Genomic DNA, 57411 nt, shown 5'->3' with positions numbered 1-57411 from the left:
TGGCCGAGGCGCAGCAGGAGGTCAGCCGTCGCCTGAACCGCCTGGGCTTCGAGATTTTCGTCGAGTCCGACGAGGGCATGTACCTGTGGACACGCCACCCGCAGATCGCCAACAGCGCAGCGCTGGTGGACGACGCCCTGGAGCGCGGCATCATGATCGGCCCCGGCCAGTTGTTCATGGTCGATGCCCAGGCCACCGGCTGGATGCGCTTCAACGTGGCGTTCAGCACCGACCCGGCCTTGTGGCAGCAACTGGAAAAGCTGTTCGCCCGTCACGCCGCCTGAACCTGCGCAATTTTGTTCAATACGCCGCCCCCGGCCCCGCCACACACTTCCTGGACCCACATCCATAGAAGTGAAGGTTACATGGAGCAGTTCCTGATCATTGCAGCAGCGCACTTTCTGGCGCTGCTGTCACCCGGGCCGGATTTCTTCCTGGTGGCGCGCACCGCCCTGGCCACCAGCTGGCGCGTGGCCAGCGGAGCCTGCCTGGGCATCGCACTGGCCAACGGGGTGTTCATCGTCGCCGCCTTTACCGGCGTGTCGGTGCTGCAGCCGCACAGCACGCTGTTCATCGTGCTGCAACTGGCCGGTTGCGCCTACCTGCTGTACCTGGGCTGGCTGTTCATCCGCCATGCCGGTGCCAGCACGCTGGAGGTTGCCCCGCAGGGGTCGCCGGCACCGTCGCCCGCGGCCACCACCTGGCTGGGCGCCGCCGGCATGGGGGTGGTGTCCGGCATCCTCAACCCCAAGAACGCGCTGTTCTACGCCAGCCTGGCGGCCATGCTGAGCGGGCCGCAGGCAAGCCCTGGCTGGAAGCTGGCCTACGGCCTGTGGATGTTCGGCGTGGTGCTGGCGTGGGACCTGCTGGTGGCGGTGGTGATCGGCAACCGCCACGTGCGCCGCCGCTTCGCCCGTGCCCTGCCGTGGCTGGAGCGGGCCACGGGGGCGATGCTGGTGCTGCTGGCGCTGGGCGTGATCGCGGTAATGGCGCTGGGCTAGCACCGGGGCGTGGGGTAGGCTATGAGGCTTCTTTTACCTGTTTTCAGGGATACCTATTGGCCGCTGCATGGGGCACAGTCGCCCCCACCGCGCGCCCGAGACTGCCCATGCCTATCCAGACGACTGTTCCCGAACCCACGCTGCTCGCGCCGGTACTGCTGGTGGAGGACGAGCCGCTGATCCACCGCCGCCTGGAAGCCCTGCTGCTGCAACTGGGCTACCGGCCCGAGGCCCTGCTGTTCGCCAGCTCGCTGGCCGAGGCCCGCGCCTGCCTGGCAGTGCAGCCGGTGGCGCTGGCGCTGGTAGACCTGGGCCTGCCCGACGGCAACGGCATCGAGCTGATCGAAGAGATGCACGCCACCGACCCCGGCCAGGCGATCCTGGTGATCTCGGCATGGAGCACCGAAGACACCCTGCTCGCGGCGCTGCGGGCAGGCGCCACCGGCTATGTGCTCAAGGAACGCGACGACCTGGAGATCCTGTTGTCGCTGCGCAGCGTGCTGCGCGGCGGCGCCCCCATCGACCCGTTCGTGGCCCGGCGCATCATCGAGGAACTGCGCCCGGGGGCCGCCCAGCCGGTCGACACCGCCGATGGCGAACGCCTGACCCCGCGTGAAGACCAGATCCTGCGCCTGGTGGCCGAGGGCCTGGGCAACCGCGAAATCGCCGAACAGCTGAACCTGTCGCGCTACACCGTCGAATGCCACGTCAAACGTATCTATCGCAAGCTGGCGGTGTCTTCGCGCACCCGCGCCATCCATGCGGCACGCACGCGTGGCCTGCTCGATTGAGAGGCCTGATGGCGTGTTGGCTGCTCGTCCTGTGCCTGTCGGGTGCAGCGCAGGCTGCAACGCCGGGCGGTGCAAGCTGCACCGTGCAGGTGCTGTCGGTAGCCGCCGCCCAGGGTGATGACCAGGGCAACCGCCCCGAGGCCGGCCCCTGGCAGGCCGTGACCCTGCCCGACGACTGGAGCCGACGCTGGCCGCAGCACGACGGCACGGTGTGGTACCGCCTCCAGTGGCAGCGCGACTGCGCGGCCGGTCAACGCATGCCGGTGGCACTGACGCTGCGCTCGGTGATCATGGCCGGCGAAGTGTTCGTCAACGACCAGCGCCTGTGGCGTGACAGCCAGCTGAGCGAGCCGCTGTCACGCAGCTGGAACATGCCCCGCTACTGGCACCTGCCCGAAGGCCTGCTGCACGAAGGCGTCAACACGCTGTGGGTACGTGTGGTGGGCCTGGCGGTACAGTCACCCGGGCTGGGGCCGGTGTACCTGGGGGATGAGGCCTCGGCACGCCAGCTGTATGAAGAGTTGCTGTGGACCAACCGCTCGTTGTTCGTGCTCAACCTGACCGTCTCGGCGGTGCTGGGCGGGCTGTTCTTCTGTATCTGGGTGATCCGCCGCGAGCAACGGATCTTTGGCTGGTATGCGGCCATGGCCCTGTGCTGGGTGCTGTTCATCGCCAACATACTGATGACCAGCCCCTGGCCCTTCTCCACCACCCTGATGGCTGCGCGCTTCAACGGCATCGCGCTGGTGATGTACGTCACCTGCTTCTGCGTGTTTGTCTGGCGCTTTGGCGGGCAATCGCTGCCGCGCCTGGAGAAGGCACTCTGGCTGCTGACTGCCGCACTGGTGGCCTTGATGGCACTGGCCCCGGATGCCCGCGTCGGCAACGCGCAACTGGTGGCGGTGCTGAGCACGGCGACGGTGTTTTTCCTCAACTGCCTGCAGTTTCAGCTGCATGCCTTGCGCACCCGGCGGCCCGAGCATGTGTGGCTGGCCGCAAGCCTGCTGATATTCATGCTGGCCGGGGCCCATGACCTGCTGATAATGCTGAAGCTGATCGGCGAAACGCCCGCGTGGACACCGCTCACCAGCGTGGTGACGACCCTGTGCATGTCGGTGGTGCTGGGCTTGCGCCATGCGCGCAGCGTGCGCCGTATCGAGCGCTTCAACCTGGAGCTGGCCGAAGGCATCGAGCGCGCTCGCGGGGAACTGGCCACCACCCTCGAACGCGAACACGCCCTGGCGCTGACCAACTCCCGCCTGCAGGACCGCCTGCAGATCGCCCACGACCTGCATGATGGGCTGGGCGGTTCGCTGGTGCGCATGATGGCCATGGTCGAGCAGGCCAGCACGCCGCTGCAGGGCCCGCAGTTTCTGTCGATGCTCAAATTGCTGCGTGATGACCTGCGCCAGACCATCGACAATGGCTCTAGCGCCGGCATCAAGGTGCCGGCCACGCCGCAGGAATGGATCGCCCCGCTGCGCCATCGCTTCACCCAGCTGTTCGACGAACTGGATGTGGCCTGCACCTGGCACTTCGCCGCGCAGTGGCGCACACCGCCCAGCGCCTTGCAGTGCATGGCGTTGACCCGCCTGGTGGAAGAGTCGCTGACCAATGTGGTCAAGCACAGCCGTGCCCGGCATGTGCGGGTTGAGCTGCAGCAGCCGCAGCCCGACAGCCTGGAGCTGAACATCGAGGATGACGGTATCGGCTTCGACGTGCTGGCGGTACAGCGCGCCGGGGTGAGCGTGGGCATGCGCAGCATGCATGCGCGCATCGCCCGGGTGGGCGGTCAGTTGGAGGTGGTTTCGCTGCCGGGTTGTACGCGGCTTGTTGCACGCCTTGCGCTGCAACGGGAGGTGCCGGCCAGCGTGTGAGCCGGTACTGCAGGCATTCGCTTGGCCGGCAAGGCCGGCCCCTGCAGGGGTTGTGCTGCTCTGCAGGGGCCGGCCTTGCCGGCGAACGCGCTACTTCACATCGAAACGGTCCAAGTTCATCACTTTGGCCCAGGCCGCCACGAAGTCGCTGACGAACTGCTGCTGCGCATCTGCACTGGCATACACCTCGGCCACGGCCCGCAATTGCGCGTTCGAGCCGAACACCAGGTCGACCCGGGTCGCGGTCCACTTCACCTGCCCGCTTTTGCGATCACGCCCTTCGAACGCCTGAGCGGCCTCGGACACCGGCTTCCACTCCACGCCCATGTCCAGCAGGTGGGTGAAGAAGTCATTGGTCAGCGCCTGCGGCCGCTGGGTGAACACGCCATGGCTGCTCTGGCCCACATTGGCCCCCAGCACCCGCAGGCCGCCCACCAGCACCGTCATCTCCGGTGCACTGAGCGTCAGCAGTTGCGCCTTGTCGATCAGCAGCGCTTCGGCCGGCACACGGTAGTGCCCCTTGAGGTAGTTGCGAAAACCATCGGCAATGGGTTCGAGAAAGCCGAACGACTCCACGTCCGTCTGCTCCTGGCTGGCATCGGTGCGCCCCGGCGTGAACGGCACCGTGACCGTATGCCCGGCGTTTTTCGCAGCCTGCTCGACACCGGCGTTGCCCGCCAGCACGATCAGATCGGCCAGGGAGATCTTCTTGCCACCGGCCTGCGCCCCATTGAATTCGTTCTGGATGCCTTCCAGGGTCGCGAGCACGGCGGCCAGCTGTTCGGGCTGGTTGGCCTGCCAGAACTTCTGCGGGGCCAGGCGCAGCCGCCCGCCATTGGCACCGCCGCGCTTGTCCGACCCCCTGAAGGTGGAAGCCGCCGCCCATGCGGTGGACACCAGCTGCGCCACCGACAGGCCCGAGGCCAGTACCTTGGCCTTGAGCGCGGCGATGTCGCCGTCATCGACCAGCGGGTGGTCGACCTTGGGAATCGGGTCTTGCCACAGCAGCTCCTCAGCGGGCAGTTCCGGGCCCAGGTAGCGCGACAGCGGGCCCATGTCACGGTGGATCAGCTTGTACCAGGCGCGGGCAAAGGCATCGCTCAGCTGGTCGGGGTTTTCCAGGTAGCGGCGCGAGATCTTCTCGTAGATCGGGTCGAAGCGCAGCGACAGGTCGGTGGTCAGCATGGTGGGGTTGCGCCGCTTGGACGGGTCGTGGGCGTCGGGGATGATACCGGCGCCGGCGCCGCCCTTGGGCGTCCACTGGTGGGCCCCGGCCGGGCTCTTGGTCAGCTCCCACTCGAAGCCGAACAGGTTCTCCAGGAAGTTGTTGCTCCAGCGGGTCGGGGTGGTGGTCCAGGTCACTTCCAGGCCGCTGGTGATGGTGTCCGGGCCCTTGCCGGTGCCGAAGCTGTTCTTCCAGCCCAGGCCCTGTTCCTCCAGGCCTGCCGCTTCAGGCTCGGGGCCCACGTTGTCGGCCGGGCCGGCGCCGTGGGTCTTGCCGAAGGCGTGGCCGCCGGCGATCAGGGCCACGGTTTCCTCGTCGTTCATGGCCATGCGCCCGAAGGTCTCGCGAATGTCCTTGGCGGCGGCGACCGGGTCGGGGTTGCCTTCGGGGCCTTCCGGGTTCACGTAGATCAGCCCCATCTGCACTGCGGCCAGGGGGTTCTCCAGGTTGCGGCCCTGCTCGGTACGGCTTTCTTCGTTGCCGTGCTGCTCGGGTTCGGCCACCAGGGTGCCCTCGCCCGGCGGCTGCATGGCTTCAGGGTCTTTGCCGTAGCGCGTGTCGCCGCCCAGCCACTTGTTCTCCGAGCCCCAGTACACGTCCTCGTCCGGCGCCCACACGTCCGGGCGACCGCCGGAAAACCCGAAGGTCTTGAAGCCCATCGACTCCAGCGCCACGTTGCCGGTGAGCACGATCAGGTCGGCCCAGGAAATCGCCCGCCCGTACTTCTGCTTGATCGGCCACAGCAGCCGCCGCGCCTTGTCGAGGCTGACGTTGTCGGGCCAGCTGTTGAGCGGCGCGAAGCGCTGCTGGCCGGAGCCGGCACCGCCGCGCCCGTCGCCGGTACGGTAGGTGCCCGCACTGTGCCAGGCCATGCGCACGAACAGTGGCCCGTAATGGCCGAAGTCGGCCGGCCACCAGTCCTGCGAGTCGGTCATCAGCGCGGTGAGGTCCTGCTTGAGGGCCTGGAAGTCCAGGCTCTTGAACGCCTGGGCATAGTCGAAGCCCTCGCCCAGCGGGTCGGCCTGGGGCGCGTGCTGATGCAGGATCTTCAGGTTGAGCTGGTTGGGCCACCAGTCACGGTTGGTGGTGCCACCGCCGGCGGCATGATTGAACGGGCATTTCGATTCAGTTGCCATGTGAGAGCTACCCTTGGTCGAGTTCATGTCGCCAGGCAGCCCTGCCAGGGCGCCGTGGCAACGTGCGAAATCAGTTACACAGGTTGCATCGTCAACGACTCGAACGGCTGAGCGCCGCGATCTTGTCTCTTCATCAGGATGGGTCGGCCAGCTGGCGCCGGCACCGAACTAAGGCTAGTTCGCCGCCCCCGAGTCGGCAAATAGCCGCAGTATTGGTGGGCGATAGCCATAATCTCTTATACGGAACCCGCCAGGGAGCAGAAGGTAGGACAAACGCTCGCTGAGCCGTGCACCGATAACGCAGGCGTAGTCAGGGCGAGCGACCACCCCACGGGAGGCTCGCCCCATGGACATGCGCCCGCGTTCAACCGCCATCCACGAGGCCGGTCACGCCCTGGCCGTGTGGTGGAACGGCCAGCCCATTGCACGGGTGACCGTGCTGACCCACGCCCAGGCCGCCAGCGGCCCGCTGATCGACCTGAACGGGCGTGCGCACTTTGCCGAGGGGCTGGTGGAGGCGGACTACCTGATCGTGCACCCGGCCTTCGCCGCCCGTGGCATTGCCGAGTACCTGCCCTCCCTCGTCGAACCCATCGAGCGCGACCTGCTGCACTGCTTTGCCGGGCCCGTGGCCGAAGCCATCCACCGGCACGCACGCTATGACCGGGTCTTGCGCGGCAGCGGCCGTGGCGACCGATGCCGCGGGCATGAACTGATCAGCCTGTTGCCCGCGCACAAGCTGCTCGATGCCGAGGCCCTGGCCATCGCCCGGTCCGGCTGCCTGGTACGCCGGTACTGGGCGGGGCTGATGGCGGTGGCCGACCTCTTGCAGGCACGGGGCGTGGTGGACGGCGAGCGAGTCAGCGCGTTGCTGTGCCAGGTGACTGGTGAGTCACCGGCACAAGGGCCCGCAAGCCTGCGCGAACTTGACCCTGAGGGCGGGTCCGACCAGAGGCAGGCCACCCGGCAAAAGCGTTAGCGCTTTTTGCAATAGCGCAAAAAAGCTGAGCTACAGTCGTAAAAGGCGCATCTGATACGTATTTATCAGGAGAAACTGATCTGTATCCACGGATGTTCACATCATGCAGGGATGAGCAACGATGGATCACTGGACAACGGAGCAACTGCGTCAGCTGGTGTGCTCGAAGGACTTGGACAGCCAGTTGGCGCAATTGGAAAAGCTGCTTCGGTGCCTGGGTTTCGACTGCTACGCCTTCAGTTTCACCACCCCGACGTTTTCGATAACACAAAGCAACTGCCCCAACCCATGGGGCGAGCGCTACCGTCGCCATGAGCCTGCGGTCGTTGAGCCCCTGCTTGCGCACAGCCGGCACTCATCCTTCCCGTTGCTGTGGACACCAGAGGCTTTCACCAGCCCCCCCGAGTTGTGGGCAGGCGCGCAGGATCACGGCGTTTGCCTCGGCTGGACCCAACCCTTTCACGATGAGCACGGCAGGTTCAGCAGCTTGAGCGTGGTACGCCAGCAGCCCCCCGTGACCGTCAATGAGCTTTACAGCAAGGGGGCCGCGGTGCTGTGGCTGGTGCAGGTGCTGCATGCGACGGCGACCGCTCTGGTGAATGACCCGCAGGGGCCGTCATCATCCGAGTGACCCGCAATGGGGTTCGCCAGCGCCACATGGGATATCCTCACTACCTGACCCGTTCAAAGATCGAGTAGAAGACCCATTGAAACTGCTCAAGGAAAACAGAGAAATCCTCCTGTCTGGAGAAGAAGCCATCCACCTTGTCGCCGATATCGAATACATGCTCATTTCCCTGAGAGACATTGCCCGCCATTACTACAAGGATGTTGATGGCGACATCAGCCCAGGCGACAGAGCGCTGTATTGCGAAGAGACGACACGGTTCATCGATGAAAACCAGATCACCCGTCGACTGGCCGCCATGCGAAGAACAATCACTGAAAAGTTCGACCTCGAGCTGGGCTGCGACGACATGGATGACATTGAAAGAGCGGTGGCCGAGATGGACTACTGGAAGCCCAAACAGGCAACGTAGCCAGCTACGTTGCTTGCACAAAGGCAGGCATGAGCCCTACTCGACCATCAACCCTCGACGCACCCGCCCCGCCCTTTTGTAGGCCCTGACCACCGTATTGGTCTCACACGAGATGATCCCCTCCAGGGATCCCATGCGGGCAGTCGAGACGGTCCATAGATCATGGATATCACGGCACAGCACATGCCAGAACAGCTGCGAGCCGCCACTGGTGCCAAACAGGCAACGCGTGTGTTCATCCTTCGCCAGTTCCTGGGCAATGCCCTCCGCCGCACCCGGTCGAGTCTGCAACGACACAATCGCCTCTACCCCATAGCCCACCAGCAACGGCTCGAGCTCCACACGAAATGTCAGGGCATTGCTGTCGACGAGCCCACTCAGCATCCGCTGAACCTTCGGCTCACTGACTCCACATGTCTCGGCAAGCACGCCCAGGCTGGCCCTTCCATCCAGGGTCAGGGCGCCGAGTAACCGCATTTCGTCAGCACTCAGGCTCACAGGCCCGGCCAGCACCGGCTCGGTAGGCACCGAACCATCAATACGCCAGCGGCTGGCTCGTCGGAACGACCTGAGCACCACCTGCGTCTGAACCTGCCTAACCCCCGGCACCAGCGGCAACTCCCGCACCACCATGTCAGAAAGCGCTTCCACGCTGGGCAGGTTGATCTCGGTGAAGATGTCGAACTCGCCCGTTGTCGCCATCACAACCTGCGTCTGTGCCCACTGCGCCAGGTGCTGCGCCACTTCGCTCTGACGACCGTCTGCTACCCGAATCCAGGCATGCAGCACCGGGCCACTCCCCACCACAACCGGGTCGAGCTCGCCGATCACCCGGATGTACCCGTTGTCCATCAAGCGTTGCAGGCGACGCGAAAGCGTACGCTCCGCCACATCGCAGCCGGCGCTCAGATCCCGCCAGGTGCCGCGAGGGTTCGCCTGCAGTGCAATCAGGCAGGCCAGATCCGCGTCATCCAACGCAAAATGTCTTTTTTCATCCGAATCAACGGTTGACGAGACCATATCCTTACAATACCTTCGCTCAAGTGGCCAAATTAATACAAAAAAACGCCGCATATGTCTAAAAACAATTACAACTCAAACCCAAAGGCACAAGCCAATGAATTATGCGACTCAAACGTCCGAAGCGGCAAAGCCGCAGGTATCAACCGCGCGCAAAATTGCTGCTGGCAGCATTGGCAATGCGGTGGAGTGGTTCGATTGGACGATCTATGCGTCGTTCGCGGTGTTCTTTTCCACACAATTCTTTCCAAAAAATGACGAAACGGCGTCCCTGCTGGCGACCTTCGCGATTTTCGCAGTGGGGTTCTTCATGCGCCCGATCGGCGGCTGGGCCCTGGGGATCTACTCTGATCGCTATGGCCGCAAATCGGCACTGGGGGTCACCATCCTGCTGATGGCAGGCGGGTCCCTGATGATCGGCATCACCCCCACCTACGAGAAGATCGGCCTGCTCGCGCCGGTCTTGCTGGTGATCGCGCGCCTGATGCAAGGCTTGTCGCTGGGCGGTGAATACGCTTCAGCCTCTACCTACCTTGCCGAGTTGGCGCCGGACCACCGTCGCGGGTTCTTTTCGAGCTTCGTGTTCTTCAGCTCCGCCGCGGGCATCCTGACCGCCTCGGCGATCGGCTGGGCGCTGACCACCCTCCTCACCGAGGAACAGATGAGAGAGTTCGGCTGGCGCATTCCGTTCCTGCTCGGCGCCCTGGGCGGTATCGCAGGCATCTGGCTGCGTATGTCGGTACCTGAAGCAGAAGCCTCCACGCCGCCAACCGCAGACAAGGTAGAGAAGCAACCGCTGCGCACCCTGCTGCGCGATTATCCGCGCGAGACCCTGCGGATCGTGGGCTTTTCGATCCTGAGCACCTTTGCCTTCTACCTGTTCGTCATCTACATCCCGACCTATGCCATCCGTGCGCTGCACGTGGAGTCCTCGACAGCGTTTGCTGCAAACACGGTTGCAATGGTCGCGTTCATGCTCGTGCACCCACTCTTCGGCATGCTCTCTGACAAGTTCGGGCGCAAGCCGCAACTGATCGTGTTCGCCCTGGGTTACCTGGTGTTCTTCTACCCGATCATCACCAGCATGCAGCCGACGTTCTCGTCGATCCTGATGGTGGAGCTGTTCGGCCTTATGCTCTACGCGCTCTATACCTCCATCGCCCCGGCAATCATGTCCGAACAGTTCCCCAGCCGCGTTCGCGCCGTCGGCATTGGTGCTCCCTACAACCTGATGGTGGCGCTGCTGGGCGGTACCACGCCGTATCTGCTGACCTGGCTGCAGAGCAACGGTCAGGAGAGCTGGTTCTTCTACTACGTGCTCGCAGGCGCCGCGCTCACGCTTGTGACCTTCATCAAAATGCCGGAAACAGCCGGAAAGCCACTGAAATAGTCACTGGCTCGAACAACGCCATGCAATCCCCGTCAACGAGTATCGGATACGGGGATTACCGACCCACACCGCTTAGAACCTAGAACCCATGCTCGAACGATCCGAAGCCCTATGTTTCCAGTCTGCCCTGCAGATTGCCCATCTGATCGCTACCCGGCAGATCACCTCGCGTGCCGTCACGCACTACTTTCTGGACCGCATTGCTCGCGGCAGTGAGCTCAATGCCTTTACCGCAGTGTTCGCAGAGCAAGCCCTGGCGGCAGCCGATGCCGCCGACAGTGCGCTCGAGGCAGGCCACCCATTGAGCGCTTTGCATGGCGTACCGGTCGCCATCAAGGACAACATCGAAATCGCCCATACCCCGGCATCGGCAGGTTCGTTGAGCCGCCTGGGCACTGTCAGTGCCGTGACCAGCACCGTCGCGCAACGATTGCAGGCGGCCGGAATGGTTATCCTGGGCAAGACCCAGATGACCGAATTTGCGTTCGGCCTGTCCGGGCAGAACCCGACCCGAGGCACGCCCTGGAACCCGTGGGACACAACGCTGCATCGCGCCCCGGGCGGTTCCTCTTCAGGTGCGGCGGTTGCTGTTGCCGCAGGGCTTGTACCTGTTGCAGTGGGGGGCGATACCGGCGGATCGATCCGAGCCCCCGCATCGCTCAATCATCTGGTCGGCTTCAAGCCGTCCAGCGGGGTCATCAGCGTGCACGGTGTGGTTCCGCTTGCGCCCAGCCTCGACGTGCTGGGCCCGATCGCCCGTGATGTTGGCGACGCCCATGCACTCACGGCCATCCTTGCCAGCCCGTCTACCGGCAGTGGGTCGAGCGTTCAGGCCGACCTTGCAGGTGAGCTGGTACCAGCCAAGCCGGGCACGGTGTTCGTACTGGACCAGAGCGCGTTCCCAAGTGCGCTGTCCGTGGGCGCTCGCCGGGTTTGGGATCAGGCCCTGGTCACCCTGGAAAAGGCCGGCTGGACGCTCCAGAGCTGGGTTCCAGAGGATGAGTTGAACATCGGCCGGCTGTCCGAGTGCAACTCGATGATCATTGCCTATGAGGGGTATCGCGAGTTCGGCCACCTTGCACATGACCCTGCGCAGCCGCTCTGGGGGGTGGTGCGCAATCGCATCCTGGCCGGCGCGGCCATCAGCCGTGACGACTACGAACACGCCGTTGCACAGCGTGCCCACGTCGCCGAGGCCTTCAGACGAGCGATCGGCTCATCCGGTGTTCTGCTGATGCCGGTCAGCGGTCACGGGGCCCTGCCTCTTGATGACCAGGACGCTGCTCACGTGAGCATCGGCACGTTCAGCCGCGCCAGTAACTACCTCGGCACCCCGGCAATCGCACTACCCGCCGGATTCGATGAAGCACAGATGCCGATTGGCGTGCAGCTGCTGTCACCGGTATCTACCGACATGCACTTGCTGAACATGGCGAGCGCCATGGCGCCTGCACTGCTGCTTGACGAGCGCAAGCCCGAGCTGGGGCGGTGGGGGCTTTAAGCCCGGAACAACACTCGCGTAGCACCTGGCGCAACGTCTTCAGTGATGTTGCGCAGGTGTCATCCAGGCAGACCATCGCCGTGCGCTGCGATCGTCAGGCCGTTGCAATGCGAAGACTTTTCTACCCATCTCCGGTACCGGCGAGTGCGAAACGCCATGGCGGCCTGTTGCAGGATCAGCGCGAACAACGGTGAAACACTCGGGTCGGGATTTTTATTGCGACTGAGTTTACGCAGTTGAAACTTCACTACAGCCATGTTCGCCAAGGCCGCCATGGCTTTGTTTTTCCAGGTGATCGGCGGCAATTGCGGGGCATTGTCGTTGCCCGCCAGCCACTGGCGAGGCAGGTGCGGGTCGATAGCAAGGGCGGTTCCGATGCCCACCATGTCCACACCGCTTTGCACGACGCTGTCGGCCACCGGGCGGCGGCGTATACCGCCAGTGACCATCACCGGCATGTTGGCGACGGTTTGGATATCACGGGCGAACTCGACGAAATAGGCTTCGCGAGCCAGGGTGCGACCATCGCGCGCGTCACCCTGCATGGCGGGCACTTCGTAGCTGCCTCCCGATAACTCCACCATGTCCACGCCCAGGTCGTTGAGCAACTCAACCACCTTTTTCGCGTCATCGGCGGTGAATCCTCCGCGCTGGAAATCGGCGGAGTTCAGCTTGACCGCCACTGCAAAATCCGCAGAAACCACAGCCCTGACCGCCTTGACGATTTCGAGCAACAGGCGCGCCCGGTTTTCCAGAGGGCCACCCCACTCGTCCGTCCGCTGGTTGGTCAACGGCGAAAGGAACTGGCTCAACAAATAGCCATGGGCAGCATGAATTTCCACACCAGTGAATCCGGCCTGCTCGCCGAGGCGTGCGGTATTCGCGAAGCGCTGGACAACCTCTTCGATCACGCCTGGGGTCATCGCATGAGGTGTGGCAAATCGCCTGGACATTTTGCCGAGATCCAGCGACACGGCTGACGGGGCCCAGGTCTTTTGCCCAAGGTTGGACTGCATCTGGCGACCGGGATGATTGATCTGCAACCAGAACTGCGCACCGCCAGACCGACCTGTACGCGCCCAGTGCTTGAACTTGTGCAATTGCTGATCGTCTTGCAACACCACGCCACCCGGTCCGGTCATGGCGCGGCCGTCGACCATAACGTTGCCGGTAATGATCAGGCCGGCACCACCGTCGGCCCATGCTTGATAGAGACGCAGCAAGTCCTTGGAAGGCGCCTGATCGGCGTCCGCCATGTTCTCCTCCATGGCAGCTTTGGCGATTCGGTTCTTGATGGTTGAACCGTTGGGAAGCATCAGGGTGTCGAACACATTCATGGAGCAGCCCTCAACTGAAGAGGAGGCCACCTTAAGATTAAAGTCAACTTTAAGGTCAATACCCTTTTGCGCAGTGCAGCAGTGGAGTTTGACCTTAACGCACCGCACGCTTGCCCGGCGCTTTGCCAATGCCTTCTTCACGCAGGCGATTGATCAGCATTTGCGCATTTTCCGCGCACGCCATGCTTTCGGGCTTACCCTCGATGCCCTGGATGACGAGCAGAAGCTGCGCTTTGTTGTGGGCTAGCCGTTGCTGTAGAACAGCAATTTCCTCAACCTTTTGCTTAAGCCCGCTGAGCAATTCATCGTGCTGCCAACCGCTGGCATTCATCGGCATCAACTGCCGAATTTCTTCCAATGAAAAACCCGCCGCCTGCGCTGCGGTGATGACCTCCAACACCCACTTGGTATCAGGCGCGTAGTCCCTGTAACCATTTGCTTTGCGCTCGACAGATTTGATCAAGCCGCTCGACTCGTAGAACCGGATGCGTGAGGGCGCCAAACCACTGATTTTCGCCAGTTCGCCTATTCGCATAACCCACCCTGAACACTCTGTTGACCTTGAAGTTGACTTTAAACCTAAAGTCATCGGGGCGGCCAACCATCACGCATTGAATTCAGGCTCGACCACTGTCTACGCCACTGGCATCAGCGCTTCGTCACGCCACTGTTGATGCAACAGTTCTGGAGCGCCAGCCATACGCCAACACCATCAGCAGCCCCAGAGCACCCATCGACGCTCCGGCCAGGGAAATGGCCGGATAACCCAACCCGGCGTTGATCACCGCTCCGCCCAGCGCTGCGCCAATCGCGTTGCCAAAATTGAAGGCGCCAATGTTCACCGCAGAGGCAAGATTGGGCGCGTCCTTCGCTGCTTCCATCACACGCATCTGCAGTGGCGGCACCAGGGCGAAACTGGCGATACCCCATATCAGGATGGCCAGAGCGGCCGGCACCGCCCAACGCATCAGCAGGGTGAACGCCAGCAAGACGAGAATCAGAACGCTCAGCGAGACGATCAAGGTGCGATCTATCGAGCGGTCGGCGGCCTTGCCGCCCCACAGGTTGCCCAGCGTCAACCCCACCCCGAAAAGAACCAGCATGCCAGTGATGTAGGCGGTGGAACCATTGGTCTCGCTGCTGAGGATCGGCGCGATGTAAGTGAAGACAGTAAACATCGCGCTCGACCCGACTACGGTCAGGGCCAACGCGCCCAGCACCGGACCGCGCCCCAGTACTCGAATTTCGGCCATTACACCGACGCTTTGCGACGTCTTCAGGTTAGGCAGGGCGAACCATAATGCGGCCATGGTCACCACGCCGAGGCCGGTAATTCCCCAGAAAGCGGTGCGCCAACCGAACAGTTCACCAAACCAGGTGGCCAGCGGCACACCGCCGATGGTCGCCAAGGTCAGGCCCATGAACATAGCCGCCACCGCCCCGGCACGTTTTTCCGGGGCGACCACGCTGGCGGCGACGATGGAGCCAACGCCAAAAAATGCACCATGGTTCAGTGAGGTCACCACCCTGGCGACCATGAGGCTGTAGTAATCGGTGGCCAGGGCTGACATCAGATTACCCAAGGTGAAAATCCCCATGAGCCCGATCAGCAGATAGCGTCGGGGAATCCTGCCGGTGGTCAGGGTCATCAGCGGTGCGCCGAGCAATACGCCCAGCGCATAGGCGCTGACCAGCAAACCGGCAGCGGGAATCGAAACGCCCAGATCCTGAGCGATGCCCGGCAACATGCCCATGGGGGCGAATTCTGTTACGCCGATGCCAAAGGCACCGATGGCAAGTGCGACAAGTGGTGGATTGATACGCATGGAAGGCTCCTTATCTATGCCGCCAATGCTACGATGCAGTTTTTTAACGCGGTAGATAGCATTTTTGGCAATCACCTTTGCGCAGGAGGCACAAGTGGACTTCAACGGCAGGTCAGGTGAAATGAGCGTGTTCACCACCGTGGCGCACGAAGGCAGCCTGTCGGCCGCGGCACGTGCACTGGGCGTGACACCCTCGGCAGTCAGTCGGGTCATCGCGCGTACCGAGCAACGCCTTGGCACCCGCCTGCTGTTGCGCACCACCCGAGCGATCGCCTTCACTGCCGAGGGCGAAGCGTTCCTGCGCGGCGCCCGGCGTATCCTGGCCGATATGGACGAGGTCGAAGCAGCGATCGCTGACCAGGGCGTGCCCAGGGGGCGATTGCGGGTCAGTGCCGCCCTTGGCCACGGGCGGCTGGCCATCGTCCCGCTGGTGGCAGCATTCAGCGCCCGTTACCCGAACATCGTCGTCGACCTTACCCTCGGCGACGAAGTGGTCGACATTCTCGGCGGGCAGGCCGATGTCGCGATCCGCTTCGGCCATCTGCCCGACAGCCCACTGACCGCGCGCAGGATCGGCGACACCGGCCAGGTAGTGGTGGCATCGCCCGATTATCTGCAGCGCGAGGGCATCCCCAAGGAGCCGGAAGACTTGTTTCAGCACAATTGCCTGCGCTTCAACTTCCGGCGTGCCGAACCCAACTGGCCGTTCATCCGCGATGGAAAAGAGTTTTCCCTGAAGGTCAGCGGCAACATCGAATGCAGCAGTGGTGAAGCGCTGGCACAACTTGCGCGAGTAGGCGCCGGCATTGCACGTATCGGTGAGTTCAGCGTGCGCGAGGATCTGCAGCGCGGCGCCCTGATTCCGCTGCTGGAAGCCTGGAACCCTGGGGACCAGGAACCGATCCATGCTGTGTTCGTCGGCGGGGCGGCAATGCCGGCGCGGGTGCGATTGTTCGTGGACTTCTTGCTGGAACATCACCGGATGTAAGCGCTTGATCTGAAGTTTCCGGGTACTTGTGGTGTTGAAGTCTCGAAAATGTCGTTACTTCACCAGCATCGATGCTGAAACGGTAACCCCTCCAGCTTCCCCACAAGCCAGAACCTTGAATACCCACCCCCACCCCGTTAACCTTCGCCCATCGCTTTTTGTGTCTGCTGTTTCGTGTCATGGCAGCTGTGCGTGGGGCGCATTCGTGCGCGCCGGGTTCCTTGATTCCCGGTCTACCAACCTGCGTACAGCGCCACCCTTCGTCTGGTAGCGATAGGTGTCGGCTCCACCAATCAAGGGAGCTGCACAATCACAAGAATCGTCCCCGCTCCCCCGCTTGTTAATTCCCGCAAAACCACCTACACCGCCTTCGGCTGTAGCAACGGAAACCACCCTCCCCTGTTTTCCGTCTGCGAAGGCATCGAGCTCGAAGATGCGTTGGTCCATCTGTCGCTACAGATCCAATGCGCCAAGGACACCACCGCACAAGCTTGCGAACGCGCCGACGCGCAGTTCAAGCACCTGCTGGTGGCAGCGCAGCAGTCGCTGGAGATGAGCACCGTGTTGATCGAAACGGTGCTGGACGGCATGGAGGCGCAAGCGGTAGACGCGTAACGACGTGACACCCGGGCCGCAGACGCGGCCCACTGATAGGGGTGCCTATACGCCAAGTAGGAGCCGGCTTTGCCGGCGAAGCGACGCGCGGGCAGCGCGCGGCCTAGAGAGCGCCATCAGATTCAAGGCATGCCCCCCAAACCCAGATGCAATTTCAAGACAGGTGACTGGGGATGTCTTCAGAAAGGCCACCAAAGGATCGCGGTGAGGTTATCAGGTGCCAGTCAATGCTGTTGTGCCAGTCACAAGATCGAGCGCCGCGAGCGCGGCGCTTCGCCGGCAAAGCCGGTTCCTACATGGGCTGCCACGTGCCAACGCCTGTGAGATTCGAGTTGCCAGCCACCACAACTACACCACCAGAATCGCCTCATGCACATCAATTGTCGGAATCGGCACCACACAACGGCGCGTGTCGAGCCACTGGCGCATCTTGCAGGCGTCGAAAATCTGGCCCTCGTCCATCATCGTCAGGATGAGCTTTTGAGACATGTGGTAACACCCACATTTCAGGCAACGCCGCCCTTCCCACCCGGCTGGGCAGTCGATGGCCTCGGCGTGGCCGGCGCAGATCAGACAGCTCATGCAACCCCCTGATTGTTTTTCTGGGCGGGAAGGAACGTGCTGGTTACACCACAAAAAACAGCGTTCGAAAAAGGCATGAAAATTCCGTGCCAAGGCACGTATCTCGACAGATGGCAGCTGTTTCGGGCACCCGCCTCACTGGCCCCTGCGAAGGTCGTCGATCAGGGTCTTGTACCCGGCCACCTGCTGCTTGACGTAGGTGCGCAATTGATCACCGGTCAGGGCGAACGGCAGCAGCCTGAAGCCGCTGCGAAGCTGGGCGAACTGTTCCGAGGCCAGTAGCTGGTCGAAGGTGTGCTTCCACCAGGCGTAGTCCTCGTCGCTGACCCCGGGCCCCAGATAGAAGCCCCTGACCACCGGGCAGACGATGTCGTAGCCCTGTTCCCTGGCGGTGGGTACGTCCTTGAGCTCACCGCCCAGGCGTTCTTCCGAGAGTACGGCCAGCAGGCGCATCTCGCCGCGCTGCAGGTGGGTGATGACCTCGAACGCATCGGTACTGCTGACTTCGATGTAACCGCCCAGCAACGCCGTGGCGCTTTCGCCGCCGCTTTCCAGGGCGATGTAGCGCAATTCGCCAATATCGATACCCGCGGCCTTGGCGAGCAACGCGGCCTGCACCCAGTCCTGCCCGCCGGCAGTGCCGCCGGAGCCGAACAGCACCTTGCGCGGCTGCTGCTTCAGCGCCTTGACCAGGTCGTCGAGGTTCTTGTACGGGGAGTCGCTTCTTACCGCGATGGCGCCATAGCTTTTGCCCAGGGCGGCGACCCAGCGTACCGCGCCCTCGTCGAAGCGCCCGAACTTGCCCTGAGCAAGGTTGAGCAGCGACCCGCTGGACCATGCGATCAGGGTGCCCGGCTCTGCCGGCCGTTGCGCGATGATGGTGTTGTAGGTCACCGCCCCGACCCCACCGGGCATGTAGGTGATCTGCATGGGCTGGTCGAACACCTTGTTCTGGGCCAGGGCTGTCTTTATCAATTGGCACATCAGGTCCCCACCGCCACCCGATGAACCGGGCACGATGCACTCGGGCGAAGACGGCGGCGCCGCCAGCAACGAAGTGGCGAACAGGGAGCAAGCAATCGAGCAGATACTGCGCAGGAAAAACGTCATGGCGGTCGCCTGTTATTGTTTTTGGTATGACTTGGCAGTTGCGCACCGGGCGGGTTGTCGCCAGTGCACAACTGCACGTACCAAATCTTAGGCTGTGTAGCTTTCTCCAACCTTGCAGCAAGGCAGCGTACGCTGCCCGCGCCATGACTGCAAAACCGGCACCACGGCAGTTACGCAGCGCCCGCCTGGCGGCCGACGCTCAGCTGCAACTGGGCAACGCGCCCGATCTGCTCCCAGTCGATCTGCAGGCCCAGGCCCGGTTGCTGCGACACCGTCACCTGCCCTTGCGCGTTGGTGCGGATCGGGTTGGCGGTGGCGAACTCGAACAGCTCGACCTCGCACGCCTGTTCGAAGTAGCTGCACACCGGCTGCCCCAGCATCAGGTGCAGGTTGGCCGCCTGCGCCAGCGAATGCCCCCAGCTCTGCAGTTCGACCTTGAGCCCGCTGGCCGCAGCGTGGTGGATGATCTTCAGCGCGGGGGTGATGCCGCCGCAGGTCATCACATCCACCCGCACACGGCTCCAGCACTGCTGGCTGGCGGCAAACGCCACCAGCTGGCTGTCGGTGATGGCGTTGCCGGCGGCCAGCACCGGCACCTGCAGCCGCGCGCTCAAGTGCCGGTACCCGGCCAGGTCGTAGTCGTCCAGCGGCGCCTCGAACCAGGCGTAGCCCAGTTCGCCCAGCACCCGCCCGACCTTGAGCGCGGCGTCCAGGTCGTAGCGCTGCTCCACGTCCAGCATCAGCGCCAGGCCCTTGTCGCCGTGGGCCCGCTGAACCTGCTCGAGCAGTTGCAGGTCGCGCGCCGGGTCGCACCAGCAATGGAACTTGATGGCCGCAAAGCCCGCCTCGACCAGTTGCTGCACGGCGTCCACATAGGCCTGCGGCGTGGCCAGCACCGGCGTGCTGGCGTAGGCGTCGATGCGCTCGCGGTAGCCGCCCAGCAGCCTGAACAGGGGCAGGCCCGCCGCCTGCGCCGCGATGTCCCACAGCGCCACGTCGATCAGCGCCTGGGCCTGGGCCGAGCGCGCATAGGCCCTGGGCTTGAAGTGCATCCACAGCCCTTCGCGCTGCAGTGCCGAGCGCCCGAGCAGGTCGGGGATCATGTCGCGCAGCGTCTCGGCCAGTACCGCGTCGGGGTGGTGCGTGGTGTACGAATCGGTAGCCGCCACGCCGACGATGCCGTCGCAGGTGCTGATGCGGATGAAGGTGTGCGTGGTGCACGGCGCCGGTTGCTCCGGGGTCCAGGTGGAGCCGCGCAGCGGCGGCGCGCACACGAACACCTCGACCCGGTCGATGATCTGGTTGTGCATGGGGGCCTCCCGCCTCTAGGTGCGAACGCGATAACGCTCGATCATCGCCTCGTCCAGTATCACGCCAAGGCCTGGGCTGTCGGGCACGCGCACATGGCCGTCCTCCAGTGCCAGCAGGTTGCTCACCAGGCCACGGAACAACGGGCTGTCGCTTTGCGAGTATTCGATCAACTCGCCAAACTCGCTGGCCGCCAGAAAGTGCACGGTGGCTGCCAGCAGGATGCCGGTGCTGAAGCCGTGGGGCACCAGTTGCGCGCCGTGCAGTTGCGCCAGTTCATAGATGTGGCGCATCTCGCTGATGCCGCCGCAGCGGGTGATGTCGGGCTGGATGATTGCCGGGCGCGAAGCCTCCAGAAAGTGACGGAACTCGTGCCGCGTGGCCAGCCCCTCGCCGCCGGATACGCGCAGCCCGGAGCGCTCGGCCAGGTACGCCAGGCCGCGGGTGTCGTCCGAAGGCAAGGGTTCCTCGATCCAGTTGAGGTTGAACTGGCGCAGTGCATCGCATTGCACCAGCGCGTGGGAGTAGTTGCGCCAGCGCCCCACCAGGTCGATCTGCAGTTGCACGTCATCGCCGATCTCCTCGCGCACCAGTTGCAGCAATGCCTTGTCCCTGGGCAGGTCTTCGCCAAAACCTGCGCCGCCGAGCTTGATGCTGCGCAGGCCCTGGGCCAGCAGGCCGCGTACCCGCTCGCGGTTGCCGGCCTCGTCGGGCCGCGGGATGAAGGTGCCGTAGGCGGCGATGCGCTCACGGTACTTGCCGCCGAGCAGGGTGTGCACCGGCACGCCGTAGTGCTGCCCGGCGATGTCCCACAGGGCGATGTCGAGCGCGCTGATGGCATGGATGGCCACGCCGCGCCGGCCCATGTATTCGCAGTGGCGGTACATCTTCTTCCACAGCCGGTCGATTTCCAGCGGGTTCTCGCCGACCAGGATGTCGCGCAGCCCCTGGCAGGTTTCATGGGATGCCGGGGTTTCGATCAGGGCCTTGACCACGGCCGGCGAGCTGTCGGTTTCACCGATGCCCAGCAGGCCGCTGTCGGTGTAGATGCGCACGATCAACGCATCCTCACCCCACTCGCAGGGCTGGTCGAGCGCAGGCACGCGCAACCAGATCGCTTCTACATCGACTATTTTCATTGCAGGTTTTCCAGAGTTTTCGGGGCGCCCTGGCGAGCTTGGCGAGGGGCCTGTTCGGTGTCGCATGCAGTGCCCTGGGCCAGGCGGGCGGACTGCGCTTCGATCAGGTGTGCGGGCATTGCCGCGTAGTCTTCGCGCAGCCACTTCAGCAGCCCCCAGATCTTCACCATGAGGATGAAGATGAACGGGATGGCGGTGAGGATCACGGCAGTCTTGAGGGTGTTGAGCGAGGCATTGATGTACAGCATCGCCAGCGGCAGCACGGCCAGCATCAGGCACCAGAACAGGCGCAGGCTCGGCGACGGGTCCTGGCCTTCACGCAGGTTGCGGGTGCTGGTGGCGGCCACGGTGTAGGCCACGGCGTCCAGGTGCGAGGCCAGGAACACCAGCATGAGCAGGAAGTACACCACCGACAGCAGTTTGCCGAACGGCAGGCTGGCGAGCAGCATCGACACCGCCGCTTCGCCGCCGGCACCGCTGAGCATGGCCGGGGCATTGACCACATCGGTGACGAACTGGTGAATGGCAAAGCTCTGCAGGCTGCCGAAGAAGAACCAGCAACCGCCGCAGCCGCCCAGGATCATCGCCAGTACCACCTCGCGAATCGTGCGGCCCTTGGAGACGCGGGTGACGAAAATTGCCACGCCCGGCGTGTAGGTGATCCAGTACAGCCAGTAGAACACGGTCCAGTCACGGGAGAAGCCGCCGTCCCCGGTAGGGTCGGTGAACAGGCTCATGTGGATGAAGTTCTGCAGGGTCAGGCCGATGGCGTTGGCGATGTTGCTGACGCTGAACTGGGTGGGCCCCAGCAGCAGCACGACCAGGGCGAACAGCATGGTCATGCCGCAGGCCAGTTTTGCCAGGCGCTGCATGCCGGAGCTGATGCCGATGTAGGAGCTGAGCGAGAACACCAGTGTCACCAGGATCACCAGCGACGCCTTGAGCATGAAGCCGTCGGCAAGCCCGGTGAGGTCCGACAGCCCCTTGGCCACGGTGGAGGTGGTCAGGGTGGTGGTCAGCACCAGCCCGCCGAAGGTGGCGAACAGGAAGATCAGGTCGATGACCCGCCCGACCGGGCCGTGGGCCTTGTAGCCGGTGATCGACTCGATGATGCCCGCCAGGCTCAAGCCTTTGTTCTTGCGCACATGGAAGTGATACGCCATCGCCAGCGAGGCGATGCCGTAGATGGCCCACGGGGTCACGCCCCAGTGGAAGAACGAGTAGGCGATGCTCATCTCCAGCGCCTGCTTGCTGGCGGCGGTGATGTTCAGGCCCGGGGTGAGGTAGTAGTAGGCCCATTCCATGAACGCCCAGTACATGGTCGCCGAGCCGAGGCCGGCGCAGATGAACATGAAGATCCAGCTGGTGTTCCTGTACTCGGGCTTGCCCTCGCCCAGGCGGATGTTGCCGTACTTGCTCATGCCCAGGCCGATCACCAGCACCACGCAGGCAAAGCCCAGTACCTGGACCAGCACGCCGAAGGTGGTGGTGGCACGGGTGAAGAGCTGATCGGCCAGTACCTTGGCCTGATCGGGGAACATCATCAAACCGATGACCGTCAGCGATATCACCACGATGCTGGTGAAAATCAGCGTCAGGTCTTTCTGGGTGTTCTGCTGCATAGTGAGTCCCAACTGTTGTAATTATTGGATAGACCCCCGTATTGGCGGGCTCGGCGGCTAATGTAAGCTGGTGCCCAGCGCCGAGAGAATCGCGATTTGGTAATGGACTAATAACGAAGTCTTATGAATAAATTCGCCCTGACCCGCCTGCCGCACATGACCCTGCTGCTGGCCTTCAAGACCGTTGCCGAGCACGGCAGCTTCACCCGTGCCGCCACCGCGCTGCACCTGTCGCAGTCGGCCATCAGCCAGCAGGTGGTCAAGCTGGAGGAGGCATTGGGGGTGACGCTGTTCGTGCGTTCGACCCGTACCGTGGCCCTGACCAGGGCCGGCGCCGCGCTGCTGGACGATATTCGCGCCCCCTTCGACCAGCTGGTGGCCGCCTTCGAGAAATGCGCGCGCAAGGCCGCACCGTCGGTGCTGCACATCGAGGCCGAGCCGGTGATGAGCGCGTTCTGGCTGACCCCGCGCCTGAAGCATTTCACCCAGCGCTTCCCCGCGCTGCGCATCCAGCAACTGCTGAGCACCCAGCGCGTCGAGTTTCCCGACGAGGTGGAGCTGGCGATCAAGTGGGGCACGGCCGACTGGCCGGGTTTCGAGACGCAGTTTCTGATGGGCCTGAACTACGTGCCTATCTGCTCGCCCGCATTGCTCGAAGGGCCCGACGCGCTGCGGGTACCGGCCGACCTGGCGCGTCACCCGCTGCTGCATGACCGGCATCATCACGACTGGGAAGCCTGGCAGGCGCTGTACCCCACGCCAGGGCTGGAGGTGCGCAGCGGGCACGTGGTCACCGACTCCAATGTGCTCGCGCAGCTGGCGATCGAGGGGCATGGTGTCGCCCTGTGTGCGATCGAGCTGACCGAACGGGCGGTGCGCAGCGGCGAACTGGTGATGCCCTTCCCCGAGCTGGTGATGCCGCATCAGCTGGCGTATTACCTGCTGACCAAGCCGCACAAGCAGATCAGCGACATGGCCCGGCAGTTCATTGCGTGGCTGAAGGAAGAGGCAGGCAACGGGGCGTAGTGCGTGACTGGGTGCCCGATCAGCCCATCAGCTCGACATCCGGAATCGCCGCCACCGTGGTTTCGCGCAGCAGCGCCAGGAACTCGACGACATAGGGTTTCTGGCTGTCTGCCGGCAAGGTGGCAGCCCAGATATCCGAGATAAGCCCCTCGCGGGTGATGGGCCTGGCCGTCACGTACTGACGCTGGAGGTAGGTCTGCACGGCCCAGCGTGGCAGCACCGCAATGCCGCGCCGCGCTGCCACCAGCATCAGGATCGCGACAGTCAGCTCGGCGGTGCGGCGCACAGGCTTGATCCCCGCGGGCCGCAACAATGAGCGGACAATGTCCAGCGCGTCTTCCTCGATCGGATAGGTCACCAGGGTTTCGTCGATAAAGTCCTCGGCCGTCAAGAACTCGCGCAGGGCCAAGGGGTGGTCATTGGCAACCAGTGCCACCAGCGGATAGCGAAACAGCCCGTGAAAATCGACCCCTTCCTCGTCCCTTTCGGAGCAGGACACCAGTGCAAGATCGGCGGTGCGCTGATGCAGCAGGCCAACGGGATCGTCGTGATAACCCGATACCAGGTCCACTTCCACCTCAGGCCAGCGTGCTCTAAAGGCATCGACTGCGGGCATGAGCCAGTCAAAACAGGTGTGGCATTCGACGGCGATACGCAAGGTACCGCCGGTGCCTTCGGCCATCTGCAGCAGGTCACGCGTGGTCTGATTAAGAATGGGCACCACTTTGTCGGCGGCTTCCAGCAGCCGCTTGCCAGCCGGCGTAAAGACCACCGGGGAAGACTTGCGAACGAACAATGGGGTGCCGAAAAACTCCTCCAGCGCCTTGATGTGATGGGACAAGGCGCCTTGGGTCAGTCGCATCCAGGACGCGGCGCGGGAGACGCTACCACTGTCGCGCAGGGCCACCAGCGTTTGCAGGTGGCGAACATCGATCGGGATTCTGTCCATTAAATTTACTGAGGTTAAGTGACGATATTATTCGTTTGAATAATAGACCTGCGATTTTCATACTTCCAGCCTCGATTTCACCCAGGCAAGACAGAGGCTGCACGCAAGATGAAAAACACACACATGCACAGGCAGGTCGGCATTCTGGCAAGTGCACAGGCCTTGTTCCAGACGGTTTCGGTTCTGGTAATGACCATCGGCGCACTGGCAGGCGCCCAGTTGACCCACCGCGCCGACATGGCCACATTGCCTATCGCCAGCATGTTCCTGGGCACCGCACTGGCGATGTTTCCGGCCTCGTCATTCATGGCAAACGCCGGGCGCAGGGCCGGCTTTGTACTTGGCGCGGCGCTGGGCGTGACCGGCGGCATGGTCGCTGCCGCCGGTATCTGGTTCGGCTCCCTGGCCCTGCTCGCACTGGGCACCTTCCTGGTCGGCACCTATCAGGCCTTTGCCCAGTTCTACCGTTTTGCCGCAAGCGAGGTCGCGGACGAGAGCTTGCGCCCCAAGGCCATCTCGCTGGTGCTGGCAGGTGGCATAGTCGCTGCACTGCTGGGGCCGGCGTTGGCGCGGTTCGGAGGCCAGTGGATAGGCCCGCAGTACTTCGGGTCATTTGTTCTGCTGACCGTCGCCGCCGTGTTGGGGCTGGGCGTGCTGCTGTTTCTGGATATGCCTGCCACCGAACCACCGGCGGCGGCCCTGGACAAGGGCCGGCCATGGGCCCGGATCGTCCTGCAGCCGACCTACCTGGTAGCCCTGTTCGGCGCGGTGACCGGCTATGGCGTGATGATACTGGCGATGACGGCGACTCCGCTGGCGATGCTCCACCATCACCATCCGCTGGCCACGGCCGCCACCGTCATCCAGTTGCACGTGATGGGCATGTTCCTGCCCTCGTTCTTCACCGGCGCCCTGATTTCCCGGCTGGGTGCGGCGTGGGTGATGCTGCTGGGCGTGATGCTGCTGGCCTTGCACGTTCTGACCACCTGGTTCGGCACGGGCTTCAATGCCTTTGCCAGTGCTCTGGTTCTGCTGGGTGTGGGCTGGAATTTCCTGTTCATCGGCGGCACGGCCTTGCTGACCACAACCTACAGCCCGGCGGAAAAGAGCCGGGCCCAGGCGACCAACGACATGGCGATCTTTGCGGTGGGATTGACGTGCTCGTTTGGCGCCGGCGGCCTGCTCGACGTGTTTGGCTGGCAGGTGCTGAATGCGCTGCTGCTGCCTTGGCTGGGGCTTGCCGGCCTGATGATCGTATGGCGGCTCGTGGCTGAAAACCGCACCCGAACGCTACCGCAGGGCTAGGGCCGCACGGGGTGTGGCACCCGGGATGATCCGGCAAGCACTCCAGCTCTTGTATAGACTGGGTCTGGACGCGCCTCATCACTGACGGGATTGCACGATGAATCACCGCTACACCCGCCTGGACAGGCTGGCCAGCAGTTCACTGCGCCTGAACATGGGGCTTGCCGTGCTCCTGGGCCTGGCGCTGCTGTTGACTGGCTTATGCTACTGGGGCGTGAATCGCGTGCTGCAGAAGCAGGAAGACACGGTGAAGTTTCACTTCGCCCGCCTGATGGAAAACATCCGCGAGCAGGAAGCCTTTCTCAGCGCCGTGTCGCGCAAAAGCGCCGAAGGCCAACTGCTGGGCGCCTCCAGTGTGCCGGTGGTGGTGCAACGGTCTTCGTCCGATGCCACCGGTGCGGTCTATGAAGAAATCGAATACGCCTTCTCCCTGCCGTTCAGCGTGAAGATCAACCCGGCCAGGATCGCAGCCTCGCAACACGCCAGCGTCTCTACCCTGGGGGCGAACCTGGCCAACTACTACAGTGCATTCTGGTCGGCTTCGCACTATCAATCGCCCCAGGTGCTGCTGTTCAACCTGCCGGACAACTTCGATATCAGCGTACCGGCCATGGGGCGCCTGCGCGGCACGGGTCGGCCCCGACAAGAGGACTTCGATCGTGTGGTGCGCCAGGTGGGCAAGAGCCTGCACGACCACGCGCCGCAGGACCACCAGGTGCAGTGGGTGCCCTATGACGCAGGCCCCGATGCCCCTGCCACTGTGCTGGGGTATGTCGACATCGACCTGTCGGCAACCCGGCTGCACATTTCAGGGGCCAGCCCCTCGGTGGTGGTGGCGTCCATGTTCACGCTGGATCAGGTCAACAACATCGAACGCATCATGCAGTGGTCGATCTACGATCACTTCAGCCTGATCGCCCCCACCCGCGAGGCATTGGTGGGCGAGTTCAAGCCCGATCGGGTGCTGCATGAAGGCCTGAACCTGAACGCTGACGGGCTGGTGTTCCGTGTGACAAGCCCGGGCGAGCAGCCCTGGACCGGCATCTATGTGATCGGTTTCAACAGCTTTGTGGACTATGCCTTCTGGCCGCTGCTGGGGCTGGTTGCACTGATGCTGGCCGGATTGGGCGGCGGCTGGGCGTTCAATCACTGGTATCGCAAGCATGTGGTGTTGCCTGCCCACCGTGCACTTGAAGACATCGCCGAGAGCGAGGCTTTCAGTCGAGCCGTCATCGACACGGCGCCAGCCGGTCTGTGCGTGCTGCGTTGCAGCGACTACGCGGTGCTGCTGGAAAACCAGCACGCCCAGCAGTCCCACGGCAGCGCCACGCTGATCGGCGCCCTGCGTCGACAGCACGACCTGCCCGAGCGGGGCTCAACCGATCTGCAGGTTGAAGGCCGCCATTGGCACGTGAGCCTTGTGCCTACCCGCTACCACGGCGAAAACGCCTGGCTGTGTGCCTTTCATGACGTTACCCGGCTTGTCGAAGATGCCGCCAGCCTTGAACAGGCGCGCTTGGCCGCCGATTCCGCCAATGAAGCCAAGACACGTTTCCTGGCCACCATGAGCCATGAGATCCGCACACCGCTGTACGGCGTACTGGGCACCCTGGAGCTGATGGGGCTGACCGCGCTCGACCCGCGCCAGCAGCACTACCTGCAGACCATCCAGCGATCATCGGCCACCCTGTTCCAGCTGATCAGCGACGTGCTGGATGTGTCGAAGATCGAATCCGGACAGATGACCATCGACGATCTGGACTTCTGCCCTCTGGAGATGATCGAGGCCACACTCGGCACCTACAGTGCATACGCCCAGGCCAAAGGCTTGCAACTGTATGCCTGCATCGATGCCGACCTGCCCGACCGGCTGCGCGGCGATCCGTTGCGCATTCGCCAGATCCTCAACAACCTGCTGAGCAATGCCATCAAGTTCACCGACAGCGGCCGGGTGGTGCTGCGGGCTCGGGTCGTGGAACAGGACAGCGAATACAGCCAGTTGCAGTGGCAGGTCAGCGATTCGGGACTGGGTATTTCCCAGGCCCAGCAGGTGCATCTGTTCGACCCGTTCTATCAGGTGCGCGACGCCAGCAGCGAGGCCGGTGCAGGCCTGGGCCTGTCCATCTGCCGCCGGCTCTGCGAACTGATGGACGGCCAGCTCGACGTGGTCAGTGCAATCGGGCTGGGCAGCAGTTTCACCCTGCAGTTGAAGCTGCCCCGCGCGCCCGGCGCACTCACCGACTGTCCTGAATTCGAGCCATCCACCGCCCCTGTGTACGTGCGCGCGCCCGTCCCGGAACTGGCCCGGCACCTTTGCGCCTGGCTCGTTCGGCTGGGGGTAGACGCCCGTCCGCTGGCCAGCGACATGGGTTCGGGCAACGACGCGACACTGTTGGTGGACATGCTCGCGTCCGGTCAAGCGTGGGCTGGCCCCCGGATCAACGCCGTACCGGGCGGGCCCAACCCACCCGACCACGGCGCTGATGGCTGGGAGGTCGATGCCTACGACGTTCGCGCGATCGCCAGGGCGGTGGGCCTGGCGCACGGCGGTCACGACACGCAGCACAGCGCCTGGCCAGCGGGCACCCGCCAGCCACTGGACCTGCGGATTCTGGTAGCCGAAGACAACCCCATCAATCAGGCGATCATCAAGGAGCAACTCGAAGCCCTGGGCTGCGTGGTCACGGTGGCGTTCAACGGTGAGCAGGCACTGGCACTCTGGGCGCCCGGGGCGTACGACCTGGTGCTCACCGACGTCAACATGCCGGTTATCAATGGCTATGAGCTGACCCAGGCATTGCGCCAGCAGGATGCCGACCTGCCCGTGATCGGCATCACAGCCAACGCCATGCGCGATGAAGGCGAGCGCTGCGCGGCCGTGGGCATGAACGCCTGGATGGTCAAGCCCCTGAACCTGCACACCTTGCGCACTCAGCTGTTGCAGCACTGCGAGCTGGTTCTGCCGCAGCCCTTCACCGAGGTCGACGACGCCGCCACCACACCATCGAGCGACGTCGACACCGTCCACGTTCCGGCTGCGATGCGAAAACTGTTCATCACCTCGATGCGCGACGACCTGCGCAAGATCCACGTCGCACTGGACAACGCCGATGCCGGCGTCCTGGCGCAGGTACTGCACAGCCTGGGCGGCGCCCTGTGCTCGGTTCAGGCGTTCACCCTGGCCACCTTGTGCGCCGAACTGGAATGCCAGCTTGCGGGGTCGCACATCACGCCGCAGCTGGCCCGGAAAGTACGCCAGGTGCAAACGCGCCTGGAGACCGTGCTGAACACACAGCAGGCCCTGGACGGTTGAAGCCGTCCTGTCTTGCGTATTCGAAGAGGATTGTTGCGCAACGAAAAAAGGGCCACTTTTCAGTGGCCCTTCTTTCTGACGAATTACAGACCTTTCGATCTGTAGCTCCAAATACTGGAGCGGGAAACGAGACTCGAACTCGCGACCCCGACCTTGGCAAGGTCGTGCTCTACCAACTGAGCTATTCCCGCGTCGTGTTGATGGGGGCCATTCTAGCGATTTTAAAAACGCCGTCAACCCCTTGATTCAAAAAAGTTTATTTTATTTCAGAGCCTTCACGCAGGTGCGGCCAGGCTGCACGCAGGTAGTGCACCATCGACCACAGGGTCAGCCCCGCCGCCACCAGCAGCAGCGCATAACCCAGGCCTACCCAGAACCCCCACACCGGCGGGTTGCCCAGCAGGATCACCAGCGCCAGCATCTGCGCCGCGGTCTTCCACTTGCCCAGGTTGGACACCGCCACATGGGCACGTGCGCCCATCTCGGCCATCCATTCACGCAGCGCCGACACCACGATCTCGCGACCGATGATGACCGCCGCCGGCAGCGTGAGCCACAGGTTGGCATGCACCTGCACCAGCAGCACCAGGGCCACGGCCACCATCAGCTTGTCCGCGACCGGGTCGAGGAAGGCGCCAAACGGAGTGCTCTGCTGCCACCGACGAGCCAGGTAACCGTCCAGCCAGTCGGTGGCGGCGGCAACGGCAAACACGCTGCTGGCGGCTATGTAGCTCCAGTGATACGGCACATAGAACAGCAGTATGAAGATCGGTATGAGCAGAACGCGTAGTACGGTAAGCAGATTCGGGATATTCATCGGCACAACTGGCTGCGAGGTGAGCGGGCATTCTACTCGCTATGCAGGCTGTCATAAATCGACTCGGCAAGCTTTTTACTGATTCCGGGTGCTTTGGCGATTTCTTCGACGCTGGCACGGCTCAGTTCCTGCAGTCCGCCAAAGTGTTTTAGCAGGTCGCGCCGGCGCTTGGGCCCTACCCCGGCGACGCCTTCCAGGGTCGAGGTGCGCCGCGTCTTGCCGCGCCGCGCGCGGTGACCGGTGATGGCGAAACGGTGCGCCTCGTCGCGGATCTGCTGGATCAGGTGCAGCGCCGGCGAGTCGCCCTTGAGGGTGAACTCGTGGGCCACATCGTTGAGGTACAAGGTTTCGAAACCGGCCTTGCGCGTGGTGCCCTTGGCCACGCCCAGCAGAATCAGGTCGGGCACGGCCAGTTCCTGCAGCACGTCGCGGGCCATGTTCAGCTGGCCCTTGCCGCCATCCACCAGCAGCACGTCCGGCAGCTTGCCCTCGCCGTCCTTGATCCGCGAGAAGCGCCGGGTCAGGGCCTGGTGCATGGCCGCGTAGTCATCGCCGGCGGTCACGCCCTCGATGTTGTAGCGCCGGTAGTCGGACTTGATCGGGCCTTCGGGGCCGAACACCACGCAGGAGGCCACGGTGGCCTCGCCGCTGGAGTGACTGATGTCGTAGCACTCCAGGCGCTGCGGGGTTTCATCCAGGTCCAGCACCTGGGCCAGCGCATCGAAGCGCGCGGCCATGTGCTGGCGGTTGGCAAGGCGCGCCATCAGCGCCTGCTCGGCGTTGGTCACGGCCAGTTGCTGCCAGCGCGCGCGGGTGCCGCGCACCCGATGGCTGATGGTCAGCTCGCGACCCCGCAGGGCCTCGACGGCGGCGCACAGGGCTTCGAAGTCTTCGTGCACCACGTTGACGATCAGCTCGGCAGGCAGTTCGCGCTCGGCGTTGCCCACGTAGTACTGGGCCAGGAACGCCGACAGGACCTCGGCCACGTCCTCCTCGATGCCCACCTGCGGAAAGAAGTTCTTGCTGCCCAGCACCCGCCCGCCGCGCACGCTGATAAGGTGCACGCACGCCCCGCCCGGGTTGACGAAGGCGGCCACCACATCCACGTCGCCGCTGCCGCCCTCCATGCTCTGCTGATCCTGCACGCGACGCAGCAAGGCGATCTGGTCGCGCAGCTCGGCGGCACGCTCGAACTCCAGGGCCATCGCGGCGCGCTCCATCTCTTCGTTGAGCTCGTTGGTCAACTGGTGGCTGCGCCCCTCCAGGAACATCACCGAGTGGCGCACGTCGGCGGCGTACTCCTGTGGCTCGACCAGGCCGACGCACGGCGCCTTGCAGCGCTTGATCTGGTACTGCAGGCACGGCCGGGTGCGGTTGGCGTAATAGCTGTCTTCGCACTGGCGCACGAAGAAGGTCTTTTGCAGCAGGCTCAGGCTTTCGCGAATGGCACCGGCACTGGGGTAAGGGCCGAAGTACCTGCCCTTGGCCTTCTTGGCCCCGCGATGGATGCCCAGGCGCGGGTAGTCGCCATCACTGAGGAACACATAGGGGTAGGACTTGTCGTCGCGCAACAGGATGTTGTACGGCGGGCGCCATTCCTTGATCAGGGTCTGCTCGAGCAGCAGCGCCTCGGTCTCGTTGGCGGTAATGGTGGTCTCGACCTGAGCGATGCGCGCCACCAGCGCGGCTGTCTTGGGCGCCAGGCCCGCCTTGCGAAAATAGCTCGCCAGGCGCTTCTTGAGGTTTTTGGCCTTGCCTACATACAGCAGGCGCGCGCCTTCATCGAACATCCGGTAGACACCCGGACGTCCGCTGCAGGTCGCCAGAAAGGCACTTGAATCAAATGCTGGGGTCATATCAGAGGTTGGCGTCAACCATACCGTGGCGCACGGCCAGCAACGTCAGTTCCACGTCGCTGGTAACGGAAAGTTTCTCGAAGATCCGGTAACGGTACGTATTCACCGTCTTCGGCGACAAGCACAGCTTGTCGGAAATGATCTGCACCTTCTGGCAACCGACGATCATCAGGGCGATCTGGATCTCCCGCTCCGACAGGCTGTCGAACGGCGAGGCATTCTGCGGTTCGAACGACTTGAGTGCCAGCTGCTGGGCTATCTGCGGGCTGATGTAGCGCTGCCCGGCAAACACCAGGCGAATGGCCTGGACCATTTCACCCAGCCCGGCGCCCTTGGTCAGGTAGCCGGCCGCACCGGCCTGCAGCAGGCGGGTGGGAAACGGGTCTTCCTCGCACACGGTCACGGCCACCACCTTGATGTCGGGGTGGCTGCGCAGCAGCTTGCGGGTCGCCTCCAGGCCACCGATGCCGGGCATCTTGACGTCCATCAGGACCACGTCGGGCTTGAGTTCGCGGGTGAGTTTCAGTGCTGCCTCGCCGGAATCGGCTTCCCCTACCACCTGCAGGCCGTCGATGTCGGCCAGCATGCGGGTAATGCCCGTACGCACCAAATCGTGGTCATCGACCACCAGGACCCTGATCAAGCAGACACCTCGCGTTACGGTGTGAATTGTATCCGGCCACCTTAGCAAAAAATCGACCGGGTGAGCTAACTGTAAACGCCATCCGGCTGACGTCAATTTCCCAGCCTTCCTACGTGGCTTCCTACGCGGCTCATCGTCACTGCAGCTGGGCTTCTGCCTGGATGAGCAGACCTGCCTGTACAGGCACAGGCCACGCATGAAACTGAAACTATGCCCGGCTCGCCACGCGGAGCACAAGCGGTGGCGAATGCAAAAAAAAGCAACGCCAATAAAACAGGCTGTTCACGCTCGCGATGCACTCATCAACACAACTAACCCGTCGCCCGATTGCAACTTTCAAAACATTAAGCTGAAACGGTTTACCTAATTAAATGAAGGCGATTTGCCACCATTAAAATTTATGTAAAAACCTCGTGGAAGCATTTTTTTGGCGCCATTAAAACACACCCAATACACATATCAATTTTTTGACGTCGAACTTTCTACAAACTATATGTCATTGTTTTTAAACAGTTTTTTAACTTTCACAAAACAAACTATATTTTTTTCTAGTTAATTTGATATGAAGTGTTGCCGTTCCAAAATTAAACGCTATAGGATGAAAAAAAGAGAGATAAGCCGCCGACGAACATCAACGTTCGCCGCGTTTCAGTTTGCGCCTGCCGCCTGAACATTTATCAACTACACAAGGGTTCGCTCAGGCGAACAGTGCTAAAGGGATCTCTATGAACATCAGTATTTTCGGGCTCGGATATGTAGGTGCCGTGTGCGCCGGGTGCCTCTCGGCACGTGGCCACAATGTGGTGGGGGTGGATATCTCCCCGGCCAAGATCGACATGATCAACCAGGGCAAGTCGCCCATCGTCGAGCCGGGGCTCGAGCAGCTGTTGCAACAGGCCGTGCAGCAAGGGCGCCTGTACGGCACCACCGACGTACAACGCGCCGTGCTCGACACCGAACTGTCGCTGCTGTGCGTGGGCACGCCCAGCAAGAAGAACGGCGACCTCGACCTGGTGTACATGGAGGCCGTATGCCGCCAGATCGGCGAAGCCCTGCGCGACAAGGCTGGCCGTCACACCGTGGTGGTGCGCAGCACCGTGCTGCCAGGCACGGTCAACAACGTGGTCATCCCGCTGCTCGAGCAAGCCTCGGGCAAGAAGGCCGGCGTCGATTTCGGCGTGGCGGTCAACCCCGAGTTCCTGCGTGAAAGCACGGCCATCAAGGACTACGACTTCCCGGCCATGACCGTGATCGGCGAACTCGACACCCAGTCGGGCGACATCCTGCAATCGCTGTACGAGGGCCTGGACGCCCCGGTGATCCGCAAGTCGATCGAAGTGGCCGAGATGATCAAGTACACCTGCAACGTGTGGCACGCCACCAAGGTGAGCTTCGCCAACGAGATCGGCAACATCGCCAAGGCCTCCGGGGTGGACGGACGCGAGGTGATGGACGTGGTGTGCCAGGACCACAAGCTCAATCTGTCGCGCTACTACCTGCGCCCCGGCTTCGCCTTCGGCGGCTCGTGCCTGCCCAAGGACGTGCGCGCCCTCACCTACCGCGCCGGCCAGCTGGACGTCGAGCACCCGCTGCTGGCCTCGATCATGTCCAGCAACCGCAGCCAGGTGCAGAACGCCTTCGACCTGGTCAGCGGTTTCAACAAGCGCCGTATCGGCCTGCTGGGGCTGAGCTTCAAGGCCGGCAGCGACGACCTGCGCGAAAGCCCGCTGGTGGAGCTGGCCGAAATGCTGATCGGCAAGGGTTACGAGCTGCGCATCTTCGACGCCAACGTCGAGTATGCCCGGGTGTTCGGCGCCAACCGCGACTACATCGAGTCGAAGATCCCGCACGTGTCGTCGCTGCTGTGCAACGACCTCGACCAGGTGATCGACGGCGCCGAGATCATCGTGCTGGGCAACAACGACCCGCGTTTCGCCCAGGCCCTGGAAGGCAATGGCGACAAGCAGATCGTCGACCTGGTCGGTTTCATGCCCAACGCCAGCAACGCCACCCAGGAAGGGATCTGCTGGTAAGGCCACAGGCTCCGTCAAGAGAGCCCAAGGCGTTCGACTCCACGCGTCACCCGACTGTTTACCTGCCTGAGTGCCGCCTCCTTCGGAGCGCCGGCGAACCTCATGTGCGTGAACGGCCGGGTGCGCGCTGCCCGTACCAAGGAGAAACGGCACCATGAAACCACAGCAACAGCGGCCCGAGGGCCGACCCGGCTACCTGCAGGCAGGCGCCAGCTTCTGTGCCTGGGCCTGCCTGTTCGGCCTGGTCGCGCTGGCGTCGCAGATGATCGCGCCGCAGTACCTGGACCCCAGCCACCACACGTTCATCTTCATCATCGGTACCCTGGGCATGTGGCGCTACGGCAATGCCATCGTCCACTACATCCGCGGCATGTACTTCCTGCACTGGAAGTTCCCGCGCATCCGCAAGGCGGTCGAGCGGATGGGCGACGATGCCCTGCCCTCGCACATGTTCATGGTGGTGACCAGCTTTCGCATCCCCACCCACACCACCTTCAAGGTGTACCAGTCGGTATTCCAGGAAGTGCAGCGGCTGAACGTGCCGTGCACGGTGATCGCCTCGATCGTGGAAAAAGGCGACGAGCAGTTCATCAAGACCATCATGCGCAACGAGGTGGTCGATCGCGACGACATCAAGCTGGTGATCGTGCGCGCCCGTGGCACCGGCAAGCGTGACGGCCTGGCCCATGCCTTCCGTGCCCTGTCGCGGCAGATGCCGCTGCAGGACGCGGTGGTCGGCGTGGTCGACGGCGACACCATGATGCTGCCCGGCTGCGTCGAGCGCGCGGTCAAGCTGTTCGCCTACCTGCCCAATGTCGGCGGCCTGACCACCAACGAGTTCTGCGAGGTCGAAGGCAGCCCGCTGATGCGCCAGTGGCACTCGATGCGCTTCGTGCAGCGGCACATCAACATGTGCTCGATGGCCCTGTCGCACCGGGTGCTGACCCTGACCGGCCGGCTGTCGTTCTTTCGCGCCAGCGTGATGACCGACCCCGAATTCATCCGCGACGTGGAAGCCGACTTTCTCGAACACTGGCGCCTTGGCCGCTTCCAGTTTCTCACCGGCGACGACAAGTCTTCGTGGCTGAGCCTGATGCGCGCCGGCTGGGACACCTTCTACGTGCCCGACAGCAACACCCTGACCGTGGAGCATCCACCAGACAACAGCTTCTGGCGCGCCACCCGCCAGCTGATGTTCCGCTGGTACGGCAACTCGCTGCGCCAGAACTTTCGCGCCACCCACCTGCTGGGCCGCGCCCGCCTGGGCCTGTTCACCCTGTACGTGCTGCTCGACCAGCGCGTGTCGATGTGGACCTGCCTGATGGGCCTGACCGCCTCGGTAGTGGCCGGCGTGGTGTTCGGCATCGAGTACCTGCTGGTGTACCTGTTCTGGGTACTGCTCTCGCGCAGCCTGGTGACGGTGCTGTTTCTGTTCGCCGGTCACCCGGTCAGCCCGGTGTACCCGTTCGTTCTCTATTACAACCAGATCGTGGGCTCGCTGATGAAGGTGTACGCACTGTTCCACATGGACCAGCAGAGCTGGACCCGGCAAAAAACCACGCTAAGCAACGGCACTGTCGATTTCGACACGGCCCTGAACCGCTGGTCATCGAAGGCGATGCTGTTTTCATCCATCGCGATTTTCTTCGGTGCCATCTCGGTACTTCTCGAACTCACGCAACGTTAAGGAAAGGCGCCTGCCATGAGTAGCTCGAACATCCCAGCAGCCCCCGGCACCACTGCAGCCAACGTGGTCCACGAGGCCATCGACGAACGCCAGTACGTGCGCACCAAGCTCAATGCCCGGGTCAGGCTCAGCGCCCCCGGCCAGGCGCCCATCGACAGCACCCTGCAGGACATCTCCCTGGGCGGCCTGGGCCTGGTGCACAGCGCCCCGCTGAAGATCGGCAGCCTGTACAACGCCTCGATCCAGCTGCGCCTGAACCAGGTCGACCTGAACATCGACAGCCAGATCAAGATCGTCTCGCAGCGCGGCGCCGAAGTCGGCGCGCAGTTCGTCGACCTCGACGCCCAGAAGCGCGACATCCTGCGCTACATCATCAGCGCCTACCTGTCGGGCGAAATTGCCGACGTCAACGGCCTGTTCAACGTGATGCAGCGCGAGAACTACATCAAGGAGCGCAAGCACAAGTACGCCAGCGCACGCAATGCAGGCGATCGCCTGCGCGCCATCGGCGGCACCCTGCTGTTCACCGCCGCCGGCATCGCAGCGCTGAGCTTCGTGGCCTACAAGAGCTACCTGCTGTTCTTCCGCATTCCGGCCGTGCAGGCCCAGGTCAGTGCCGATGCGCAGATCATCAGCATGCCCGACAACGGCTACGTGAAGTTCCTGCTGCAGCCTGGGCAGAGCGAGGTCAAGGCCGGCGAGCCGCTGGCCAACATCTCCACCCAGCTGGCCACCAGTTTCACCAGCCCGGCCGACATGAAGGCGCTGGCCGACCTCGCGCCCGGCGACCTGCAGACCCTGCTGGGGCGCGCCACCATCGAGACCGTGATCAACAGCCCGTGCGACTGCCAGGTGTACTTCCCCAGCACGCCCATGAACGGTTACGGCTACAAGCAGGCGCCGCTGCTGCACCTGCTGCCCAAGGACCAGCCGCTGTACGTCAGCGCCAACGTGCCGTTCGACAAGCTGAGCGACATCAGCCGGGTCAGATCCGTGGACCTGCAGGTGTTCGGCCTGGACGAACGCTTCGGCGGCACCGTGGTGGACTCGCGGGTCGACGCACTGAACAAGAACCTCGCCCTGACCATCCGGCCGGACCGTCCGCTGCCACTGGCGGCCTACCAGAAACCGGTGGCGGTGGACCTGTACCTGGGCCTGCCGGCCTTGCCGTCGCTGTCGCGCTGAAGGGCCCCCAGATGAAACCGATGACGCCCGCCTGGCTGCTGTTCACTGCCCTCGCCTGCACCGGCCCTGCCCTTGCCGGGCAAAGCCTGGAGCAGATCCGCTACGCGCTGTACAAGGACCCGCAAGCCGATGTGAGCGCCGATTTGCGCGTGCTCGCCGAGCGCGGTGACCTGGCGTCCAAGCAGTTGCTGGGCGATGTGCTGGCCAGCAGCGACAGCGCCAACCGCCAGGAGGCGATCCGCCTGTACCAGGAAGCGTTTGCCGAGGGTCGCGGCCTGGTGCCGGCGCTGGCCTCGCTGGCCCGCCTGCTTGACCGCAGCCCCGGCCTGCGCCAGCAGCAGCGCGCCTGGGTGGCCCAGGCGCTGACCCGCTACCCGGCCACCCTGGACCCGCGCAACACCAATGCCACGCTGGAAGTGTTCCTGACCTACCCGGACCTGGTGCCCACCGCCGAGGCCGCGCAGCTGCTGGCGCTGTACGAGCAGTCCTGCCTGCTCGACTGCCACCCCGAGCTGTACCGCGCGGTGGTCGCCGAGCGCCAGGGCGACCGCGCCGCTGCCGAGCACTGGTACCAGCAGGCGGTACGCGTCGACCCGCGTGGCGTCGACCGCTACTACGCCTTCCTCGGCGAGCGCCAGGACACCGCGTTCCCCGCCTTCGCCCGCACCCTGGAGCCCCGGATGGCGCAGTTGCCGGTGGAGATCGTGCACCGTATCGGCTCGTTGCTCGACACCATCAGCACCGTGCAGCGTGCCGACCAGCAGGCCGAGCAGGATGAACAGCTGGGCAACGCCATGGGTGCCCCAAGGCCCGCGCCCACCCCCGAACAGCAGGCCCGTGCAAAGGCCCTGGCCGATGAATGGGCGGCCGCCATGGCCGAGGTCCAGCGCTGGTTCGACAACGCCGCGCAGCGCGGTTTCGTGCCGGCGCTGGTGTCCAAGGCCAACTTCATGATCTCCAACCCCACCGAGCACAACGCCGACCAGGTACAGGCGCTGATTGCCCAGGTGCAGGCCAAGGACCCGACCCGGGCCAAGGCGCTCAATGCCTCGCTGTACATGGTCACCAACTGGCTGACCCTGGACCCGCAAAAGGCCCAGGTGCTGATCGACGAACTGATCGCCAGCAACTTTCGCGACGCGCACCTGCTGCTGGCCGACCTGTACAGCAAGGGCGGCCTCGACCAGCCCGACCAGGAGCGTGCCCTGGCGATCTACCAGGAACAGGCCGAGCGCGGCGCCACTGCCGCCTGGTACCGCATGGCCACCATCTACGCGAGCGGCCGCGCCATCTGCCACGACCCGGTCAAGGCCTACACCTACGCGCGCCTTGCCCTGGACCTGGGCGAGCGCCGCGCCCGCGGGCTGCTCAAGCGCCTGGACAAAACCCTGAAAACGGCTGACATCGAGCGCGCCATGGCGGCACGCAATGACCTGCTCAAGGAGACCACCCTGTGAAAGCGCATCCGTCCCTGTTTGGCGCCCTGCTCATGCTCGCGCCGCTGTACACCGCGTTCGCCGCCGAAGAAATCACCGGCCCCGAGGCCGACAGCAGCGAGCCGGTGCGGGTAGACGCCGACGCCAGCACGCCGGTGATCACCTCCGAATTCTTCAACAAGCTCACCGTGCAGACCGGCTACGGCCCCGAAGATTCCCAGGTGGGGCGCAGCCGCGAGAGCTTCTACAGCCTGCGCTACGAACCCTCGTTCGCCTGGTACTCACCGGAAAAACGCTGGGCCAAGTGGATGGTCTACGGTCGCCTGTGGCTCAACTACGACTCCAGCCAGACGGCCAACAGCCAGAACGAAAGCACCAACGCCTTCGACCGCGAGCAGCCCGAAGGCTGGTACGCCGAGCTGCGCGAGCTGTACGTCAAGCGCAACCTGCTGGGCGACGACCCACGCTTCTCGCTGTCGGCCGGACGCCAGCGCTTTGCCGACGACTACGGCATCTGGTGGGACGACAGCATCGAATCGCTGCGTTTCGATTACAAGGACACCTTCGCCAAGGGCTTCTTCGCCGTGGCGCAGAAGTTCTACAACTACAACAGCGACGTCAACCGCCTGGCCGACAGCGAAGAACGCACCACCTACCTGATGGGCGAGTACGCCTACCGCTGGAGCGAGAACAACTGGGCCGGCACGCGCGTGATGTACGAAGACGACCACAGCGGGCACGACCCGCGTGACCGCTACGACTTCACCGGCATGCGCTACGGGCTGTTCTTCAAGGCCGACAACCTGCAGGTCAGCCCGCTGTTCAGCGACTACCACCTGGAGCTGGCCGCACTCGACGGCAAGGTCGACAACACCGACGGCAACGGCCTGACCACCACCGGCCACAACGCCAGCGGCTGGGCGGCGCTGGGCGAGATCGGCAAACGCTTCGACGACCTGCCCTGGACCCCGCGCCTGGCCTTGCGCGGCGGGCTGACCGACAAGCCGAGCAACGAGAACGACGGTTTTCGTCTCAACACCATCCAGTCCGACCGCATCACCCGCCAGGGCTCCTACAGCACCCGCCTGGCCAGCTCGTTCGTCAGCCTCGACCTGCGCAACCTGAGCTACTACGGCTTTGCCGTGGAAACCCGGCCCACGCCGCGCAGCGCCCTGGATTTTCGCCTCACCGAACTCAAGCTGCGCGATGCCAGTGGCACCCTGCCGATCCGCGTCGACGGCGACCAGCGCAGCGCGCGCAACCAGGCCATCGCCCAGGGCAGCAACGGCAACGGCAAGCACGTGGGGCAGATGCTCGACCTCAACTACTACTGGAAGATGTTTCCGGTCGCCCTCGACGGCAAGCACCTGGACGTCAACACCCTGGTCAGCGCCAGCTACCTCAATGCCGGCAACGCGCTGGATACCGGTGACGACTACCAGCTGACGGTCGGCGTCGTGATCAGTTACTAAGGGCGGGCCCCGCGATGATTTTCGCCTCAAACGTGTTCCTGTTCCTCTACCTGCCGCTGTTCCTGGCGGTGTACTTCCTGGCGCGTGCGCCGTGGCGCTCCACGGTGATCGTCGCCGCCAGCTACATCTTCTATGCCTGGTGGCGCCCGGACTTCCTGCTGCTGTTCGTCGGCATCACCTACTGGAACTACTGGTTCGGCCTGCGCATCAAGGCGCGCCTGGACGCCGGCGACAAGCGCTGGGCGTTCCGCCTGCTGTGGATCGGCATCATCGGCAACCTGTCGACCCTGGGCTATTTCAAGTACGCCAACTTCGGCGCCGAGGTGCTGGGCGCACTGCTGGCGCCGCTGGGCATCAACACCTTCACCCTGGAGACGATCTTCCTGCCGCTGGGCATCTCGTTCTACGTGTTCCATGCCCTGAGCTATATCGTCGACATCTACCGCAAGGACGCCACGCCCACCAACAACTTCATCGACTTCGCCGCATTCGTCGCGCTGTTCCCGCACCTGGTGGCCGGCCCGATCCTGCGCTACAGCCAACTGGCCCCGCAGCTGCGCCAGCGTACCCACTCGCTGGAGATGTTCTCGCTGGGGGTATGCCGGTTCATGCTCGGTTTCATCATGAAGGTGCTGATCGCCGACCAGCTGGCGCCGATCAACGTGCTGTTCATCAGCGAGGGCAGCCTGCAGCTGAGCGATGCCTGGTTCGGCCTGGTGGTGTCGACCCTGCAGCTGTACTTCGACTTCGCCGGCTACAGCCACATGGCCCTGGGCCTGGCGCTGATGATGGGCTTTCGCTTCCCGGAGAACTTCAACCAGCCCTACGTCTCGCAGAGCATCACCGAGTTCTGGAGCCGCTGGCACATGACCCTGGCGCACTTTCTGCGCGACTACGTGTACATGCCGCTGGTGCGCAAGCGCATCGCCGGGGCCATGCCGGCGCTGGTGTACACCATGCTGCTGTCGGGGCTGTGGCACGGCGCAAGCTTCGCCTTCATCTGCTGGGGGCTGTTCTTCGGCCTGGGCATGGTGATCGAGCGCAAGTTCAATCTGGCCACCAAGGTCACCACGCCCTACCGCCTGGGGCGCAACCTGCGCACCGGGTTGCTGATCATCCTGAGCATGCCGCTGTTCTTCACCAACGACCTGCGCCACAGCCTGGACATCTACCAGGCGCTGTTCGGCTTCAACGGCCTGGGCTCGCTGGAGCTCTACGTGCTGGGCGCCTCGAAGATGGCCATGTCGTTCGTGGCGGTGGCGCTGTGCTGGCTGATCCTGGCCGGCAGCAACAACGTGCGCTACTACGCCGGCAACAAGCAGCACTTCTTCATGGCCCATGTCGGCGGGCTCAAGGCCGTGCTGCTGTGGGCCGGCTTCGCGCTGGCGCTGAGCAGCCTGGCTGCGCACTCGTTCTCCCCCTTCCTCTACTTCCAGTTCTAGGAGACTGTCATGTACCCGGTGATGAACTCGGCAAGCAAGGTCAACGGCATTCTGTTCTGCCTGGTGCTGGCGGGGATGTTCGTCTACTCCCTGCCGCCGGTTTTCAGTTTCGCGAAAAACCAGAGTGACGCCTGGAACCTGTTCGTCGACGGCAAGCTGCTGCGCAAGTTCGAGCAGGCCTACGACAAGCGCTTCTTCCTGCGTGAGCCCTCGGTGCAGCTGTGGGCCGACGCGCAGTACCTGCTGTTCAGGGAGGGCACCAAGGGCGTGGTACTGGGCAAGGACGGCTGGCTCTATACCTCCCAGGAATACCGTGTGCCCAATGACCTGGAGGCCAACCTGCAAGGCCAGCTGGCACAGATCGACGCCGTGCAGGCGCAACTGGCGCAGCACGGCAAGCGCCTGGTGCTGCTGCCGTTGCCGATGAAGCTGGACATCTATGCCGCGCATGCCGAGCACCCGTTCGATCCGCGGGCCATCAGCCTGTACGACCGCTTCGTGGCGCAGTTGCAGGCACGCAACGTCACGGTGACGCCGCTGCGCTCGGCGTTTCTGGACAACCTCGGCGGCCCACCGCTGTTTCTCAAGTCCGACACCCACTGGAGCCCCGATGGCGCACGCCTGGCCGCCTTCGAACTGGCGCGCCAGCACCCGGAGCTGCTGGGCCAGGAGCGCTATGTGTCGCACCAGATCGCGCAAAAGACCGTCAAGGGCGACCTGATGAACTACATCCAGTTCGACCAGAGCCGGCTGATGCCGGACTTTGGCGCCAACCAGATCGCCGTGTACGAAACCCTGAAGGCCGAACAGAGCAGCGATGAGCTGTTCGCCGACCAGGCCCAAAGCCTGCTGCTGGTAGGTACCAGCTACAGCAAGATCGACGACTGGAACTTCGTCGGTTTTCTCAAGGAAGCCCTCAACCGTGACCTGCTGAGCATTGCCGTGGAGGCCCGCGGGCCGTTCGAGGCAATGAACCAGTTTCTGGCCAGCGATGAGCTGGGCAACCCTGACATCGACACCGTGGTCTGGGAATTCCCGCTGCGCACCCTGCTGGCCCATCGGGTCAGCGGCCAGCGTCAGATGAACCAGACCCAACACTTCTAAGGAGATACACCATGACCCGTTCGCCACGCCAACTGCTCGCCGCCACCGCCCTGCTGCTGGTCAGCACCGCCAGCCTCGCCAACGACGGCAATGCCGACCTCTACGACGCCGTGGCCCCGGCCGACTCGGCCTTCGTGCGCGTGCTCAACCTGAGCGATCGCAGCATCGACGTGACCCTGAGCGGCAAGGTCAACCCACAGAAGGTCGCCCCCGGCCAGCTCAGCGGCTACCGCTTCACCCCTGCCGGCAGCCACAAGATCGCGGTCGACAAGCAGGCCATCGAGCCGCAGCTCAAGGCCAACGCCGCCAGCACCGTGGTGTATGACGGCAAGGGCCTGACCCTGATCGCCGACAAATACGTCAACGAACCGAAAAAGGCCCAGATCGCCTTCTACAACCTGACCCCCGCGCAGGCCGCCCTCAAGACCTCCGACGGCAAGACCTCGGTCATCGACCCGCTGGGCAAAGACCAGACCGGCAGCCGCCTGGTCAACGAAATCAAGATCGGCTTCGCCGCCTATGTCGATCAGCGCAACGTCGCCCAGTTCGACGACCTGTTCCTCAAGAAAGGCCGCTCGTACAGCTACGTGCTGCTGCCCGCCGCCAATGGCTACAAGAGCATCAGCGTGGCCAACAGCATCGACCCCACGCTGTAACCGCAGGCTGGCCTTGAACACAGGATGATGAACCGCGCATGAAGATCCTTACCTCCCTCGGCCTGATGGCCGTACTCGCTGCCGCCAGCCAGGCCGGCCAGGCCGCCGAGGCGCCCAGCCCCGGCTGCACCAGCCTTGAGTGCATGGTCTGCCCGGCCCTGAGCGATCCGCAGAAATACGCCGAAGGGCGGATGAAACTGATGCGCGAGATCGTCCCGGGCAAGGACCGCTGGCTGTTCCGTTCGGCCGTCGACCTGACCAACGACTTCGGCATCCCCGCGCCCATGCGCCCGGAGTTCGCGCGCCTGATGGCCGCGTTCCGCCAGCAGGGTATCCACGTGGCCATGGCCGTGCAGCCCACCCGTGGGCTGATGCACCGCGACAAGCTCTACCCCGGGCAGTTGCACGGGTTCGACTTCGAGCGCGCCAGCAACAACCTGGCCAGCTACCTGCAGCAGCTGCGCAGCGGCGGCGCGGTGGTGCCCGACCTGATGCAACTGGTGCGCACCCCGCCGGCGGGCGAGTACTTCTTTCGCCGCGACCACCACTGGACCCCCAGCGGTGCCGAGGCCACCGCGCGCCTGGTGGCCGATGAGGTGCGCCGCCAGCCGTTCTATGCCGACCTGACCAAGAAGCACTACCGCACCGAGCCCGGCGTGATGGTGCCCAAGGATGGCACCATGAACCTGGCGATGAGCAGCATCTGCGGCAACAACTACGGCTTCCAGTACGTACGCGGCTACCAGACCATCCCGGTGGCCGACGATGCCGACGCACTGTTCGACGAAGCCCCCGACCCGCAGGTGATCCTGGTGGGCGACAGTAACGCCGCAGCCCGTGAGGACGAGAGCAAGCAGTTCAACTTCGACGGCTACCTCAAGCAGTACCTGGACGTCGACATCCTCAACTACGCCCTGCCCGGCGTTGGCCAGGACGGCTCGCTGCTCGAATACCTGCTGTCCGAGAACTACAAGCCCGACGCACCGCCCAGACTGATCATCTGGGAGCTGCCGGCCAACTACCAGCTGGAGTCCGACCAGATGTACCGCCAGCTGATTCCGGCGGTCAAGGGCGGTTGCAGCACCTCCACACCGGTGCTGGGCAACCGCCTGCAGCGCCCTGCGCTGCGCGTCAACGACCGTATCGAACTGCTGAGCAACGCCGGCGAAAGCCGCAAGGCACTGGGCAGCGGCCAGGGCTTTCTGGACATCCGCATCAGCGACAAGAACGTCAAGGACTTCTACGTGATCGTGTATTACGACAACGGTGCCCGCGACAAGGTGTGGTTTCGCCGCGAGGCGGCCGTCAGCGGTGGCCAGTACTACCTGGAGCTGAGCAAGGCCAAGGAGTTCGCCGGGGCCAACCTGCTCTCGGTGTTCCTCGAACCGACCAAGCCGAGCCAGGCCGCCACCCAGGTGGAAACCCGTCTATGCCTCTGAAGCCCTGGCTGGTCGCCACCCTGGGCCTGTGCGCCGGGTTGCAGCTGGGCAGCAGCCTGGCCGCGCAATCGATCTGGCCGGCGCGGGCCACCGCCCAGTCGGCGATGATCGCCGACTACCGCACCCTGCAGTGCAGCAAACAGCCGCCGCCACCGTACACCGCCAGCCTGCGCATGCAGAGCAAGTACGACCAGCGCGATGCCAGCAAGTCGACCCTGCGCAGCCGCCCCGATGCCGACACCGAGGCGGCGAGCAAGCAGGTCAAGCAGTTCATCGCCGGGCTGATCTTCGCCAGCAAGCGCTTCCAGCGCGCCAAGACCCCGCAACAGGCCAACATGGCCCTGGCCTGCCAGGACCAGTGGCTGGAGCACTGGGCGCAGGCCGGTGCCCTGCTCAACCCGGATGCCAGCAGTACCGGCATGGCGGCGCGCAAGTGGGCGGTGGCGGCCATGGCCTCGACGCTGCTGCTGACCCAGGCCGCCAGCAACGGCCAGGTGCAGCTGTCGCCGGCCCAGACGCGCTGGTTCGAACAGCTCGGCGAACTGATCATCCGCGAGTACCAGCCACGCCAGGCCGCCAGCTTCACCTGGTTCAACAACCACGACTACTGGGCCGCCTGGGCCGTGGCCGCCAGCGGCATGCTGGTGCAGCGCGACGACTTCATCCGCTGGGCCGACGGCAATCTGCGTCGCGGCCTGCAGCAGGCGGTGCGCAGCGGGGACGGCAGCTATGCCTACCTGCCGCTGGAAGTGGCGCGTGCCCGGCTTGCCGCCACCTACAGCCAGTACGCGCTGGTGCCGCTGGTACTGCTGGCCGAGTCGGCGCGGGCCAATGGCCTGCCCTGGAGCGAATACGACCAGCAGACCCTGGAGCTGCTGGGCAACTTCGCCGCACGCACGGTGCTCGACCCCGGCCCGCTGCCCGAACTGATGGGCCAGGCCCAGACCGAGGTAGCCCCCTACAAGCTGGCCTGGCTGATCCCGTTCCTGTACCGCGCGCCCAACAACCGCCTGGCCCGCCAGCTGTACGAAAGCGAGGACGGCAACGTCGACAACTACAGTCAGATCGGCGGCCCGCTCAAGCCCTTCTACCCCCCTTTGCCGTAACCCAAGGACGAATCGCCATGGCCCAGCCTGCCCGCATTTTCCGCTTTACCCGACTGGCCGGCCTGCTGCTGGCCGGCCTCGCCGGCGTGGCCCACGCCGCCCCCCAGGGCCTGCCGATGCAGCAGGCACTGCGCGTGGTCAGCCCCAACGACTACCAGGCGCAGGTGCAACAGGTGCAGGCCAGCACCCGCGAAGCAGTGAGCTTCACCCTGCAGGAACGCCCGCGCCCCGGCGGGCGTGCCACTGTCAGCCTGCAACCGATGTTCTCGGCCCAGGGCGGCAGCTGGCCGTTCGAGCCGTTCGTCAACAACGGCCTGTTCCGCGCCGTGGCCGGCTACCAGGCGCACCACCCGCAGGCGGTGCTGATCCAGGGTGGCAGCATCACCCTGGCGCAGTTGGCCGACACCCTGAACAACCCGCAGGTACTCAAGCGCTACAAGGACGGCTACCTGCTCAGCTACCCGCTGATGATCGCCGCCGATGGCGGGCTGGTGCTGGAGGGCACCAGCCTGTACCTCTACAGCTATTCGGGCACGGCCCTGATCAACCAGGGCTGGCTGGGCCTGAACCAGTCGCGCCTGGAAAGCGTGGCCGGCGACAAGGCCGGCAACACCGAGCGCGCCTGGCGCCCGTTCGTGGTGGCCTGGGCCGGCAGCCATACCCAGCTGATCGGCGCCACCCTCAACCGCCTGGGCTACAACGCCAACCTCTCGCGGGGCCTGACCACTGCCCTGAGCAGCCAGCAATCGCCGGCCACCCGGCCGGCCAGCGTGCTGATACGCGACAGCCAGTTCAGCGAGCTGTCGGCGGTGGAGCTGCAGCACAGCCGTGGGGTGATCGAGGGAAGCCGCTTCGAAAGTGCCCAGCAGTATGGAGTGGACGTGCGCGACAGCCAGATGCGCATGGCGCACAACCAGATTCGCGGGGTCGACAACAACAGCGGCATCCGACTGCGCGGGCAGACCCGCGCCTGGCTCGACGACAACCTGATCCTGGGCACGCACAAGGCCGCCATCGAGGTCAGCGACCAGCAAGGCGCCCTGCTGCTGAGCGGCAACCGCATCGGCGCCAGCCGCGGCAACGGCGTGCTGCTGCGCAACCTCAAGGGCGAGATGCCGGTGCTGATCGAAGGCAACTTCATCGGCAACAGCCAGGGCAGCGCGGTGGACGCCAGCGACGTGGCTGGCGCGGTCATGCTGGAAAACCACATCGGCAACACCCCCGAGTACGCCATCAGCCTGCGCAACACCCAGCCGCTGGCCGGGCCGCTGATTCTGGGCGGCAACACCCTGGGCCGGGTGGGCAAGGCGGTGGTTCGGGTGGAAGGCATGGACCAGGTGCTGCTGGGCAGCAACCGTTTCGAGGGCAAGCCATTGCTGCAGAACCTGCTGATCGGCGACCTGCTGCCGGTGCAGGGCCCGTTGCTCGACGCCACCGTGCGCCAGGGCTGCGTGGTGCAGGTACGCCGGGTGGCCGCCGGTACCCCGCAGCCGGGGCTGACCTGCGTGCAGAGTGCTAGCCGATAACCCGCTGCATGCGCACGAAGCATTCGTCCTCACCCTGCGCGACGAAGCCGTGGCGCAGGTACAGGGCCTGGGCCGGATTGCTCTTGAACACGGTCAGGCGCAGCAGCGGCAGATGGCGCCTGCCGGCCCATTCGGCCAGTTGCTCCAGCACCCAGCCGCCGATGCCCTTGCCGCGGGCGGCCTCGACCAGGTGCAGTTCGCGGATGTACAGCGCACGGCTGTCCTGGCTGAGGCTGCAGAAGCCCAGGGGCTGTTCGGCGTCGACAATCAGCCATTGCTCGCGCCAGCCCCAGGCCTGGTCGAAGGCTTCTTCCAGCCAGAGCAGATCGAATTCGCGGTAGTACGCCAGCATGGCGCGGCGCGTGAGGTCGCGGGCGAAGGTTCGGTGCAGGTCGGTGGCGGGGGTCAGGGTTGGGGTCATTTGGGTGCCCGTCAGGGGATTTTCGGCGCGGCCATCGCAGGTCAAGCCCGCTGCCACAGGTAAGGCGGGGGCCTTGTGGGAGCGGGCTTGACCCGCGATGGCCGTAGCACAGATTCAGAGAGTCACACTTTAGGCCCCAGCACATCGGCATAGCAAACCGGCGAACTCCCGGGCCCCTGGCGATCCAGCTCATCCTCCAGCCACTGGGCCAGCACCCGCGCATTGTTGTGCTGTTCATCCTTGAACGCATACACCAGGGTCAGGGTGCCGCCACGGGCCTTGTCCAGCAGCCCCCACCAATGCTGCGGCCGGTCGGCCAGCTCCTGGCGATACCGCTGGCAGAACCCGTCGTAGTCCACCTCACCGCGGTGAAAGGCCTGGCGCAAGGCCGACGACGGCGCCACCTCCGGTAGCCAGGCACTCAGGTGCAACTGATCCTTGCGCCGGTTGCGCGGCCACATCCGATCCACCAGCACCCGCTCGCCATCCTGCGGCGCAGGGGCCTCATAGGCCCGTTTGCACTGAATCATCGGCACGTTCCTCCCACTGCCTGGGTATAAGCGTAGCTGGGCAACCCGCGTTTTTGTTGATCGAAGTCACTATGCCATCACTCAGGGTTTTTATCCTTGATGCGCCAGGCACGACTTCCACCCTACCGGACCCGTCTAATGACAACCCCGATCAGCACCACCCTTGACTCCGCGGGTGGCCGCCCCTCCCTTGCACAACTGGCCACCCGCCCCGGCCGCGCCTCGGTCACCCTGTTCGTCTGCCTGTTGCTGGGGGGCCTGGTGTACACCGCCTGGAGCCTGTTCCGCGACATCGATGCCGCCGGTACCGTGGTCACCACCTGGACGCCCTTCCTGCTGCTGGGCCTGGCATTGCTGATTGCCCTGGGTTTCGAATTCGTCAACGGTTTCCACGACACCGCCAACGCCGTGGCCACCGTGATCTACACCAACTCGCTGCCGGCGCAGTTCGCCGTGGTGTGGTCGGGGTGCTGGAATTTCATCGGGGTGCTGCTGTCCAGCGGCGCGGTGGCCTTCGGCATCATTGCCCTGCTGCCGGTGGAGCTGATCCTGCAGGTGGGTTCGGCCACCGGCTTTGCCATGGTCTTTGCCCTGCTGCTGGCCGCGATCATCTGGAACCTGGGCACCTGGTGGCTGGGGCTGCCGGCCTCCTCCTCGCACACCCTGATCGGCTCGATCATCGGCGTGGGCGTGGCCAATGCGCTGATGAACGGACGCGACGGCACCAGCGGCGTGGACTGGACCCAGGCCAGCAAGGTGGGCTACGCGCTGCTGTTCTCGCCCCTGGTGGGCTTTGCCTGTGCGGCGCTGCTGCTGGTGGGCCTGCGCATGCTGGTCAAGCGCCGCGAGCTGTACCAGGCGCCGGTCGGCGACGCCCCGCCGCCCTGGTGGATTCGCGGCCTGCTGATCGCCACCTGCACCGGGGTGTCGTTCGCCCACGGCTCCAACGACGGGCAGAAGGGCATGGGCCTGATCATGCTGATTCTGGTGGGTACCCTGCCGATGGCCTACGCGCTTAACCGCACCATGCCGGCCGACCAGTCGCTGCAGTTTGCCGCCGTGGCCCAGGCCACCCAGCAGCAGTTGCTCGGCCAGTCGGCGCAGCCTCATGTCGGCGACCCGCGCGCCACCCTCACCCTGTACCTGCGCGAGCGGCAACCGAGCGCCGAGCTGGTACCGGCCCTGGCGGCACTGGCCGGCCTGATCGGCGCGGAAGTCGCAGGCTACGGCTCGCTGACCCACGTACCGGCCGAGGCCATGGCCAACGTGCGCAACGACATGTACCTGACCAGCGAAGCCATCCGCCTGATGCAAAAGCACCAGCACGGCGGGCTCGACGCGGCCGCCACCGCACAGGTGCAGTTGTTCAAGAGCCGCATCGACGACGCCACCCGGTTCATTCCGTTGTGGGTCAAGGTGGCGGTGGCGATTGCCCTGGGGCTGGGCACGATGGTCGGCTGGCGGCGCATCGTGGTCACGGTGGGCGAAAAGATCGGCAAGACCCACCTCACCTACGCCCAGGGGGCTTCGGCGGAGCTGGTGGCGATGTGCACCATCGGTGCGGCGGACATGTACGGGCTGCCGGTGTCGACCACCCACGTACTGTCGTCCGGGGTGGCCGGCACCATGGTGGCCAACGGTTCGGGCCTGCAATTGCGCACCATCGCCAACCTGGCGATGGCCTGGGTACTGACCCTGCCCGCAGCGATCATGCTGTCGGGCGGGCTGTACTGGCTGCTGACCCGGCTGCTGTAGGCCTCAGCGCTGGCCGACGGCAGCATTGCCGTGGGAGATGATCACTTCGACGCGGCGGTTGAGCTGACGCGACTGCGCGTCGGCGTTGGAGGCCACCGGGTACTCCTTGCCATAGCCGGCACTGATGATGCGCCCGGCATCCACCCCGTTGCGGCGCAGGGCGTTGGTCACAGCCGCTGCGCGACGCTCTGACAGCTGCTGGTTGAGGCTGTCGCTGCCGGTCGAGTCGGTGAAGCCCTCGACCCGCACCTTGCGCTCCGGGTTGGCACGCAGGTACTCGGCCAGCTGGTCGATGTTGCGCTGGCTGCCAGCCTTGAGTTCGGCACGCCCGGTGTCGAACAGTACATCGCCGAAGGTCACCACGGTGCCACGCTCGGTCTGTTTGGCCTTGAGCTGCTGCAGGGCCTTGAGCTGCGCGGTACGCACGTCCAGGCGGGCCTGGGTGCGCTGCGCCTCGATGCCCTGCAGGCCGGCTTCGGCCTGGCGCAGGGCAATGGTCTGCTCGGCGACGGCGATCTTCTGGTTGGCCAGGTAGGCCAGCTGCTCGATCTGCGGGGCCTTGCGGTCCTTGATCGAAGCCAGCTCGGCCTTGCCCAGGGCATTGAACGCATCCTTGGTTTCCAGTGCCGCCAGGCGGCTGGACTCCGGCTTGCTCTGCAGCACGCTGAAGTGCTCGCGGGCTTGCAGCAGGCCAGGGTTTTCGGCGGTAGTGCTGCAACCGGCGAGCAACAGGCCCATCACGGAAACGGCAGGCAACAGGTATTTGACGGACATGACGGGCATCCTTACGGCGTGATCGTGGGGGTGATGGCGTCGGGCGACTGGAGCATTTCCTGCTTCAGCACTTCAATGCCCTGCTGCGCGCTGCGCAGTTGCTGCTGGGCCTTGGCGGCACGCGCCTTGCGCTCGGCCAGGTTGGCATCGGCCTCGGCCTGCTCGGCCAGGGTGCGGGCCGCGACAAGGTTCCGTTCGCCCAGGGCGCGCTCGACGGCGTACAGCTTGTCCTGGGCGGCCTTCATTTCGGCTGGCGCGTACTGGGTGGCGTCGGCGGTCACGGCGCGGCTGACCGCGTTGCGGGTCAGTTCGACCTGCTCGGTGGGCACGGGCACGCCGGCACAACCGGCCAGCACCATCAGCAGGCTGCTGGCGGCCAGGTAGTTCGTGGTGCGTTTAGCAACCATTGAAAGACTCCATAACATGAGAAAGACAGACCGTTGTTCAAGCCGCGTAAGACTATTCCCGGTCATGCCCCGCCCCTATCAGGGGGCATCCTGCTGTCAGGTAGGAAACTTCTCCGGCATTGCCACGATTCGTGCCTGCCCTTCGTCAGTGCGCAGTGAACCTGACGGGCAAAAAATGGTCTGTGGGTTTCATTTTTTCCGTTTTCAAGAAGATCACCATGCCCCCATCTTTTCAGCTTCGCGCACGGCGCTCTCTTATCCCCGGCCTGCTCGGCAGCCTGGTCATCCTGTGTGGCCCGGCCCACGCCGAGGAAGGCAGCGGCAATGAACGCTGGGTCAGCGACAGCCTCAGCACCTACGTGCGCAGCGGCCCTACCGACGGGCACCGGATCGTCGGCAACCTCAAATCCGGCCAGAAGGTCACCCTGCTGACCAGCCAGGGCAACTACAGCCAGGTACGTGGCGAGTCGGGCGATACCGTGTGGATCAACAGCAGCGACCTGCAGACGGTGCCCGGCCAGGCCGAGCGCGTGCCGCAACTGAGCGAACAGGTGACCCAGTTGAGCGAGCAGCTCAAGACCATCGACGACAGCTGGAAGACCCGGGTGCAGGGCATGCAGGAGACACTGGATTCACGCAAGGCCCTGATCGAAGAACTGGAGGCGCGCAGCACCGCGCTCAATGCCGAGCTGGGCGATGCGCAATCGCAACTGCGCGCTACCCAGGCGCAGCTGGGCGACGAGAACAAGCAGGTGCTGATGCGCTACATGGTGTACGGCGGGGGGATTGCCGGGGCCGGCTTGCTGGCGGGGCTGATCCTGCCGATGCTCAGCCGCGGGCGCAAGCGCAGCGACCGCTGGTTCTGAGGCCCCGGCCTTCGCCCGCAGGGTGCAGGCGCCAGCCTTGCTGGCGAAGGCCGTCCCACTATTGCCCCGCCCTTCCCCCAGCCAGCGCATAGGGCCCCTGCGCCAGTTGCTCACGCAGAAACGCCACGCAACTGCGCACCTTGGCCGAACTTGACGAGCGCACCGCCGTCACCGCCCAGATGTCCGCTGGCTGGTGATACCCCGGCAGCACCTGCACCAGCGCCCCGCTGGTCAGGCTGGCCGCCACGTCCCAGCGCGAAGCCATGATGATGCCGTGCCCGTCATGGGCCCACTGGCGCACGATGTCGCTGTGGTTGGAGGCCATCGGCCCGGTCACCTTCACCGTCTCGGCGCCATTGGGCCCCACCAGGCGCCATACCCCGAAACGGTCGTCGCGGCTGCGAAACAGCAGGCAGTCATGCTGCGCCAGGTCGGCCGGCACCCGCGGCTGGCCGCGCCGCGCCAGGTAGTCCGGGGCGGCAGCCAGCACCCGCGAGCTGCTGGCGATGCGGTGCGCGATCAGGTGTTTTTCCTGCACCTCGCCCACCCGCACATCGATATCGAAGTTGTCGGCAATCAGGTCCACGCGCCGGTCCAGCAGCTCCACCCACACCTCCAGCGCCGGGTACTGGCGCCGCAGCAGCGACAGGATCGGCGCCACGTGCTCGCGCCCCAGGCGCAGGCTGGTGCACACGCGCAAGGTGCCTTGCGGCTCGCGCTGCCCGCCGGACAACGCATCGAACATCGCGCCCACGTCCTCGAGGATCTTCTGCGCCCACACGAACGTCGCCTCGCCATCGCTGGTGATGTTGACCCGCCGCGTGGTGCGGTTGAACAGCTTGACCCCGAGCATCGTCTCCAGGGTGGCGATGCGCTTGCTCACATGCGCCGGCGACAGCCCGGTCTCGGTGGCTGCCGCGATGAAGCTGGAGCGCCGCGCCACCTCGCAGAACAACTGAAGGTCACGCAGCAACGGCTCATTATTCGCTATCAGCGCATTCTGATTCTTCATCTGGCCCGATTATCTCCTGGCGCTTTTTTATTAGCCTCTCACAAACGCGCTTCGACCCAGAACAAGAAAGTGAGAACCATGACTGCATTACGCCTTGCCGTGGCCGGGGCCGGCCTGATCGGCCGCCGCCATATCGAACTGATCCAGGCCAGCGCCGAGTGCCAGCTGGCCGCCATCGTCGACCCCTCGCCCGCCGCCGCCGAACTGGCCAACGCCTGCGGCGTACCGTTGTACCCGGGGCTGGCCGAACTGTTCGGCGCGCAGCGCCCGGACGGGGTGATCCTGGCCACGCCCAACCACCTGCATGTCGACGGCGCACTGGCCTGCGTGGAGCACGGCATACCGGCACTGATCGAAAAGCCGGTGGCGCATACCCTGGAAGACGGCAAGCGCCTGCTGGCCATCGCCGAGCAGCGTGATGCACGCCTGCTGGTGGGCCACCACCGCGCCCACAGTGCGATCCTGCACAAGGCCCGCGAAGTGATTGCCGAAGGGGTACTGGGCAACCTGGTGGCGGTGATGGGCAGCGCGCTGTTCTACAAGCCCGACGACTACTTCGACGCCGCCCCCTGGCGCCGCGAAGCCGGCGGTGGCCCGGTGCTGATCAACCTGATCCACGAGATCGGCAACCTGCGTTCGCTGTGCGGCGAGATCGTCGCCGTGCAGGCCCAGGCGTCCAACGCCACCCGCGGCTTTGCCGTGGAAGACAGCATCGCCATCAGCCTGCGCTTTGCCAGCGGCGCGCTAGGCACCTTCATGCTCTCCGACACCGCCGCCTGCGCGCGCAGCTGGGAGCAGACCGCCCGCGAGAACCTCGACTACCCAAGCTACGCCGACGAGGACTGCTACGTACTGGCCGGCACCCAGGGCTCGCTGTCGATACCGACCATGCGCCTCAAGTACTACGCCCGCGACGAGCAGCGCTCGTGGTGGCGGCCGTTCCAGTGCGCCACCGCCAGCCTCGACGAGGCCGACCCGCTGGCCCGCCAGCTGGCGCACTTCTGCCAGGTGATCCGTGGCCAGGCCCGGCCGCTGGTGAGCGTGCGCGACGGCCTGCGCAACCTGCAGGTCATCGACGCCATTGGCCAAGCCGCCCGCTGCGGCCACACGGTAATGATCGACAGCCTCTGAACATCGGTGCCCCGGCCCTGCGCCGGGACGCCTGCGTGCCCCCAATAAAAACAACAAACGGAGAACTGCGATGGCCACACATGACGCCGCGCACAGTGCGCGCCAAACCCGCAAAGCCACCGCCAGCGGTTGGGTGGGCTCTGCGCTGGAGTACTACGACTTCTTCATCTATGCCCAGGCCGCGGCGCTGATCTTCCCGCAGATCTTCTTCCCCAGCACCGACCCCAAGCTGGCCATCTTCGCCTCCCTGGCCACCTATGGCGTGGGCTACCTGGCGCGCCCGGTCGGGGCCTTCGTGCTCGGCCACTGGGGCGACACCCGCGGGCGCAAGAACGTGTTGCTGCTGTGCATGTTTCTGATGGGCATCGCGACCATGGCCGTGGGCCTGCTGCCGACCTTCGAGCAGATCGGTTACTGGGCGCCGGCGTTGCTGGTGGTGCTGCGCCTGGTGCAGGGCTTTGCGGTGGCCGGCGAGATCGCCGGGGCCAGCTCGATGATTCTCGAACACGCACCGCCCGGGCGCCGCGGCTTCTTTGCCAGCTTCACCCTGCAGGGCGTACAGGCCGGCCAGGTGATGGCAGCGGCGGTGTTCCTGCCGCTGGCGTACTTCATGCCCAGCGACGCCTTCAACAGCTGGGGCTGGCGCATCCCGTTCCTGCTCAGCGCCGCGGTGCTGATCGCCGCCTACATCATTCGCCGCGAGGTCAAGGAGCCCGAGGCCTTCAAGGTGGCCGCCAAGCAGACCGCGCGCTCGCCGATCCGCGATGCCTTCACCTACAGCTGGCGCGGCATGCTGGTGGTGTTCGGCGTGTCGCTGATGAACGTGATCCCGGTGGTGACCACCATCTTCGGCGCCGCCTACGCGGTGCAGCCGGCCTATGGCGTGGGCTTCGACAAGAGCGTGTACCTGTGGATTCCGGTGGTGGGCAACATCGTCGCGGTGCTGGTGATCCCGTTTGTGGGCAACCTCTCCGACCGCATCGGCCGGCGCCCGCTGATCATCGGCAGCGCATTGGGCTGCGGGCTGATGTCGTTCGTCTACCTGTATGCCATCAGCCTGCACAACCTGCCGCTGGCGTTCGGCGCCTCGCTGCTGATGTGGGGCATGGTCTACCAGGGCTACAACGCGATCTTCCCCAGCTTCTTCCCCGAACAGTTCCAGACCCACTACCGCGTGTCGGCCATGGCCATCGCGCAGAACGTCGGCTACATGATCACCGCCCTGCTTCCGGCGCTGTTCACCGCCGTGGCCCCGCCCGGCTCGAACAACGTGCCGCTGCTGATCGGCGCCATCACCTGCGCGGTCACCGCCATTTCGGCCGTGGCTGCCTGGAGCGCTCCGGAAACCTACCGCACGCCCCTGGACCAGCTCGGCAAGCCGGACGCAGTGGCCCTCGACAAACCCGTGTATGACGCGCTGCGGGCCAAGGCCCTGCGCACCACCCCTGCTACGGAAACCGCCCAATGAAGACCCTGCTCGTGCTCAATGGCCCCAACCTCAACATGCTCGGCCTGCGCCAGCCCGAGGTGTACGGCCGCGAAACCCTGGCCGATGTGCAGGCGCTGTGCCACAGCGCCGGCCAACGCCTGGACCTGAACATCGAGTTCCACCAGACCAACCACGAGGGCCAGATGATCGACTGGATTCACCAGGCCCGTGGCCGCGTGGCCGGCATCGTGATCAACCCCGGTGCCTGGACCCATACCTCGGTGGCGATCCACGACGCGCTGATCGCCGCCGAGGTGCCGGTGATCGAGGTGCACATTTCCAACGTGCACAAGCGTGAAGCCTTCCGCCACCACTCCTATGTGTCGCTGGTGGCCCAGGCGGTACTGGCCGGGTTCGGCACCCATGGCTACGTGCTGGCTATCAACCACTTCGCCCACCTGCAGCGCACCGCGCAAGGAGCCGCGCAATGAAAACAGTAGCCAACCCCAGCCAGCGCCTGCGCCTGGGCTTTGTCGGTGGCGGCCTGGAGTCGTCGATCGGCGCCACCCACCGCTACGCCGCGCAACTGGACGGGCACTTCGAACTGGTGGCCGGGGTCTTCGCCCGCGACCCGGCACGCAACCGCGCCGCTGCCCAGGCCTACGGCGTAGCGCCGGAGCGGGTGTACCCGGACTTCCAGCGCATGGCCGTGGCCGAAGCCGCGCGCGCCGATGGCGTGCAGGCGGTGGCGATCATGGCGCCCAACGCGGTGCACGTGCCGGCCAGCCTGGCGTTTCTCGACCAGGGCATCGACGTGATCTGCGACAAGCCGCTGGCCTCGAGCCTGGCCGAGGCGCAGCAACTGCTTGAACGCGCACGCAAGGGCCCGGCGCTGCACCTGCTGACCCACAACTACAGTGGCTACCCATTGGTGCGCGAAGCCCGCGAGCTGATCGCGCGCGGCGCCATCGGCGAGGTGCGCCTGGTGCAGGTGGAACACGCCAGCGCCTTCGGCACCCACCCGCTGGAGCAGCAAGGGGTCAAGGCGCTGGCCTGGCGCACCGACCCGGCCCAGGCCGGGGCCTCATCGGTGCTGGCGGATGTGGGCGTGCATGCCCACCAGTTGCTGCGCTTTGTCACCGGGCAGGAGGTCAGCGAAGTGTCGGCCGAGCTGAGCACCCTGGTGCCGGGGCGCCAGTCGGACGACAACGCACACGTGAAGCTGCGCCTGCAGAATGGCGCGCGCGGCATGCTGTGGGCCAGCTTCGTGGCGGCCGGGCACCGGCATGGCCTGCAGTTGCGCGTGTTCGGCTCCACCGGATCGCTGTACTGGCATCAAGAGGAACCCGACCGGCTGGAGCTGCGTCATCAGGACCAGCCGCACCAGATCCTGCGCCGTGGCGAGGCCTGGCTGAGCGAGTCGGCCAGGTTGTCGACGCGAATCAAGGCGGGCCAGCCGGAGGGGCTGCTGGAGGCGTTCGCCAACATCTACAGCGAGGCGGCCGAGCGGATCATGGCGCGCCGCGAGCACCGTGCGCCGAGCGCGCAGTCGCTGCTGTGCCCGACGGCCGAGGATGGGGTACGCGGCATGCGCTTCATTGATG

The 57411-nt window shown here is 64.6% G+C and carries 50 protein-coding genes and 1 tRNA gene (2 of these 51 running past the window's edge); 31 read left to right on the top strand and 20 right to left on the bottom strand.

Features of this window, described 5'->3' with window-relative positions:
• The 4 genes from FW760_RS00885 to FW760_RS00870 form a co-directional block, all read left to right on the top strand.
• Nucleotides 1-284, top strand: partial view of an aminotransferase-like domain-containing protein gene (locus FW760_RS00885; RefSeq protein ID WP_043861689.1) — the 3' end only. 1129 nt of this gene lie to the left of the window's left edge; only the last 284 of its 1413 coding nucleotides appear in the window; its start codon lies beyond the left edge, outside the window; the stop codon is at nt 282-284.
• A gap of 81 nt (nt 285-365) precedes the next feature.
• Complete coding sequence (locus FW760_RS00880; protein WP_446443489.1) at nt 366-1001, top strand: LysE family translocator; 636 nt, start codon at nt 366-368, stop codon at nt 999-1001.
• Nucleotides 1002-1108: 107 nt separating this feature from the next.
• Complete coding sequence (locus tag FW760_RS00875; protein ID WP_058540385.1) at nt 1109-1792, top strand: LuxR C-terminal-related transcriptional regulator; 684 nt, start codon at nt 1109-1111, stop codon at nt 1790-1792.
• An 8-nt stretch (nt 1793-1800) separates the two neighbouring features.
• Complete coding sequence (locus tag FW760_RS00870) at nt 1801-3669, top strand: ATP-binding protein (RefSeq protein ID WP_446443488.1); 1869 nt, start codon at nt 1801-1803, stop codon at nt 3667-3669.
• Nucleotides 3670-3759: 90 nt separating this feature from the next.
• On the opposite strand, the gene katG is transcribed toward FW760_RS00870, so the two are convergent.
• Complete coding sequence (gene katG / locus FW760_RS00865) at nt 3760-6030, bottom strand: catalase/peroxidase HPI (RefSeq protein ID WP_104572593.1); 2271 nt, start codon at nt 6028-6030, stop codon at nt 3760-3762.
• Nucleotides 6031-6376: 346 nt separating this feature from the next.
• Between katG and FW760_RS00860 the strand changes: the two genes are divergently transcribed.
• From FW760_RS00860 to FW760_RS00850, 3 genes are all read left to right on the top strand, one after another.
• Nucleotides 6377-7009: a hypothetical protein gene (locus tag FW760_RS00860; RefSeq protein ID WP_256589689.1), complete on the top strand. Its 633-nt coding sequence runs from the start codon at nt 6377-6379 to the stop codon at nt 7007-7009.
• Between the two features lie 121 nt (nt 7010-7130).
• The gene (locus FW760_RS00855; protein ID WP_446443487.1) at nt 7131-7640 is read left to right on the top strand and encodes an autoinducer binding domain-containing protein; all 510 of its coding nucleotides are present in this window, start codon (nt 7131-7133) and stop codon (nt 7638-7640) included.
• Between the two features lie 76 nt (nt 7641-7716).
• Nucleotides 7717-8049, top strand: coding sequence for a hypothetical protein (locus tag FW760_RS00850; RefSeq protein WP_327780992.1), 333 nt, complete (start codon nt 7717-7719; stop codon nt 8047-8049).
• 36 nt (nt 8050-8085) lie between these two features.
• Here the strand turns inward: FW760_RS00850 and FW760_RS00845 are convergent, their stop codons facing one another.
• Nucleotides 8086-9069 carry an Lrp/AsnC family transcriptional regulator gene (locus FW760_RS00845; RefSeq protein ID WP_054914269.1) on the bottom strand — a complete coding sequence of 328 codons (984 nt, stop codon included), beginning with the start codon at nt 9067-9069 and terminating at the stop codon, nt 8086-8088.
• A gap of 97 nt (nt 9070-9166) precedes the next feature.
• Between FW760_RS00845 and FW760_RS00840 the strand changes: the two genes are divergently transcribed.
• Nucleotides 9167-10459, top strand: a complete 1293-nt coding sequence (locus FW760_RS00840) for an MFS transporter (RefSeq protein ID WP_043861683.1) — start codon at nt 9167-9169, stop codon at nt 10457-10459.
• An 88-nt stretch (nt 10460-10547) separates the two neighbouring features.
• Complete coding sequence (locus FW760_RS00835) at nt 10548-11960, top strand: amidase (protein ID WP_116053571.1); 1413 nt, start codon at nt 10548-10550, stop codon at nt 11958-11960.
• Nucleotides 11961-12019: 59 nt separating this feature from the next.
• Here the strand turns inward: FW760_RS00835 and FW760_RS00830 are convergent, their stop codons facing one another.
• The 3 genes from FW760_RS00830 to FW760_RS00820 form a co-directional block, all read right to left on the bottom strand.
• Nucleotides 12020-13297, bottom strand: a complete 1278-nt coding sequence (locus tag FW760_RS00830; protein ID WP_116053569.1) for an NADH:flavin oxidoreductase/NADH oxidase family protein — start codon at nt 13295-13297, stop codon at nt 12020-12022.
• Nucleotides 13298-13391: 94 nt separating this feature from the next.
• Nucleotides 13392-13832, bottom strand: coding sequence for a MerR family transcriptional regulator (locus FW760_RS00825; RefSeq protein ID WP_116053566.1), 441 nt, complete (start codon nt 13830-13832; stop codon nt 13392-13394).
• Nucleotides 13833-13956: 124 nt separating this feature from the next.
• Nucleotides 13957-15123, bottom strand: coding sequence for an MFS transporter (locus tag FW760_RS00820; RefSeq protein ID WP_058540393.1), 1167 nt, complete (start codon nt 15121-15123; stop codon nt 13957-13959).
• A gap of 94 nt (nt 15124-15217) precedes the next feature.
• Here FW760_RS00820 and FW760_RS00815 point away from each other — a divergent pair, with 94 nt between their 5' ends.
• Both FW760_RS00815 and FW760_RS00810 read left to right on the top strand, forming a co-directional pair.
• Nucleotides 15218-16111 carry a LysR family transcriptional regulator gene (locus FW760_RS00815; protein ID WP_054914265.1) on the top strand — a complete coding sequence of 298 codons (894 nt, stop codon included), beginning with the start codon at nt 15218-15220 and terminating at the stop codon, nt 16109-16111.
• A 264-nt stretch (nt 16112-16375) separates the two neighbouring features.
• On the top strand, nt 16376-16726 hold the full coding sequence (locus tag FW760_RS00810; RefSeq protein WP_153046100.1) for a DUF6124 family protein: 351 nt from the start codon (nt 16376-16378) through the stop codon (nt 16724-16726).
• A gap of 348 nt (nt 16727-17074) precedes the next feature.
• Here FW760_RS00810 and FW760_RS00805 read toward each other — a convergent pair whose 3' ends face one another.
• The 5 genes from FW760_RS00805 to FW760_RS00785 all read right to left on the bottom strand — a co-directional run bounded on the left by FW760_RS00805 (nt 17075) and on the right by FW760_RS00785 (nt 22487).
• Entirely contained in the window at nt 17075-17215 is a 141-nt protein-coding gene (locus FW760_RS00805) for a hypothetical protein (protein WP_167400183.1), read from the bottom strand.
• A 228-nt stretch (nt 17216-17443) separates the two neighbouring features.
• A complete protein-coding gene (locus tag FW760_RS00800) occupies nt 17444-18418 on the bottom strand; it encodes a Bug family tripartite tricarboxylate transporter substrate binding protein (protein WP_078481051.1) in 975 nt (324 codons plus the stop codon).
• A 170-nt stretch (nt 18419-18588) separates the two neighbouring features.
• Nucleotides 18589-19728 carry a mandelate racemase/muconate lactonizing enzyme family protein gene (locus tag FW760_RS00795; RefSeq protein WP_213607311.1) on the bottom strand — a complete coding sequence of 380 codons (1140 nt, stop codon included), beginning with the start codon at nt 19726-19728 and terminating at the stop codon, nt 18589-18591.
• Between the two features lie 15 nt (nt 19729-19743).
• Entirely contained in the window at nt 19744-20865 is a 1122-nt protein-coding gene (locus tag FW760_RS00790; protein ID WP_043860271.1) for a mandelate racemase/muconate lactonizing enzyme family protein, read from the bottom strand.
• A complete protein-coding gene (locus tag FW760_RS00785; RefSeq protein WP_100632495.1) occupies nt 20862-22487 on the bottom strand; it encodes a BCCT family transporter in 1626 nt (541 codons plus the stop codon). The genes FW760_RS00790 and FW760_RS00785 overlap by 4 nt, the downstream gene beginning before the upstream one ends.
• Before the next feature lie 123 nt (nt 22488-22610).
• Here FW760_RS00785 and FW760_RS00780 point away from each other — a divergent pair, with 123 nt between their 5' ends.
• Nucleotides 22611-23513, top strand: coding sequence for a LysR substrate-binding domain-containing protein (locus tag FW760_RS00780; protein ID WP_078481055.1), 903 nt, complete (start codon nt 22611-22613; stop codon nt 23511-23513).
• 19 nt (nt 23514-23532) lie between these two features.
• On the opposite strand, the gene FW760_RS00775 is transcribed toward FW760_RS00780, so the two are convergent.
• A complete protein-coding gene (locus tag FW760_RS00775; RefSeq protein WP_054916486.1) occupies nt 23533-24462 on the bottom strand; it encodes a LysR family transcriptional regulator in 930 nt (309 codons plus the stop codon).
• Between the two features lie 108 nt (nt 24463-24570).
• Here FW760_RS00775 and FW760_RS00770 point away from each other — a divergent pair, with 108 nt between their 5' ends.
• Together FW760_RS00770 and FW760_RS00765 are read left to right on the top strand one after the other, a co-directional pair.
• Nucleotides 24571-25767, top strand: a complete 1197-nt coding sequence (locus FW760_RS00770) for an MFS transporter (protein ID WP_446443486.1) — start codon at nt 24571-24573, stop codon at nt 25765-25767.
• A gap of 97 nt (nt 25768-25864) precedes the next feature.
• Nucleotides 25865-29080, top strand: a complete 3216-nt coding sequence (locus FW760_RS00765; protein WP_446443485.1) for a response regulator — start codon at nt 25865-25867, stop codon at nt 29078-29080.
• Nucleotides 29081-29195: 115 nt separating this feature from the next.
• Here the strand turns inward: FW760_RS00765 and FW760_RS00760 are convergent.
• From FW760_RS00760 to gacA, 4 genes are all read right to left on the bottom strand, one after another.
• Nucleotides 29196-29271 (bottom strand) — tRNA-Gly (locus FW760_RS00760).
• 65 nt (nt 29272-29336) lie between these two features.
• Nucleotides 29337-29897 (bottom strand): CDP-diacylglycerol--glycerol-3-phosphate 3-phosphatidyltransferase, encoded by a 561-nt coding sequence (gene pgsA, locus FW760_RS00755; protein ID WP_043860267.1) that lies wholly within the window; start codon nt 29895-29897, stop codon nt 29337-29339.
• A 32-nt stretch (nt 29898-29929) separates the two neighbouring features.
• Nucleotides 29930-31753 carry an excinuclease ABC subunit UvrC gene (uvrC, locus tag FW760_RS00750; protein ID WP_043860266.1) on the bottom strand — a complete coding sequence of 608 codons (1824 nt, stop codon included), beginning with the start codon at nt 31751-31753 and terminating at the stop codon, nt 29930-29932.
• Between the two features lies 1 nt (nt 31754).
• Complete coding sequence (gene gacA, locus FW760_RS00745) at nt 31755-32396, bottom strand: response regulator transcription factor GacA (RefSeq protein ID WP_043860265.1); 642 nt, start codon at nt 32394-32396, stop codon at nt 31755-31757.
• 725 nt (nt 32397-33121) lie between these two features.
• On the opposite strand from gacA, the gene FW760_RS00740 reads away from it, so the two are divergent.
• The 11 genes from FW760_RS00740 to FW760_RS00690 all read left to right on the top strand — a co-directional run bounded on the left by FW760_RS00740 (nt 33122) and on the right by FW760_RS00690 (nt 47482).
• The gene (locus FW760_RS00740) at nt 33122-34429 is read left to right on the top strand and encodes a nucleotide sugar dehydrogenase (protein ID WP_043860264.1); all 1308 of its coding nucleotides are present in this window, start codon (nt 33122-33124) and stop codon (nt 34427-34429) included.
• A 154-nt stretch (nt 34430-34583) separates the two neighbouring features.
• Nucleotides 34584-36116: a glycosyltransferase gene (locus FW760_RS00735; RefSeq protein ID WP_173925053.1), complete on the top strand. Its 1533-nt coding sequence runs from the start codon at nt 34584-34586 to the stop codon at nt 36114-36116.
• Between the two features lie 15 nt (nt 36117-36131).
• Complete coding sequence (locus FW760_RS00730; RefSeq protein WP_043860263.1) at nt 36132-37301, top strand: PilZ domain-containing protein; 1170 nt, start codon at nt 36132-36134, stop codon at nt 37299-37301.
• Nucleotides 37302-37312: 11 nt separating this feature from the next.
• Nucleotides 37313-38758 carry a sel1 repeat family protein gene (locus FW760_RS00725; protein ID WP_052504205.1) on the top strand — a complete coding sequence of 482 codons (1446 nt, stop codon included), beginning with the start codon at nt 37313-37315 and terminating at the stop codon, nt 38756-38758.
• The gene (locus FW760_RS00720) at nt 38755-40209 is read left to right on the top strand and encodes an alginate biosynthesis protein AlgE (RefSeq protein WP_043860261.1); all 1455 of its coding nucleotides are present in this window, start codon (nt 38755-38757) and stop codon (nt 40207-40209) included. Before FW760_RS00725 ends, FW760_RS00720 begins: the two co-directional genes overlap by 4 nt.
• A gap of 14 nt (nt 40210-40223) precedes the next feature.
• The gene (locus tag FW760_RS00715) at nt 40224-41651 is read left to right on the top strand and encodes an MBOAT family O-acyltransferase (RefSeq protein ID WP_043860260.1); all 1428 of its coding nucleotides are present in this window, start codon (nt 40224-40226) and stop codon (nt 41649-41651) included.
• A 9-nt stretch (nt 41652-41660) separates the two neighbouring features.
• Nucleotides 41661-42755 carry an alginate O-acetyltransferase gene (locus tag FW760_RS00710; protein WP_058540404.1) on the top strand — a complete coding sequence of 365 codons (1095 nt, stop codon included), beginning with the start codon at nt 41661-41663 and terminating at the stop codon, nt 42753-42755.
• A gap of 11 nt (nt 42756-42766) precedes the next feature.
• Nucleotides 42767-43411: an alginate O-acetyltransferase AlgF gene (locus FW760_RS00705; protein WP_043860258.1), complete on the top strand. Its 645-nt coding sequence runs from the start codon at nt 42767-42769 to the stop codon at nt 43409-43411.
• A 38-nt stretch (nt 43412-43449) separates the two neighbouring features.
• Nucleotides 43450-44850, top strand: coding sequence for an alginate O-acetyltransferase AlgX-related protein (locus tag FW760_RS00700; RefSeq protein ID WP_043860257.1), 1401 nt, complete (start codon nt 43450-43452; stop codon nt 44848-44850).
• Entirely contained in the window at nt 44841-45956 is a 1116-nt protein-coding gene (locus FW760_RS00695) for a polysaccharide lyase (RefSeq protein ID WP_446443484.1), read from the top strand. Before FW760_RS00700 ends, FW760_RS00695 begins: the two co-directional genes overlap by 10 nt.
• 17 nt (nt 45957-45973) lie before the next feature.
• Nucleotides 45974-47482, top strand: coding sequence for a right-handed parallel beta-helix repeat-containing protein (locus FW760_RS00690; protein WP_255000040.1), 1509 nt, complete (start codon nt 45974-45976; stop codon nt 47480-47482).
• Here the strand turns inward: FW760_RS00690 and FW760_RS00685 are convergent.
• Entirely contained in the window at nt 47472-47903 is a 432-nt protein-coding gene (locus FW760_RS00685; RefSeq protein WP_043860275.1) for a GNAT family N-acetyltransferase, read from the bottom strand. The genes FW760_RS00690 and FW760_RS00685 overlap by 11 nt on opposite strands.
• 122 nt (nt 47904-48025) lie before the next feature.
• Nucleotides 48026-48433, bottom strand: coding sequence for a DUF488 domain-containing protein (locus FW760_RS00680; RefSeq protein ID WP_043860254.1), 408 nt, complete (start codon nt 48431-48433; stop codon nt 48026-48028).
• A gap of 138 nt (nt 48434-48571) precedes the next feature.
• On the opposite strand from FW760_RS00680, the gene FW760_RS00675 reads away from it, so the two are divergent.
• Nucleotides 48572-50188: an inorganic phosphate transporter gene (locus FW760_RS00675; RefSeq protein WP_078481067.1), complete on the top strand. Its 1617-nt coding sequence runs from the start codon at nt 48572-48574 to the stop codon at nt 50186-50188.
• Nucleotides 50189-50191: 3 nt separating this feature from the next.
• Here FW760_RS00675 and FW760_RS00670 read toward each other — a convergent pair whose 3' ends face one another.
• Together FW760_RS00670 and FW760_RS00665 are read right to left on the bottom strand one after the other, a co-directional pair.
• The gene (locus FW760_RS00670; protein WP_043861092.1) at nt 50192-50962 is read right to left on the bottom strand and encodes an OmpA family protein; all 771 of its coding nucleotides are present in this window, start codon (nt 50960-50962) and stop codon (nt 50192-50194) included.
• Between the two features lie 11 nt (nt 50963-50973).
• The gene (locus FW760_RS00665) at nt 50974-51369 is read right to left on the bottom strand and encodes a DUF4398 domain-containing protein (RefSeq protein WP_052504235.1); all 396 of its coding nucleotides are present in this window, start codon (nt 51367-51369) and stop codon (nt 50974-50976) included.
• A gap of 218 nt (nt 51370-51587) precedes the next feature.
• On the opposite strand from FW760_RS00665, the gene FW760_RS00660 reads away from it, so the two are divergent.
• Nucleotides 51588-52235: a TIGR04211 family SH3 domain-containing protein gene (locus FW760_RS00660; RefSeq protein ID WP_415378013.1), complete on the top strand. Its 648-nt coding sequence runs from the start codon at nt 51588-51590 to the stop codon at nt 52233-52235.
• Nucleotides 52236-52293: 58 nt separating this feature from the next.
• On the opposite strand, the gene FW760_RS00655 is transcribed toward FW760_RS00660, so the two are convergent.
• Nucleotides 52294-53247 (bottom strand): LysR family transcriptional regulator, encoded by a 954-nt coding sequence (locus tag FW760_RS00655; RefSeq protein ID WP_043861094.1) that lies wholly within the window; start codon nt 53245-53247, stop codon nt 52294-52296.
• 78 nt (nt 53248-53325) lie between these two features.
• On the opposite strand from FW760_RS00655, the gene FW760_RS00650 reads away from it, so the two are divergent.
• The 4 genes from FW760_RS00650 to FW760_RS00635 all read left to right on the top strand — a co-directional run.
• Nucleotides 53326-54378 carry a Gfo/Idh/MocA family protein gene (locus tag FW760_RS00650; RefSeq protein WP_043861095.1) on the top strand — a complete coding sequence of 351 codons (1053 nt, stop codon included), beginning with the start codon at nt 53326-53328 and terminating at the stop codon, nt 54376-54378.
• Between the two features lie 70 nt (nt 54379-54448).
• Entirely contained in the window at nt 54449-55846 is a 1398-nt protein-coding gene (locus FW760_RS00645) for an MFS transporter (RefSeq protein ID WP_043861096.1), read from the top strand.
• Nucleotides 55843-56298: a type II 3-dehydroquinate dehydratase gene (gene aroQ, locus FW760_RS00640; RefSeq protein WP_116053553.1), complete on the top strand. Its 456-nt coding sequence runs from the start codon at nt 55843-55845 to the stop codon at nt 56296-56298. The genes FW760_RS00645 and aroQ overlap by 4 nt, the downstream gene beginning before the upstream one ends.
• Nucleotides 56295-57411, top strand: partial view of a Gfo/Idh/MocA family protein gene (locus FW760_RS00635; protein ID WP_116053550.1) — the 5' portion only. Its footprint extends 47 nt past the window's final position; 1117 of the gene's 1164 nt are visible here — the first part of the coding sequence; the start codon lies at nt 56295-56297; its stop codon lies off the right edge, out of view. Before aroQ ends, FW760_RS00635 begins: the two co-directional genes overlap by 4 nt.

The organism is Pseudomonas sp. 1176_21 (assembly GCF_052850635.1).
Note: the sequence above shows the minus strand (reverse complement) of the source record. Positions and strands in the feature narration are given on the sequence as shown.

What these genes read in the sequence shown, in the direction of transcription:
- FW760_RS00880 (WP_446443489.1), top strand. Translation starts at nt 366, where the DNA reads ATGGAGCAGTTCCTGATCATTGCAGCAGCGCACTTTCTGGCGCTGCTG.
- FW760_RS00875 (WP_058540385.1), top strand. Translation starts at nt 1,109, where the DNA reads ATGCCTATCCAGACGACTGTTCCCGAACCCACGCTGCTCGCGCCGGTA.
- FW760_RS00870 (WP_446443488.1), top strand. Translation starts at nt 1,801, where the DNA reads ATGGCGTGTTGGCTGCTCGTCCTGTGCCTGTCGGGTGCAGCGCAGGCT.
- katG (WP_104572593.1), bottom strand. Translation starts at nt 6,030, where the DNA reads ATGGCAACTGAATCGAAATGCCCGTTCAATCATGCCGCCGGCGGTGGC.
- FW760_RS00860 (WP_256589689.1), top strand. Translation starts at nt 6,377, where the DNA reads ATGGACATGCGCCCGCGTTCAACCGCCATCCACGAGGCCGGTCACGCC.
- FW760_RS00855 (WP_446443487.1), top strand. Translation starts at nt 7,131, where the DNA reads ATGGATCACTGGACAACGGAGCAACTGCGTCAGCTGGTGTGCTCGAAG.
- FW760_RS00845 (WP_054914269.1), bottom strand. Translation starts at nt 9,069, where the DNA reads ATGGTCTCGTCAACCGTTGATTCGGATGAAAAAAGACATTTTGCGTTG.
- FW760_RS00840 (WP_043861683.1), top strand. Translation starts at nt 9,167, where the DNA reads ATGAATTATGCGACTCAAACGTCCGAAGCGGCAAAGCCGCAGGTATCA.
- FW760_RS00835 (WP_116053571.1), top strand. Translation starts at nt 10,548, where the DNA reads ATGCTCGAACGATCCGAAGCCCTATGTTTCCAGTCTGCCCTGCAGATT.
- FW760_RS00830 (WP_116053569.1), bottom strand. Translation starts at nt 13,297, where the DNA reads ATGAATGTGTTCGACACCCTGATGCTTCCCAACGGTTCAACCATCAAG.
- FW760_RS00825 (WP_116053566.1), bottom strand. Translation starts at nt 13,832, where the DNA reads ATGCGAATAGGCGAACTGGCGAAAATCAGTGGTTTGGCGCCCTCACGC.
- FW760_RS00820 (WP_058540393.1), bottom strand. Translation starts at nt 15,123, where the DNA reads ATGCGTATCAATCCACCACTTGTCGCACTTGCCATCGGTGCCTTTGGC.
- FW760_RS00805 (WP_167400183.1), bottom strand. Translation starts at nt 17,215, where the DNA reads ATGTCTCAAAAGCTCATCCTGACGATGATGGACGAGGGCCAGATTTTC.
- FW760_RS00800 (WP_078481051.1), bottom strand. Translation starts at nt 18,418, where the DNA reads ATGACGTTTTTCCTGCGCAGTATCTGCTCGATTGCTTGCTCCCTGTTC.
- FW760_RS00795 (WP_213607311.1), bottom strand. Translation starts at nt 19,728, where the DNA reads ATGCACAACCAGATCATCGACCGGGTCGAGGTGTTCGTGTGCGCGCCG.
- FW760_RS00790 (WP_043860271.1), bottom strand. Translation starts at nt 20,865, where the DNA reads ATGAAAATAGTCGATGTAGAAGCGATCTGGTTGCGCGTGCCTGCGCTC.
- FW760_RS00785 (WP_100632495.1), bottom strand. Translation starts at nt 22,487, where the DNA reads ATGCAGCAGAACACCCAGAAAGACCTGACGCTGATTTTCACCAGCATC.
- FW760_RS00780 (WP_078481055.1), top strand. Translation starts at nt 22,611, where the DNA reads ATGAATAAATTCGCCCTGACCCGCCTGCCGCACATGACCCTGCTGCTG.
- FW760_RS00775 (WP_054916486.1), bottom strand. Translation starts at nt 24,462, where the DNA reads ATGGACAGAATCCCGATCGATGTTCGCCACCTGCAAACGCTGGTGGCC.
- FW760_RS00770 (WP_446443486.1), top strand. Translation starts at nt 24,571, where the DNA reads ATGAAAAACACACACATGCACAGGCAGGTCGGCATTCTGGCAAGTGCA.
- FW760_RS00765 (WP_446443485.1), top strand. Translation starts at nt 25,865, where the DNA reads ATGAATCACCGCTACACCCGCCTGGACAGGCTGGCCAGCAGTTCACTG.
- pgsA (WP_043860267.1), bottom strand. Translation starts at nt 29,897, where the DNA reads ATGAATATCCCGAATCTGCTTACCGTACTACGCGTTCTGCTCATACCG.
- uvrC (WP_043860266.1), bottom strand. Translation starts at nt 31,753, where the DNA reads ATGACCCCAGCATTTGATTCAAGTGCCTTTCTGGCGACCTGCAGCGGA.
- FW760_RS00740 (WP_043860264.1), top strand. Translation starts at nt 33,122, where the DNA reads ATGAACATCAGTATTTTCGGGCTCGGATATGTAGGTGCCGTGTGCGCC.
- FW760_RS00735 (WP_173925053.1), top strand. Translation starts at nt 34,584, where the DNA reads ATGAAACCACAGCAACAGCGGCCCGAGGGCCGACCCGGCTACCTGCAG.
- FW760_RS00730 (WP_043860263.1), top strand. Translation starts at nt 36,132, where the DNA reads ATGAGTAGCTCGAACATCCCAGCAGCCCCCGGCACCACTGCAGCCAAC.
- FW760_RS00725 (WP_052504205.1), top strand. Translation starts at nt 37,313, where the DNA reads ATGAAACCGATGACGCCCGCCTGGCTGCTGTTCACTGCCCTCGCCTGC.
- FW760_RS00715 (WP_043860260.1), top strand. Translation starts at nt 40,224, where the DNA reads ATGATTTTCGCCTCAAACGTGTTCCTGTTCCTCTACCTGCCGCTGTTC.
- FW760_RS00710 (WP_058540404.1), top strand. Translation starts at nt 41,661, where the DNA reads ATGTACCCGGTGATGAACTCGGCAAGCAAGGTCAACGGCATTCTGTTC.
- FW760_RS00705 (WP_043860258.1), top strand. Translation starts at nt 42,767, where the DNA reads ATGACCCGTTCGCCACGCCAACTGCTCGCCGCCACCGCCCTGCTGCTG.
- FW760_RS00700 (WP_043860257.1), top strand. Translation starts at nt 43,450, where the DNA reads ATGAAGATCCTTACCTCCCTCGGCCTGATGGCCGTACTCGCTGCCGCC.
- FW760_RS00695 (WP_446443484.1), top strand. Translation starts at nt 44,841, where the DNA reads ATGCCTCTGAAGCCCTGGCTGGTCGCCACCCTGGGCCTGTGCGCCGGG.
- FW760_RS00690 (WP_255000040.1), top strand. Translation starts at nt 45,974, where the DNA reads ATGGCCCAGCCTGCCCGCATTTTCCGCTTTACCCGACTGGCCGGCCTG.
- FW760_RS00685 (WP_043860275.1), bottom strand. Translation starts at nt 47,903, where the DNA reads ATGACCCCAACCCTGACCCCCGCCACCGACCTGCACCGAACCTTCGCC.
- FW760_RS00680 (WP_043860254.1), bottom strand. Translation starts at nt 48,433, where the DNA reads ATGATTCAGTGCAAACGGGCCTATGAGGCCCCTGCGCCGCAGGATGGC.
- FW760_RS00675 (WP_078481067.1), top strand. Translation starts at nt 48,572, where the DNA reads ATGACAACCCCGATCAGCACCACCCTTGACTCCGCGGGTGGCCGCCCC.
- FW760_RS00670 (WP_043861092.1), bottom strand. Translation starts at nt 50,962, where the DNA reads ATGTCCGTCAAATACCTGTTGCCTGCCGTTTCCGTGATGGGCCTGTTG.
- FW760_RS00665 (WP_052504235.1), bottom strand. Translation starts at nt 51,369, where the DNA reads ATGGTTGCTAAACGCACCACGAACTACCTGGCCGCCAGCAGCCTGCTG.
- FW760_RS00660 (WP_415378013.1), top strand. Translation starts at nt 51,588, where the DNA reads ATGCCCCCATCTTTTCAGCTTCGCGCACGGCGCTCTCTTATCCCCGGC.
- FW760_RS00655 (WP_043861094.1), bottom strand. Translation starts at nt 53,247, where the DNA reads ATGAAGAATCAGAATGCGCTGATAGCGAATAATGAGCCGTTGCTGCGT.
- FW760_RS00650 (WP_043861095.1), top strand. Translation starts at nt 53,326, where the DNA reads ATGACTGCATTACGCCTTGCCGTGGCCGGGGCCGGCCTGATCGGCCGC.
- FW760_RS00645 (WP_043861096.1), top strand. Translation starts at nt 54,449, where the DNA reads ATGGCCACACATGACGCCGCGCACAGTGCGCGCCAAACCCGCAAAGCC.
- aroQ (WP_116053553.1), top strand. Translation starts at nt 55,843, where the DNA reads ATGAAGACCCTGCTCGTGCTCAATGGCCCCAACCTCAACATGCTCGGC.